This is a genomic window from Arthrobacter sp. S2(2024) (assembly GCF_036662515.1).
In the GTDB taxonomy this organism is placed as follows: domain Bacteria; phylum Actinomycetota; class Actinomycetes; order Actinomycetales; family Micrococcaceae; genus Arthrobacter.
In genome coordinates, this window is the sequence record NZ_JAYKZI010000002.1 from 400,523 (window position 1) to 456,298 (window position 55,776).

The following is a 55,776-nucleotide window of genomic DNA, read 5'->3' on the forward strand; positions in this document are numbered from 1 at the left end:
GTTGTGGCGGCAAAAGCGGTCCCTCCTCCGCCCCCGCGCCGGGGTCCGCGCACAACCCGCGAGTAGTTCCGCCTCATGGCCCGGAGGGTCAGGCGCCATGCACCTCGTCGGGGAGCCTGCGCATTCCCCACAGCGGGGAGAACAGCACAGGCGCAACAAAAACAAGACTTCCGCCCAAGCCGATCCAGAGTGTCGGTACGAGGCCGATGTTCTCGGCCAGGAGGCCCGAGGCTAGGGCAGCGATCGGCATGACCCCCCACACCACGAAGCGAATGGACGCATTCATGCGCCCCAGGAGCCGGGGCGGACACACACGCTGCCTCATGCTCAACTGCATGATGTTGTACACCAGCACTCCGAAAGCGAACCCGAACTCGGAGACGATGAGCATCACCAGGGACATCCATCGCTCGGGGGCAAGCACGCACAACGGAACCAGGAGGAGGAAAAGCGAGCTGATCATCGACGCCACGGGAATAACCGTCCCCTCGCCGATCCAGGCCGCCAACCTGGGCGCGGCAACCGCCCCGATCAGTCCGCCCACGGCGCCGACCGCCATGATGAGGCCCATGCCCTCCGGACCGAGTTCCAGTTCACGAAGTACCAACACCGGCATCAAGGTGAAGGCAAGCGTGGTGAAGAAGTTGACCCCGCCCGTGCACGCCGCAATCCTGCTGATCAGGGGATGCCTGACCACGAAGACCAGGCCCTCCTTGATTTCGCTTGCCAGCGGCTGCCGATCCTTCGCGGCCACGGGCCGTTCCGCATCGCGCGTCCTGAGCAGGAAGATGGCCGACAGCAGATACCCGATCGCTTCCCCGACGAACAGCACCGGGGCGGACACAACCGTCAGCAAGCCACCGCCCGCGGCAGGACCCCCGATCCGTGCGATCTGGGAGGTGGCCTCGAGCTTGGAGTTCGCCTGCGGCACTTTCGCGGCATCCACGAGCACGGGCACATAGCTCTGGTAGGAAACGTCGAAGAACACCGTCGCGGCCCCGACGACGGCGGCTACGGCGTAAAGGTGCCAGATCTGCAGGATGCCGGCCCACCAGAGGATTGGTACGGTCGCCATTGCCGCGGTCCGGACCAGGTCCGCCACGATCATGGTGCGACGCTTGAGCCAGCGGTCAACCCACGCTCCTGCCGGCAAACCGATCAGCAGGAAGGCCGCAAGGCCGGCGGCATTGAGCGCGCCGACTTCGAACTCACTGGCGCCGAGCAAAGTCACCGCGAGGACGGGAAAAGCCAATTGCCCCAGTTGCGCCCCAAGCTGGCTGACGGCCTGGCCCGACCAGAAGGTGATGAAGTTCCGGTCCCGCCACAGCGAGGCAGTGTGCTGAGCTGTGTCAGTTTGCTGAGCATTGTCCGTGGTCCCGGCGTTCACCCGCCCAGTTTCCTGTAGTGATTGGTATATGTCAATCACTCAAGGCTGGCTACACTGGCCACCATGACGGAACACGAGCGGGAGGACAGCGACCTGGTGGCCAAGGGCCGCGCCTTGAGCTCCCCCCTGCGCTTGAGGATTCTCCGGCTCTGCCTGCACCACGCTCGCACCAACAAAGAGATTGCGGGGCTGTTGGATATCAATCCGGCGTCAAGCCTGCATCATGTCCGGACCTTGGTGCGCACCGGTTTTCTTGAACCTCAGGAAGGCCGGAAGGGAAAGAGGGGCGCCAAGGAGGTGCCGTACATCGCCACCCGCACCTCGTGGAGCACTCCCGTCGACGATATTGCCCCTGTCCTGATCGAAACATTCGTCCAGGAAACCCGCGGGCTCATGCCAGGGGACATCGATGTCTGGCGGCTTGGCGTGAAGTTCAATGCTGCACGGCAGCAGGAGATGATGGGCAAGCTGCGGGCGGTCGTCGAGGAATATATGCGTCTTCCGGCAGACGACGACGGCGAGGCCACCTCGCTCTTGATTGCCCACCACCGGGACCCAAGCGCCGACTAGCTAAGCGCGCGGAGGACGCCCGTAGCGCCGGCACCACAAGAGCATCACGAAAGTGATGCCCGCACTCCCGTAAACCCACACATTTCCGGGCACATCCGCGACGATCAGCTGCTTGCCCGTTCCGCCCGTGGAGAGCACGCCTACGGCGGCGTAACAAACAATGCCCACCACCGCCGTCGGGATCAAGGATCGCGACCACGCACCCAGCAGGAGCTGGAGCGATGCGAGCAGGAGCAGTGCCGCTGCGGGACCCCAAGAGACGTCGACGCCGGCAATAAGGAGCGCCTGCCGGTGCAGTGCGGTGCCTGCAAAGGCAGCAAAAAGAGCCACCGGAACAGCCACGGCAATGCCGCGTGCTGTTCCGGTGGCTCCCTCATTCAATGCGTCAGTCCGTTGGGCGCGTCAGTACTTGATCTGCGCAGGATCAGACTTTGGCGCGTGCGCGGGTAGCCTTGGCGCGCTCGTTGGCGTCCAGGATCACCTTGCGGATGCGGATGGAGTCCGGGGTTACCTCAACGCACTCGTCTTCGCGGGCGAATTCGAGGGACTCTTCGAGGGTCAGGTCGCGCGGCGGCGTCAGGTTCTCAAAGGTGTCAGAGGAAGCGGCACGCATGTTGGTGAGCTTCTTTTCCTTCGTGATGTTGACGTCCATGTCGTCGGCGCGGGAGTTCTCGCCGACGATCATGCCTTCGTAGACCTCGGACGTGGGCTTCACGAAGAAGGAGCCGCGTTCCTGCAGGTTGATCATGGCGAAGGGGGTGACCACACCGGCGCGGTCGGCAACCATCGAACCGTTGGTGCGGTATTCGATAGGGCCGGCCCACGGCTCGTAGCCTTCGGAGATCGAGGAAGCGATGCCGGCGCCACGGGTGTCCGTAAGGAACTTGGTGCGGAAGCCGATGAGGCCACGTGCCGGAACGATGAATTCCATGCGGCACCAGCCGGTACCGTGGTTGGCCATGTTGGTCATGCGGCCCTTGCGGGCAGCCATCAGCTGCGTGACCGCACCGAGGTACTCTTCAGGCACGTCGATGGTCATGTGTTCCATCGGCTCGTGGATCTTGCCGTCGACGGTCCGGGTGACAACCTGCGGCTTGCCGACAGTGAGCTCGAAGCCTTCGCGTCGCATCTGCTCCACGAGGATGGCCAGCGCAAGCTCGCCACGTCCCTGGACTTCCCAAGCATCCGGACGCTCGGTGGGCAGGACCTTGATGGAGACGTTACCGATCAGTTCCTTGTCCAGGCGATCCTTCACCTGGCGCGCCGTGACCTTGGCGCCCTTGACCTTGCCGGCCAGCGGGGAGGTGTTGATGCCGATGGTCATGGAGATCGCGGGGTCATCCACTGTGATAAGCGGCAGCGGCTGCGGGTTCTCGGCGTCAGTGAGGGTCTCACCAATGGTGATTTCCTCGATACCGGCAACAGCCACGATCTCGCCCGGGCCGGCGGACTCTGCCGGTACGCGGTCAAGGGCCTTGGTGGCCAGGAGCTCGGTGATCTTGACGTTCTTCAGCTCACCGTTGGCACGCGCCCAGGCGACGGTCTGGCCCTTGCGGAGGGTGCCGTTGTAGATGCGCAGGAGTGCAAGGCGGCCGAGGAACGGGGAAGCGTCCAGGTTGGTGACGTGCGCCTGAAGGACACCGTTCGGGTTGTAGGTCGGCGCCGGGATGTGCTCGATGATCGCCTTGAAGAGGGGTTCGAGATCTTCGTTTTCCGGGGCCGAGCCGTCAGCCGGCTGCTCGAGGGAGGCGCGGCCGACCTTGGCTGCGGCGTAGACCACGGGTACTTCCAGGATCTTGTCCAGGTCCAGGTCCGGAACTTCGTCCGCGAGGTCGGAGGCCAGGCCAAGGAGCAGGTCCATGGACTCGTGGACAACCTCTTCGATGCGGGCGTCGGGGCGGTCGGTCTTGTTGACCAGCAGGATGACGGGCAAGTGCGCGGCAAGGGCCTTGCGGAGGACGAAGCGGGTCTGCGGCAGCGGACCTTCGGAAGCGTCGACCAGGAGGACCACGCCGTCAACCATGGACAGGCCGCGCTCCACCTCGCCACCGAAGTCGGCGTGGCCGGGGGTGTCGATCACGTTGATGGTGATGGTCTCGCCATTGGACGACGGGCCGTTGTAGGCAACCGTGGTGTTCTTGGCGAGGATGGTGATGCCCTTTTCGCGCTCCAGGTCACCGGAGTCCATGACGCGGTCTTCCAGGTGGTTGTGCTCGGCGAAGGAGTTGGTCTGCTTGAGCATGGCGTCGACCAGCGTGGTCTTGCCGTGGTCAACGTGGGCCACAATCGCGACGTTGCGCAGATCACTGCGCGATGCAGTGGTCGCGGCGGTGTTGGTGGTGGTTTCAGACATGCGTAATGGCTCGATTCAGTGGTGAAGTCAGCTGTTGTATCGCGACATTTCCAACCGGAACGCACGACGGATTAGACCCTTTGACACAGGGCACCTTCATAGAGTCTAAACGCTGTGGTATTTATTGGCCTAAAAATCACCCTCCAGGTCATCGAATTGTGCCCTTCATCACAATCGGCAGCGAACTCGGGATGAGCCGGAAACAGCAAAAGAGCCGGTACCACTTCCCCCCACGGAAGTGGTACCGGCTCTTCTGCTCCCCCGGCTGGCACTCAGCGCACGGGCGCCAGCACCGTCAGGCCACCACGGGCGGAAGCATCAGGCTGGCACCCGGGATCGCGTTGAGCAGGGCCTTGGTGTAGTCCTGCTGCGGCGAATCGAAGACGTCGTCCGTGCTGCCCGTTTCCACGAGCTTGCCCTTCTGCATCACGCAGACATGGTCGGCGATCTGCCGCACGACGGCGAGGTCGTGCGTGATGAACAGGTACGTCAGGCCAAGATTGGACTGCAGCTCGGCCAGGAGGTTCAAGACCTGGGCCTGCACCAAGACGTCCAAAGCGGAGACCGCTTCGTCACAGATGATCACTTCGGGGTCGAGGGCGAGCGCGCGCGCGATCGCGACGCGCTGCCTTTGGCCGCCGGAGAGCTCGTTCGGGTACCGCTGCATGGTGGACTGAGGCAGCGCCACCTGGTCCAGGAGTTCCCGGACCTTCTTCTCGCGGCTGACCTTGTCACCGATCTTGTGGGTCCGGAGCGGTTCCTCGATGGTCCTGAAGATGTTGTACATCGGGTCGAGTGAACCGTACGGGTCCTGGAAAATCGGCTGGACGCGGCGCCGGAACTTGAAGATTTCCCGGCTGTTCAAGGTGGAGGTGTCCACACCGTCGAAAACGATCCGGCCCGACGTCGGCGCGAGCAGGTTGAGGACCATCTGGGCCACGGTGGACTTGCCGGAACCCGACTCACCCACGATCGCCGTCGTCGTCCCCCGTTTGACGTTGAACGAGACGTTGTCCACCGCAGTGAAGTCCGTTGCCTTGCCGACGCCGGAGCGCAGCTTGAAGACCTTGCTGAGGCTTTCGACCTTCAGGACGTCGTCGGCCAATGCCTTTTCGGCCACAGCTTCGGTGGGCGCCAGGAGTTCTTCCGTCTGGATTCCTTCGGCCTTGGCGGCCTGGATCCTACGCGAAGCGAGTGACGGCGCCGAGGCCACCAACCGCTGGGTGTAGGGGTGTTGCGGGTTGCGAAGCAATTCGAGGGAAGGACCGGCCTCCACCACGTTGCCGCGGTACATGACCACTACTTTGTCCGCGCGCTCGGCAGCGAGGCCGAGATCGTGGGTGATGAGCAGGACTGCCGTGCCGAGCTCCGCCGTCATGGTTTCGAGGTGGTCAAGGATCTGCCGCTGCACCGTGACGTCCAGGGCCGACGTCGGCTCATCGGCGATCAGGAGCCGCGGCTGGCAAGACAGGCCGATGGCGATCAGGGCCCGCTGGCGCATGCCGCCGGAGAATTCGTGCGGATACTGCTTGGCGCGGCGTGCGGAGTCCGGCAAGCCGGCCTCCCCCAGGACGCGGGCGACGTCGGCAGGACCGCTGGGCTTGCCGTTGGCGCGCAGCGTCTCGCGGACCTGGTATCCGATCTTCCAGACCGGGTTGAGGTTGGACATCGGATCCTGCGGAACCATGCCGATCGTGTTGCCGCGCAACTCGATCATGCGCCGTTCCGGGGCGTGGGAGATGTCCTCGCCGTCGAGCAGGATCTGCCCGCTGGAAACCCTGCCGTTCTCCGGCAGGAGGCCAATGGCGGCGAGCGCCGTCGTCGACTTCCCCGAACCGGACTCACCCACAATGGCGACAGTCTCGCCGGGCATGATGGTCAGGTGCGCATTCTTGACGGCCTGGAATTCGCCGCTCGCCGTCTGGAAGGAGATGGCGAGGTCCCGGATTTCAAGGAGCGGACGCTCTTCGGTTCCGGCTTCGTCGATGGTGACGTTGGATGTTGTCATGATTGCCTCCTTCATCGCTTGCGGCTCTTGGGGTCAAGGGCGTCACGCAGCGCGTCGCCAAGCATGATGAAGCTCAGGACCGTGATGGACAGTGCGGTTGCGGGGAACATCAGCACCTCGGGGTTGGTGCGCAACGTGTCCTTCGCCGCGGAAATGTCGTTACCCCAGGACATGATGCTGCCGGGCAGGCCAATGCCCAGGAAGGACAGCGTTGCTTCCGTCACGATGAAGACGCCAAGCTCCATGGTGGCCAGGACGATGATCGGCGCGAGCGCGTTCGGAACGACGTGCCGGACCAGCGTGCCGATCTTGGAGACACCGAGCGAGCGTGCGGCCGTGACGAAATCCGCGTTGCGGACTTCGATCACGGCCCCACGGGTGATGCGGGCCATTTGGGGCCAGCCGAGCATCACGATGACCATGACCACCGTGAACACGCTCTTGTTCTCGCGGAAGAAGGGGAGCTGGGTAACTACCAGCGCGCCAAGGACCAAGGGCAACGCGAAGAAGATGTCGCCGATGCGGGCAATGATGGTGTCAACCCAGCCGCCGAAGAAGCCTGCCAGTGCACCGAGGGTGACCCCGATGATCAGGACGAAAATGACGGAGACGACGCCGACAGTCAAGGATGCCTGGGTGCCGTGGATGACGCGGGAGTAGATGTCGCAGCCCTGGAAGGTGAATCCCAGGGGGTGGCCGGCCGAGGGGCCCGCGAGGGAGTCGCCCAGCTGGCAGTTGTCGTTCGGGGCAGTCTGCGTGAAGAGGCCCGGGAAGAACGCGACCACGAGGAGCAGCAGGATCATGAGCGCCGAGATGATGAAGAGCGGCCGACGGCGGAGCTTCCGCCAGGCATCCGCCCAGAGGCTCAGGGGTGCTGCGTCGACCTTGAGGGTATCGGTCGCCAGCAGCGGTGTCTCGTCGATTGGGGCAACATAGTGCTCGATCTGACGGTTACTTTTCATAACGGATCTACTTTTCATAGCGAATCCTGGGGTCAAGCCAGGCGTAAAGGAGGTCCACCAACAGGTTGGCGGCAACGAAGACCAGTACCAGCACGCTCACAATGGCGACGACGGTGGGGCCTTCGCTGCGGATCACGGCTTGGTAGAGCTTCTGGCCGACGCCGGGCACGTTGAAAATGCCTTCGGTGACGATCGCGCCGCCCATCAAGCCACCCAGGTTCGCGCCCAGGTAGGTGACCACGGGAATCATGGAGTTTCGCAGGATGTGGGCCAGGACCACGCGGGGGCGGGACAGGCCTTTTGCGGTTGCCGTGCGGACGTAGTCGGCGTTCATGTTTTCAATGACCGAGGCGCGGGTCAGGCGCAGCACGTAGGCAAAGGACACGAGGCCAAGGACGGTAGCCGGAAGGATCAGGGTGCCCCAATCCGCGTTGGATCCAACGGTCGGCTTGGCCCAGCCAAGCTGTACGCCAACGACGAGCTGAAGCACGAAGCCCAGGACGAACGTCGGGACGGCAATGACCACGAGGGACGCGACAAGCACGGTGGAGTCGAAGATCTTTCCCTTGCGCAAGCCTGCAATCAAGCCGAAGGCCACACCGAAGACAGCCTGGATGGCAAGGGCCTCGACGGCGAGCATGGCGGTGACCGGGAAAACGCGGCCAAGGGTGGCGGCGATTGGCTGGCCGGTGAAGTCCACCCCGAGGTTGAACGTGAAGAGGTTCTTGAGGAACAGTCCGTACTGGACCCAGAACGGCTGGTCGAGGTTGTATTGCTGGCGCAGCGCGGCAATGACGGACTCGCTGGGCGGTCGGTCGCCGAACAGGGCGCGGATGGGGTCGCCCGGGAGGGCAAAGACCATGAAGTACACGAGCAGGGTGGTTCCCAGGAACACGGGAATGACCTGCAGCAAACGCCGGAGGATGTACTGGGTCACAGCAACGGTTCCTGGGCGCTCTTGAAAATGTGGGGATTCATTAGGGACAGCTTTCGTGCCGAATCAAGGCATGGGGGCCCGGTTTGTGGCCGGACCCCCATACGCTAACGAGCTTGGAACAAGTCCAGTAGGACTACTTTGCGGTGATGTTGTAGTACAGCAGGACGCCGTTCCAGCCGGAGTCAACGTTGCTGACGTTCTGGCTCCATACAGCCTGGCGTGCCTGGTACCACAGGGGCAGGTTCGGGAGGTCCTTGAAGAGGATTTCCTGAGCCTGGGTGAACTTCTTGTTGGCGTCGTCCGTGGACTTGGAAGCCAGGCCCTCGGTGAGCAGCTTGTCAAACTCAGGGTTGCTGTAGCCCTCGTAGTTGGCGCTGGCTCCGGTCTTCAGCAGCGGGCCGAGGAAGTTGAACAGCGACGGGTAGTCTGCCTGCCATCCGGCGCGGGTGAAGCCCGGGAGGGTCTTGGCCGTGCGGAGGTTCAGGATCTCGGCGAACTTGGCGAACGGCTGGCCTTCCGCCTTGATGCCGAGGTTGTTCTTCAGGTTGTTGGCAACGGCGTCAATCCATTCCTTGTTGCCACCATCGGTGTTGTACGCGAGCTGCAGAACCTTGTCGGCGGGCCACGGGCTCATGGCGTTTGCCTTTGCCCAGAGGTCCTTGGCCTTCGCGGCGTCGAACTTCAGAACGTCGGAGCCTGTCACGTTCGCGTTGTAGCCATCGATGGACGGCGACGTAAAGTCCTTCGCAGGGATGCGGGTGCCGTTGAAGACGACCTTGGTGATCTCATCGCGGTTGATCGCCATGGAGATGGCCTGGCGGCGCAGCTGGCCGGCGGGTCCCTGGAACTCAGGCAGGTAGTTCGGGATGTTCAGGGTTGCGTTGCCCGCGTAAGCCTTGTTGAGGCTGTGGTCCGGGAAGTCCGTTGTGTAGGTCTTCAGGGCGTTCGTGGGCAGGACGTCGGTTACGTCAAGGTTGTTGGCCTGGACGTCGGTGTAAGCCGGAGCCGGGTCGGTGTAGAACTTGAAGGTCACGCCGCCGTTCTTGGCCATGCGCGTGCCCTGGTAGTCCGGGTTCTTGACGAGGGCGATCTGGCTGTCGTGCTGCCAGGCACCCTTGGCGGCCATCTTGTACGGGCCGTTGCCGATCGGGTTTTCGCCGAAGGCCTTCGGGTCCTTGAGGGCGTCGGCCGGAAGCGGCATGAAGGCGGAGTAGCCGAGGCGCTGCGGCCAGTCGGCCTCCGGCTGGGCCAGCTTGACCGTGATGGTCGAGTCGTCCTTCAGCACCAGGCCGGACATCGTCTGGGCGGTCGGTGCGGGAGTCGACGTTGACTTTCCGTCCGCGCCCTTGGTCTTCGTGACGGCGCTGACTGCGTCGTAGCCTTCGATGGATTCGAAGAAGCTGCTGCTGGACTGGGCGTTGGTGCTCAGTGCGGCGAAGTTCCAAGCATCAACGAAGCTCTTGGCGGTGACTGCCTCGCCGTTGGTGAACTTGGCGCCCTTCTTGACCTTGATGGTGTAGTTCTGGCCGTCGCTCGTGTCAATGGATTCCGCGAGTGCGTTCACGGACTTGCCATTGGCGTCGTAGCTGGTCAGGCCTTCGAACAGGAGGTCGACAACGCGGCCGCCGTACACCTCGTTGGTGTTGGAAGGGATGAGGGGGTGCTGGGGTTCATTGCTGTATGCGGTGATGATTTTGTTCGGATCGCCGGCAGCGGTGGGGCCACTGCTTCCGGAGCCAGCGCTGCCGCATCCGGTGAGGGCAAGCGCGGCGACTGCGAGCAAGCCAAGAGCTTTGGAAGTGCGCGAAAAACGCATTCCGCCTCCTATGGATTCAGGGGGATGGGTCGGGGCAACTCATAGCTGCCCCCGGGGCCAGGCACAGAATTATCCTGTGACGCGGCCTACATGGATGTGTAATCCTAACCACAGCTTGTCCGAAATATGGAATCCCATTGGCATGAACAACGAAGTGTGCACTTGACAGTTTTAGTAATGAAGCAGTCATTTCAAGTAAATGAAGCAGTCATTTCACGAAATGGGATTTTCCTTGCTACACTCGTCATGCCTGACCCTTGGTTTCCCCCGGAAAACCAGGGTTTTTCGGGCATCCCGTACGGTGTGCAACCGGCCTGGCCGGCGCGTCAACAAGCACCAAAAAAGAGCCCCCGCCGCCCATGGCGACGGAGGCTCTTTCGGTTGCGACCATCAGTTCGTGCCGCCGCGAGTGCCTTCGGGTTGCTACTCGATGCCGGCCGCCATGAGTTGGGCGCGCAGTTCGCGACGCTCACGCTGCTTCTCGGGGTCCGGCAGCGGCACCGCGGCCAGCAGCCTCTGCGTGTACGGCTCCTGCGGATTGCGAAGGATCTGCTCGCGGGTGCCCTGCTCCACGATCCTGCCCCGCTGCATCACGCAGATCCGGTCCGCGAGCACGTCAACCACGGCAAGGTCGTGCGTCACGAACAGGCACGCGAATCCCAGCTCCCTCTGCAGGTTCTGGAAAAGTTCCAGGACCTTCGCCTGCACCGAGACGTCCAGCGCCGATGTCGGTTCATCCGCGACCATCAGCTTGGGCTGCAGGGAGAGCGCCCGGGCAATGCCGACGCGCTGCTTCTGGCCGCCTGACAATTCATGTGGATAGCGGTTGCGGTACCCGCGCGGCAGTTCCACCTGGTCCAGGAGGGTCTCAATCCGTTTCTGCAGATCGACGCCCTTCGCGACCCCGGCGAGGTACATCGGTTCGCCGATGCTTTCGCCGATGGGCAGCCGCGGATTCAACGACGACGACGGATCCTGGAACACCATGCCGATGTCGCGGCGCACTTCGTGCAGTTGCTTTCCATTCCGCTTTGCGGCGGAAATGTCCTGCCCCACCACGCGCATGCTGCCCTCGGCTACGGGCAAGAGCCCGACGGCGGCGCGTCCAATGGTCGTCTTGCCCGATCCGGACTCCCCCACAAGGCCTACAACCTGGCCGGGGTAGATCACGAGGTTGGCTCCCTCGACAGCTCGGAACGCGGGGACCCGGCCCTGCTTGGGGTACTCGATGGCGACGTCGACCAGCTCAAGTACGGGCTCACCCTTGGGCTTGGCTGCTTCTTCGGCCGCCGCCTTCAAAGCGGCCTGGTTCTCAAGTTCCCGGCGGATCAGCTCATCGTGATCGACCGATTCCAGCTCGGAGTGGGTTGCGGCAGCCAACGCCGCGGTGACGTCAACGTCGGCGCTGTCAGCACCCTGTCCCAGGTGGGGAACAGCGGCTAGAAGAGCTTGTGTGTATCCGTGCTGCGGGTTGCTGAAGATCTGTTGCGCAGTGCCGCTCTCCACGATGACGCCCTGGCGCATCACGGCAATTCGATCGGCGAGGTCGGCCACAACGCCCATGTCGTGCGTGATCAGGACGATGGCGCTGTCCAGCTTGTTGCGCAGGTTGCGCATCAGGTCCAGGATTTCAGCCTGGACAGTCACATCCAAGGCAGTGGTGGGTTCGTCTGCGATCAGGAGCTTGGGATCACAGGACAATGATTGCGCGATCATGGCTCGCTGCCGCTGGCCGCCGGAGAGCTGGTGCGGATACGACTTGAAGGCCTTCTCCGGGTCCGGCAGCTCCACCAGCTCGAGCATGCGCAAGGCCCGCTGCTTGGCTTCATCGGGCGAGATCGAGTTGTGCAGCCGGATCGTCTCCACTATTTGCGTACCCACGGTGTACACAGGGTTGAGCGCGGTCATGGGCTCCTGGAAGATGACCGCGACATCCTTGCCGCGGACTTCACGGATGTTGCCTGATTTCTCACCCAGCAGCTCCTTGCCCGAGAGCTTGACGCTCCCCCGGACACGGCTGTTGCTGGGCAACAAGCCAAGCAATGCCATGGAACTTGCACTCTTGCCGGACCCGGACTCACCGACGATCGCGAGGACCTCGCCGGCCCTGACCTCGTAGTTCAGTCCGATGGCGGCAGGGACCCATTTCTTATCCACACCGAAGTCGACGCTGAGATCGCGTACTTCCAGGACCATGGCCCCGCGCGCGCTCTTATCCGACTCGGTCTCGAGGTGGGTGGCCTCCGGTTCGGGGCTGGCGTTGTCAGTCATGTTGGGTCTTCCCTTCCGACCGGGCCACCCTCCAAGGGGTGATTAGTGAAGCAGCCCGGAATCCTGAATTATTAGGGGCATGAGCAGAGCGCCGTATGCCGGAAATGTCGAAATCTTCAAGGCCCGCACCAGCAAGATTTTTGCTTGGATCTGCTGGGCAGTTGCCGTTTTCGGAGTGGTCGTTGCGCTCGTGGCAGCCGGACCGCGATCCCTTCCCGGAACCACTCCCCTGCTCTTCGTAGCGTTTCTTGGCTGGTTGCTCTTCTGGCGCCCGGTTGTGGTGGTCCGGGATTCCGGCGTCGCGCTGGAGAATCCCTTCCGGACCATCGATGTTCCCTGGGATGCCCTGGTGCAGGTTGATACCCGCTACGCCCTCACGCTGGTGACGCCCCGCAAGAAGTATCCGGCGTGGGCTGCTCCCGCGCCGGGAATCTGGGGCGGGCGCAATGCCCGCCCTGAGCATCTCAAAGGACTCCCGGGCACCACCTACGGCCCCAGCAGCTCGGTTCGCCCCGGAGATCTCAAGAACACCGATTCCGGCGCCGCAGCGATCCTGGTGCGCACCCGCTGGCAGGACCTCGTCGAGGCCGGACGCGTGGAGCCCGGCCGGGCTGAAGACGCTTCGGTGACCGTTGCCATCGGATGGTTCCGGATAGCAGCCACGGTAGCCCTGGCCGCGGCCAGTTACTGGGCGGTCTTCCTGTAGGAGGTTTCCCTGGACGGGTAGCACTCAGCTGCCTTTCGAGGCGTCGGCAACGGGCGCCGTCGTGCTCGAGTGGCGCGTGGTTTCGATGGCGGTCTTGGCTTTGAACTTCTTCTGCCGGGGATCGAAGGCGTCCCGCAGGCCGTCTCCGATGAAGTTGATGCTGAGGCAGATGAGGATGATGAACAGGCCGGGGAACCAGAACAGCCACGGCCTCGTTGCGAAGGCTTCTTGGTTCTGGGCAACCAGCAGGCCGAGCGAGGTGTCGGGAGCCTTCACGCCGAGGCCCAGGTAGCTGAGTGCCGTCTCGAGCAGGATCGCCGCGGACATGGTCAGCGTCACGTTGACGATCAGCACACCGACGGCGTTGGGGAGGATGTGCTTGAAGATGATCCTTGCGTTGGACGCTCCGGAGATCCTGGCTGCGTCAACGAACTCCCGCTCGCGCAGGGTCAGGAACTCACCGCGGACCAGGCGGGCGAGGCCCACCCAGCTCACAAAGCCGAGGAAAATGCCAAGGATGACGACGCCGTTGTTGGCGGCAAATCCGGTCAGCCAGCTTCCCTCATCCCTGCGGTTGGCTATCTGGCCAACAACAGCCGCAAGGAGCAGCAACGGAATGATGATGATGACATCGGTCAGGCGCATGAGGATGGCTTCGACCCAGCCGCGGAAATAGCCGGCGAGTCCCCCGACGATTGCGCCGACAGCGCCCGCGATGGCGCCGATAAGGACCATGACCGTGATGGATTGTTGGGCACCGCGCATGGTCATGGCAAACAGATCGCGTCCAATACGGTCCTGGCCGAAGGGGTGCTCTCCCCAGGCGAGCGGCCAAAACGACGACGTGGGGGCACCGTCATTGACCAAGGGCGAAACGTCCACATGGTTGTACTTCCACCATCCGGGAATCCCGAATGCGCCCACCGAGGTGAAAGCAAGCAGGAAGATCACTGCGAAAACCGCGAGCCCGATCAGGGCGCCGGTGTGGCCGAAAAACCTCTTGCGGACAATCTGGCCCTGGCTCAGGCCGCTGGTGACTTCGCTGCTTGCATGGGTGGCTGCAGCTTCGGCAAGCGCCTGTTGCGCGAGGAGTTCTTCCTCTTGGGTTGGCTGGCTCATGCTTTGATCCTTACGCGTGGGTCGAGCGCGGAGTACGCGAGGTCCGCTATCAGGTTGAAGACCATGGCGGTGATTGCAACACAAAGGAACACGCCCATCACGGGGTTCGGGTCAGTGTGCAGCAGTCCGTCGATGAACAGGAAACCCATGCCCCGAACGGAGAAGACCGTTTCCGTGATGACGGCGCCACCGATCAACGCACCGATGTCGAAAGCAACGATCGTTGCAATAGGGATCAGGGCGTTCCGGAAGGCGTGGCCCATGATCACGGAACGTTCGCTCAGACCCTTTGCCCGCGCAGTCCGGATGTAGTCCATGTTCATGATTTCGAGCATCGACGAGCGTGTGAACCGGGTGTAGCTGGCCAACGACACAAGGATGAGGGCAATCGTCGGCAAGACGAGGTGGGTCAAGGTGTCTGTCGACATGATCCAGAAATCGCCTTGGATGTTCGGGGTTCCTGCCCCGATCGTGGCGATGGGGCGCCCGCGCACCCGGCTGTTGTTGAAATAGGACGGCCAAGCCTGCATGAATTTGTCCACAACCACAAGGAACCCGACCAGGAAGGCGGTCAGCCCGGCGGCGCGCATGGACTGGCCGCGGTCGTAGCCGCCCATGAAGTACCCCACTGCCACGCCAACCAAGATAGTGGCGATGGCCAGGAGGAAGATCATCAGCCCGGTCGCGTCATTGAGCAGCGGCTGCACAGCAAAGTAGGCAACCACGCCAATGCCCACCACGATCAGGCTTGATTGCAGGGCCTTGCGGTTCTTGAGTCCGGAAACCAAAATCGTGATTCCGAAGGCGATTCCCACCCCCATGATGGCGATGATGACCGGCCCCAGGCCCGGATTGCGGAACCATTGAGTCAGCGAGAAGTAGAAGAGAATAAGCGAAACAGCCGCAAAAACCGAGCCTCCGACGATCAGTCGGCGCCTCACCGCACCGCCGACGACGACGGCCCCGACGATGCCAAGGACGGCCCCGATTCCAAGGGCCACGACCGGCGGTATTTCGGGATTTCGGAGGAAGTCATTAAAGCCGATGGCACCGAATTCCTTGAGGAGAACGGCTACCCAGAAGATCGGCAGGGAGAAGAACAGGAAAGCCATGAAGGTTACGCCGTAGTCCAACGCGCTGTACTGGCGCAGTGCCGTAACGATGCCGAGCGAAATGCCGATGAGAATCGCAAGGATTGTCGCACCGGTAACCAGCGTCAGGGTTTGGACCAGCGCGAAACCGAGCGCCTCCGTGATTGGCTGCCCCGCAATGTTCTTACCGAGATTGCAGGCATTGCCGAAGGGAACCAGACACTGGGCAGCGCCTCCCAACCACTTGAAATAGCGCAGCGGCGCCGGTGTGTCGAGGTCGAGCAGATTGTTTCGCGCATCCATCAGTGCTTGCCGGTTCGGCGCGCTGCTGGTGCGGAGCTCTTCCAAGGGGTCCCCGGACAACGCCGTCAGGAGATACACCAGGAAAGAAGCTCCAAGGAGAATGAATGCGGCGGTTACGAGCCGCCGGACGATATAGGTCACCATGGTGAAGAACCTCGAAATCCAGGCCCGGGGTCTCCGGCGCCTATCGCAGAATCGTGCCCCTTCCCTGCTTGAGGTCGTTGGGGAAGCAGACAATGTGCCGGTTCGCCAACCCGAAGGCGCCGGGACCATGATACGTCGGTCCCGGCGCCTCGGCTGGCGATATTGCGCGCTAGTTGGGCCTTACTTCTGAGCCCACTCCCAGAAGTTCCACCAAACGCCAGTCTGGTTCGGCATGAGCTTCACACCGGTGATGCGGTCGCTGTAGGCGTCCACGTTCACGGACTGGAAGAGCGGCACGCCGTATGCGGAGTCCCAGATCTTCTTGTCGATCTGCTTCTGCAGATCATCCTGCTTGCTGCGGTCGGTGGTGACCACGAGCTCTTCCATCAACTTGTCAGCGTCAGTGTTGCTGAACTGGTTGAAGTTGTTGCCACCAGCGGTCTTGAAGATCTGCGGAACGCCGGAGACACCGACGCCCGGGTTGATCCAGCCGAAGATGGTGGCATCGTAGCCACCCTTGCCCAAGGCCTTGCCCCAGTCGGACTTGCCCAGGCCGCCGTCGACGATCTTGAAGCCAGCCTTGGTGGCGGATTCGCGGATCAGCGAGAAAGCGTCAACGCGGTTGGGGTTGTCCTTGTTGTACATGATGCGGATTTCCGGAGTAGCGCCGTTCAGGAGCTTCTTGGCACCATCAATGTCCACGTCCTGGTAGGCCGAGGAGCCGTTGTTCTTGGCGGAGTCAGCGTAGGCAGCCTGCTGGGGAACGAAGATCTGCGAGTCCAGCGGCTTCGCGTTCGGGTCAAGCTTGCCAATGATCTTGGTGACGATGTCCTTGCGGGGCACCGTCTTCATGAAGGCGGTACGCACGTTTTGGTCGGCCAGCGGACCCGAGAAGTTCAGGTCCAAGTGGTCGAAGGCCAGCTGGTTGCCCTGGTCGACAGTGACGCCCTGGCTGGAGAGTGCCTTCAACTGGTCGAGGGTGTCCGCGGAAGCCTGCGGGGCAATGATGTCCGCCTCGCCGTTCTTGAGGGCCTGGACCTGTGCCGGCGCCGAACCGATGTACCGGACGGTAATTTCGTCAAGGTTTGGAGTCGGTCCCCAGTTGTAGTCCTTGTTGCGAACCATGGTGAGGGACTGGTCCTGGTTCATGCTCTTGACGATGTAAGGACCGTTTGAGAGGAACAGGGTCGGGTCAGCGGGAAGCGTCTTCGTGTCGAAGCCGGTGTTCCACATGTCCGACATTGCCTTCAGCTTCGGGTCGGCGGGCAGCGGTGCCTTGGAGTCTCCGCGCGGCTTGCTCTTGAAGAAGTCAATCAAGGCCTGGGTGTCCTTCAGGCCGGCCTTCTGCGCAAGGACATGGGCAGGAACGTCAATGCCGGGACCACCAAGCACGATCTCCCAGTCAGCGAACGGCTTGGAGTACTTGAGGGTGAGGGTCTTGTTGTTGTTGCTGATCTCCGGGAAGTCCGTCAGACTCAGGCCCGTGTTGTCACCAGCGTACGAGAAATAGGACGTGCCCGTCTTTGCCTTGGCATCGGCGTCGTCGTAGTAGCCGGAGAACGCCGCCCACTGCAGGAGGAGGTCAGCTGCGGAGACCGGGGTGCCATCAGACCACTTCACACCATCGTTGATGGTGTACTTGACGGTCAGCGGGTTGTCCGAGACCTTCTCCATCTTGCCGAACTTGTCGTTGTGTACGACGTTCAGCTTGTTGTCGATGTAGTAGAAGCCCGAGTGCGTTGCGTAGCTGACCTTGGAGTTGATGTCAGTATTGCCATCGGCTGTGTTGGGGTTGAACGTGTTGAAAGCGTTGACCTCGACCACAGTGGCCGTGCCACCCGTCTTGGCTGCTCCAGTGGATGGGGTATTGCCACCGGAATTGCCGGCACAGGCGCTCAGTGCGATCGCGGCGATTGCCGCAATACCCACTGCTTTGGAAGTACGTCCGAAACGCATTCCGCCTCCTATTTTTTTGAGTGGAAAAAGCCGGCGCTGTTGACTCCGGCAGACTGCCACAATCCCCTCAGCAGGCTTGTGGCTCGTCTCACATGAGCAGTAGCCTAGCGCCCGGAACGGATCTTTGGGTCTAAAGTTTCCCGCCGGTAAAGTTTGTTATCGAGATGCAATCATTGAAGGACGTCCTAGGGGTTCCGTGATCCGCGCCAACATGACATAAGCCCCGATTCACGGCGAACCGGGGCTTATGTCAGTTAATTCCCCATCACTGAACCCTCCTGGCGGGGAGTGCCTGGAACAGATCTCACGATCCGATGGCAGCGTGCAGCGGTATCCAGACCTCGTGTTGGGGTTTACGTTGAGGTGCATGGGCGAGAAATTCACTTATGTGGGCGGTCCCCGTGATAAAGAACGCAGCGAGGGCGAGGTATCGGACTTCTATATCCGGCGCTTCAGTCCTACGTGGGCCGTCCGGTATCCGAGTCGGGTGTAGAAGGCTCGAGCCTGCTCCCGTGCTTCGTCTGTGGTCACTTGTGCCAGTTGCGCCCCGCGCGCACGCCCAAAATTGTGTGCCCACTCAAGCATCGCGGTGCCCAGGCCTTGTGAACGTTCCGCGGCAGCAACCCGCAGTCCCTCGATCTGCAAGCGGGAAGAACCACCCCGGGAAAGTCCTGGGATAACAGTCAATTGCATCGTGGCAACGATGCGATCGGCATCATTTCGGACAACCCCCAGATAGTTGGAGCGGTCCCGAACAACCAGGTTGTAGGCCGCCTCGTATCGTTCGAGCTCGACGCACTCACGATCGGGGCCGAACTGATCATCGGACAGCAGCGCGGCGATGGCCTCGACATCATCGCGGCTCGCCCGTTCCAGCCTGAAGGTCCGGCCCGCCACCCGCAGCAGTCCTCGAACCGAGGATCGCGCATCTGCCTGCAAACGAGCGACCAGCAGATCGAGCCATCCGCCGACGTTCGCTCGAGCCTCAACGGTGTCGGGATAACGGCACCTCAAATGCAGGCCGGACTCGTCCAGGATGAACCAAAGCATGACGCCGTCCGTGTCGATTGTCGCGCTCACGTACTGGGCGTCGAGTCCGACCGAGTCGATTCGTACCGGCAGCCTGCGTAGGTCCAGCCAGGAGATCGCGAACATCCCAGGAGCGACGGGCATGCCGCCCCATGGAGCCAGAACGTCCGCGAGCGGCCACGAGCCAAGCTGCACAGCCTCTTTTACCGCGGCCGCCGCGGCGAGCGGCTCGGGGACCGCAGATTCAAGCACTGAATTGGTAATGAACCAGCCGACTGAGTCATGCCATTTGTCGTCGAAGCGGCTGTGCACGGGAAACACAGCCCGCAGCGGGGTTCCCGCCAACTCGCGGGTCACCGCGGTCATCGCAACAACAGCGAGTGCGAGCGTCGAGACGCCGTCGTTGCGGGCTTGCGCCGCGAACGCCGCACCGTCGTCGAGATCGAACACATCCCGGACTTCCACACGCTCGCGCTGAGGATCGGGCGCACCCAGGGGCAACGGGAATTGCGGCATGACTCCGCCGCTGTCCCCGATGATTTGTTCCCACCGTTGACGCACGTGGTCCGGCGCCGCTTTCCGGTCTAGAAGTGCTTGCGTGTGCTCAACAAATGCCGGGGCTGGCTCGGGCAACAATTCGCGGCCGGCGCTCCCGGCGTCGAGGGCCGACAGCAGGTCGCGCGCGATCACCAGCATCGACCACATGTCGACGTGGGAGTGGTCGGCTGCAATCACAACCGTGAGTCCGGCAGCAGTCTCCAAGACGCACAGGCGGTGTGAGGGTTGTTGGTATGGCGAGCACGCGGCGTCGAGAATGTCCCGCACTGCATCATTGACGGCTTGGCCTGGAGACACCTGATGCTCCACCCAGGTTCCCGGACCAATATCAATTTCGTAAAGCTCCGGCTCACCGTCCTCACCGGGAACGAAAGCCGTTCGCAGCGTGCCGTGGCGGCCGACTACGGCCAGCCAGGCATCGGCAATCGACTCACGACGAGTTGGTGCAGGCAGCCGAAAAGACATTGCCATCCAGGAGCCGGGCCGGTCGCCGGCTCCTACATGGAGCCGCTGGTCAAAGGACACCGGAAGACGCCGGCGGAGCGCAGACACGCTGACGTCATAGCCCCAAAGTCGTCCGAACGGTAGCCGCAGGTGCGTGACGTTGGTCAGGCGCATGGCAGTATCCTATCGCCCCAGATAGCCTGAACGTTCAACGCGGCCGCTCAAGGTGGCGCTGCCAGTCACGGAACGAGGAGCCTGATGCCCACTTTCGAGGTTCCCGGAGCCGAGCTTGCGGTTGCTTTGAGCGACGAAGGTGGACACCCGGTTGTCCAACTGCATGGCCTGACATCAAGCCGCGCGCGTGATCGGGTGCTCAACCTCGACCTCGGCCGAGGGCTGAGTGGAACTCGACTGCTGCGGTACGACGCACGCGGCCATGGCCGGTCGACAGGGCGCAAGGTCCCCGAGGACTATCAATGGCAAAACCTCGCCGATGACCTCCTGCGGCTGCTCGATCGCTGGTTCCCAGGCGAACGTGTCCACGGAGTCGGTCCCTCGATGGGTACCGGCACGCTCTTGCACGCCGCTTCCCGCGAGCCTGGCCGCTTTAGCGGGCTCACGCTGATGGTGCCACCCACCGCGTGGGAAACCCGAGCCTCCCAGGCTGCAAACTACCGGGCTGCCGCGGCGCTTATCGAGGCTGTTGGCGTCGAGGAATTCCTGGCCACCACGCGCGGGGCAACACCGCCGCCGGCCACAATTGGGGCGCCAGAGACCGTGCCCGACGTCGCCGACGCCCTCTTGCCGTCGTTGTTTCGAGGCGCGGCACTCAGCGATCTGCCTGATCTTGAGGCCCTCGCGCGAATCGACGTACCGGCGACGATCCTGGCCTGGGTCGATGATCCGGGCCACCCGCTGTCAACCGCGGAAACCCTTGCCGCGCTGCTCCCCCAAGCAACGCTGACAGTAGCCCGCACCCCGGAGGACGTCGAAACCTGGCCTAATATCCTGAGCCAGGATGTCGCCGGTTGGGGTTAAGCCAGGATGATCGTTACCCGATCAGGTAGACCATGCCGCGCCCCTCGTCGGCGAGATTGGTGGCGAAGACCCGGGCCCGTCGAAGATAGCCAACGGCATACTCGACGTCAAGGTCCCGATCGACATATGGCGAATCCGGCAACCGCTGCCTCACCTCCGCATCAGAGATATCGTCCAAGTCCTGAGCAATCGACAAAACCTCGGACGGAGTCAGGGCCCTTACCCACGGATCCCAACCTTCGCCATGCATGGTCACGTTGCCTTCAAACATACGAAAAGCGGGTCGCGCCGCCATGGCCGCCCCCAATGGGGCCGTGAGAACCTGCAGATGCCGCCATGCCTTGTCCAGATAGAGCATGTCGCGCTCAGATATCAATTGTTCGAAGGTGGTACCGCTGGTCCCGACACCAGGGTCAAGGCCCCAAGCATCAGCAAGTGGATCGACGGACACGAAGGTCATCGGGTCGGAAAGCACCTGTTCAGTGAGTTCGCCGTCGAATGCATATGCGTAATATCTGATTCCCATTCACCAAGTATTGCCAAAGCGCAAGCTGCGCAGGAGGGCTGAGTTGCGTTATGTGGATAACTCGCGAGATGAACTGTACCGGCATGTCGATGACCAGCCGCACCGATTTGTTCACGCACCCCTGAGAGGCGTGATGGCCGCGATCTGCCCGGCCGCACGAACTTCGGCAACGTCGGGGATCGGCCATCGGCGAAAGACCGGGCATCTGACCAGGATGTAAACGCCGTGATCGCCGTGGGCAGCAGGCATCCGGCCGGCGAAGTCGCCCTGGTCTACCCCGTGCCGGATAGGACGGCGTAAATATCCGAGCCACCGCAGCGTGCGGGTGGTTAGGCTGGGTGGATGGCGACAGTTATTCTCGTGCGGCACGGCCGCACTACGGCCAATGCCACGGGGCTGCTGGCCGGGCGGGCGGTCGGCATCAGCCTGGACCAGGTCGGGCGCGACCAGGCGGCTCTGGCTGGAGACCGGCTCGCCGCGGTGCCCTTGGTCGCGGTGGTGTCGAGCCCGCTTGAGCGTTGTCAGCAGACCGCCCAGCTCATCCTCGATCGCCAGGCTGGCACGCCGTACGCGCCGGTCGATCCCGATCTCACCGAGTGCGATTACGGTCAGTGGCAGGGCCGCATGCTCAGTGATCTCGCGACCGAGGATCTGTGGCCGGTTGTGCAGTCCCAACCGTCCGCCGTCGTCTTTCCCGGAGGTGAATCCATGGCCGCGATGCAGGCCCGGTCGGTGGCCGCGATTCGGCGCCACGATGCAGCCTTCGAAGCCGAGTACGGGCCAGGAGCTGTGTGGGTTGCGGTAAGTCACGGTGACATCATCAAGTCAATCCTCGCCGACGCGCTCGGCATGCACCTTGACCTGTTCCAGCGTATTACCGTGAACCCCGCTTCCGTATCGATCGTGCGCTACGGCGGTAACCAGCCGAGCGTCTACGCGACCAACACCGATGCGGGTGATCTGTCCTGGCTGTCGAACGGCATCCAGTCCGGCGATGCGCCGGTGGGCGGCGGTCCAGGGCGGAAGGCGCCATGAACCTCATGTGCCTAGAATACTGACATGCCTACACGTGTTCACGAGTTTGCCTGGCCTGATCGGGTCGTCGTCGGCACCATTGGCCTTCCGGGGGCGCGCACGTTCTACCTGCAGGTGCGCGCCGGGACGCAGATCGTGACTGTGGCCCTGGAGAAAGAGCAGTCGGCTCTGCTCGCGGAGAAGATCGACGAAATTCTCGACCAGCTCATCACCGTGGAGGGCAACCCCTTCAGCGTCCCCACGGGTACTCCCGTTGAACTTGTCGACAATGACCAGCTCGAGGCCGTTGAGGAGCAGTTCCGCACCGGCGCCATGAGCTTAGGGTGGGACCCAACCACGGCCCAGATCGTACTAGAGGCCTTCCCCATCACCGATGCCGACGCCGACGCCGATGCCGATGCCGATGCCAACGATGAGGACGGCGCTAACGAGACCGAAATGCTGCTGGTCCGCATGCCGGTCGGCACGGCCCGCGCCTTCGCCAAGCGCACCCGAGAGATCGTGGGCGCCGGGCGTCCGACGTGCCCGCTCTGCGGGTACCCCATCGACGCCGACGGGCACATCTGCACCCTTCCCGAGGTCTGATGCCGACGCCGGAGCTCGGGACCGCCGAGTTGAAGCTCACCGGCCGCATCACGACGGCTTCAAACGCTACATTTCTGGGCAGCATCGGCGACGTGGTGGTCGTCTATAAGCCCATAGCCGGCGAAACTCCGCTGTGGGACTTTCCCCACGGCACCCTGGCCCACCGGGAGGTGGCCGCGTACCTGGTCTCGCAGGCTTTCGGCTGGGACATCGTGCCGCACACCTGGCTGCGCGATGGTCCGATGGGCGAAGGAATGGTGCAGCTCTGGCAGGACCAAGACCCCGCCCAAAACGCCGTGGACCTCGTGGCGACGGACCACGTGCCGGAGACAGGCTGGAAACACGTTCTCGAGGGACGGGATGGCAACGGACGCATGGTCACCCTCGTCCACGAAGACTCGCCAGCACTCAGGCGCATGGCGGTGTTCGACACCGTCGTCAACAACGCCGACCGCAAGGGTGACCACATTCTCGCCATGCCGGACGGACACCGCCACGGCGTCGACCATGGCCTCACCTTTCACCGTGACCACAAGCTGCGCACGGTGCTGTGGGGATGGTTGGGAGACCCTCTGACCGCCGAGGAACGCGAGGGCATCGATCGTGTCAGCGAAGGACTGCACGGTGAACTGGGCCGAAACCTGGCGGACTTGCTCAGTGCCGAAGAAATCGCATCGCTCGCCGCGCGCTGCGCCCGGTTGCGCTTGGCCGGGCGGTTTCCGGCTCCGAGCGGTGAGATGCCGGCGGTGCCCTGGCCGCTGTTCTAGGGAATTGCCCTCCCGCAGGGGCTAGACGTTGAAGCGGAACTCCACCACATCGCCGTCGGCCATGACGTATTCCTTGCCTTCAATTCGGACCTTGCCGCGGGACTTTGCCTCGGCCATGGATCCGGCGGCGATGAGGTCATCGAAGGAGACAACTTCGGCCTTGATGAATCCGCGCTGGAAATCCGTGTGGATGACTCCAGCGGCCTGGGGCGCGGTGTCGCCACGGTGGATGGTCCAGGCGCGGGCTTCCTTGGGACCAGCAGTCAGGTAGGTCTGCAGTCCAAGCGTGTGGAAGCCGACGCGTGCCAACTGGTCGAGGCCGGATTCGTCCTGGCCGTTCATCTCGAGCATCTCGCGGGCTTCTTCCTCGTCGAGTTCGACGAGATCCGATTCCAGCTTGGCGTCAAGGAAAATGCAGTCCGCCGGCGCCACCATGGCGCGCAGTTCCTCTTGCTTTTCCGGGTTGCCGAGGATTCCTTCGTCCGAGTTGAAGACATAGATGAAGGGCTTGGCCGTGAGGAGGCTGAGCTCTTTGAGGTGCTCCATCTCGAGCTTGTCGCTCTTGACCGAAGAGAAGATCGTGTCGCCACGTTCCAAGACGGCCTGGGCAGCCAGGATCGCTGCGAGTTCCGCGGCTTCCCGCTTCTTGATCTTGACTTCCTTTTCGATCCTGGGAATGGCCTTTTCGATCGTCTGGAGATCGGCCAGGATCAGTTCGGTGTTGATCGTCTCAATGTCCGAGCGCGGATCGACTTTGCCGTCGACGTGGACAACGTCGGGGTCATCGAAGACGCGGATGACCTGGGCGATGGCTTCTGCTTCGCGGATGTTCGCGAGGAACTTGTTGCCCAGGCCTTCGCCCTCGGAGGCGCCCTTGACGATACCTGCGATGTCAACGAACGAGACGACCGCGGGCAGGAGGCGCTGCGATCCGAAGACCTCCGCCAACTTCTGCAGGCGCGGGTCCGGGAGGTTGACGACGCCGACGTTTGGCTCGATGGTGGCGAACGGGTAGTTCGCGGCCAGCACCTGGTTGCGGGTCAGTGCGTTGAAAAGAGTTGATTTGCCGACGTTGGGCAGTCCGACGATGCCAATAGTAAGAGCCACGAGCATTGATTCTACCCGTTGAGTGCCCCTCTCCGCTTTCGCGGGTGGAACCGTGGACCCCACGCCCGGGTGCCGAGATCCGGCTTCGCTATATTGTCCGACCCCTATGCCAAGGTTGGAGACATGGATGGTTTTGCAGTAATACTCGCTTTGTTCATGCTTCTTCTGGGAGCGGCCGCCGGGGTGGTGGCTGGTTTCCTGCTGTTCAGGCGCCGCACTGCCGCGCTTGAGGAAGATTTCGACGGCGTCTCCGCCCGGCTTGCCGCGGTGAACGCCCAGTTTGCCGCCGCCGACGCCGAACGGCGGCTTCTGCTGTCGCAGAACCGTGAACTGAACGAGTCCAGGAACCAGGATGGCAGTGTGTTGCGCGCGCTCGCTCCCGTTGCCGAGAAGCTGACGGCCGTCCAGCAACAGGTCTCGCTTCTGGAGCGTGATCGCTTGGAGCAGTACGGCCAGCTTGCCCAACAGCTCCAGGAAGCCCGGCTGTCCGATGAACAACTCCTGCGCTCCACGCACGCCCTGGCCTCCGCCCTTCGGTCGAACAGTGCCAGGGGGCAGTGGGGTGAAGTCCAGCTGCGCCGGGTGGTGGAGGCCGCCGGCATGCTGCGTCACGTCGATTTCCACGAGCAGGTGCATTCCGCGTCCGCCGACAACGCCGTCCGGCCGGATCTTGTGGTCCAGTTGCCGGGTGGAAAGCAGTTGGTGGTGGACGCCAAGGTTCCGTTGGCGTCCTACCTCGCTGCCCAGGAACAGGGCAATTCCACCCAGCGGGTCGACGGCCTCCAATCTGTGGGCAACGGCGCGGATGCCCTGCTGCTCGCACATGCGAAGGCCCTCAAGTCCCACGTGGATGCCCTGGGGTCCAAGAAGTACTGGGACATCCCCGGCAACTCGCCAGAGCTGGTGATCTGCTTCCTGCCCGCGGAGTCCATCCTGGCCGCCGCCCTCGAAGCGGACCCTGCACTCTTGGATCACGCCCTATCCCGGAACGTGGTGCTCGCGTCGCCCGGCACCTTGTTGGCAGTTCTAAAGTCCGTCGCCTTCACCTGGCGCCAGGACGTCCTGACGGACAATGCCCGGGAGCTCTTCGAGCTCGCCCGGCAGCTCTACGAACGCATGGGGACGCTCGGTGACAACGTAGGCAAGCTGGGTTCGTCGCTGAAGACCTCGGTGGATCGCTACAACGCACTGGTCGGAACGCTCGAAGCACGCGTCTTGCCCACCGCACGGAAGCTCAACTCCATGGACACCGACGGGCTGGTGTCGCCGTCGGCCGTGGAAGCCGTGCCGCGGACCCTTGCCGCACCCGAACTGATCGAAGACGAATCCGCGGCCTAGGACTGTCTGGTAGTCGTCCGGGCCCGCACCCTGTGCTGGGCCCGGACCCAGGACCCAGAACCCAGGACCCAGGACCCAGGACCCAGGACCCAGGACCCAGACTACGAAGTCGGTCGGTTCCCGCGTCCACCCAAGGCGCGAGTGACGTCCCCGGCCTCTTTGAGGGTGGCACGCAGTTCCTTCGGCAGGGAGAACAGCAGGTCTTCCTCCGCCGTCACCACCTCTTCAACCGCACCGTAACCGTAGTCGGCCAGCAATCGGAGAACGTCCTGGACCAGGACCTCCGGAACGGAAGCGCCGGACGTCACGCCCACGGTGGCAACGCCTTCGAACCAACTCTCGTCGACTTCGTTCGCGAAATCGACCCGGTAAGAGGCCTTGGCGCCATATTCAAGCGCCACTTCGACGAGCCGCACGGAGTTGGAAGAATTCGCAGAACCCACCACAATCACGAGGTCGGCCTGCGGGGCAATCTTCTTGATGGCCACTTGGCGGTTGGTAGTGGCATAGCAAATGTCGTCGCTGGGCGGATCCTGCAACGTGGGGAACCGCTCCTTGAGCATCCGGACGGTCTCCATGGTCTCGTCGACGCTCAGCGTGGTCTGCGAAAGCCAGATGGTCTTCTCCGGATTGCGCACAGTGACCTTGTCCACCTCATGCGGACCATTGATGATCTGGATGTGGTCCGGGGCTTCGCCCGCCGTTCCTTCCACTTCCTCGTGGCCGTCGTGGCCGATCAGGAGAATGTCGTAGTCTTCCTTGGCGAAGCGGACGGCTTCGCGGTGCACCTTCGTGACAAGCGGGCAGGTGGCATCGATGGTCCGCAGGCCACGGTCTTCGGCCGATTGCACGACCGCCGGGGACACGCCATGGGCCGAGAAGATCACGAGGGCGCCTTCGGGTACCTCGTCCGTCTCTTCAACGAAGATGGCACCCTTCTCCTCCAGCGAGGTGACCACGTGGACGTTATGCACGATCTGCTTGCGCACGTAAACCGGCGGCCCATAGTGTTCCAGTGCCTTCTCCACCGCGATGACCGCACGGTCGACGCCTGCGCAATATCCGCGGGGGGCCGCGAGCAAGACGCGCTTGGGGCCGGCGACCGGAGCGGCGGCCAGCACCTCTTCCGGCGTCCGACGCCTACGCGGGACAGAGGGCATCGGAATGGAAACTGCTGAGCTGGTCATCCCTCCATGCTACCGGCAGCGTTCACCCGCACGCTCGGCCTGGCTTTGCGTGAGAAGATCACGCCGAGCAGGCCAAGAAGCGCGAGCACTCCAGCGGCAATCCAGGCGATGGTGATCCAGCCGGCGAAATTGTCGACCGCCGCTGCCAGCAGCTCACGCGCGAAGAGGCCACCCGTAGCGGTTCCGCCCAGGCCCGCATCGCCTGCGCCCTTCAGCACCGTCGTGGCCACTTGCCACAGCGCCGCGACTGCGGCCAAGCCCAGTCCGGCAAAGAGGAGAACCACACCCCTGCGCCTCGCGGCAAGCAGGCCCAGGGCAAACAGCAGGACGGCGCCGAGGCCGGGAATCCACCACATCGGCGCATATGCGGCGATGGCATCTACCTGCTGGCGCTGGGCGGGGCCGCCGATGTTGATCAGCGTGGAGTCCGGCGTCGCAATGGGGAGGCCCGTTGCCGCGTGCAGCCGGTCAGCGGCAAGCTTGACCAAGGGCCCGACGTCGAGCACCAAGGACGTTCCCGCGGTCGAGTTCCCGGGGCGGGCACTGCCTGCGAAAGTCAGTTGGTGGCTCCGGCGTACGGTTTCATTCCACGCTTGCGGATATTCGGGCCACGTGGTCATCGCGGTGGCCGCGTCCTTGAGGAAGGAAGCGCCAAGTTGTTCCACCGGCGCCGGCAGGTTGACCTTGGATTCCAGGCTTGCGACGGCAGTAGACGCCAGGCGCGCTTGGAACGCTTGATCCTTCCCGATCGAAGAGGTAAGCGCCACAAACCCGTCTTCCCGGACGATGTTGGTGTCCGTCCATGCCATCGGGACGGCGATTGCTGTGAGCAGAAGGGCAAAGATCACTGCGATTGCAGAGACGAACGAGCGCAATGGATTCCTCAAGTTTGGAGTGCAGCAGTTCCAGGCGGGGCGACGACGGGTAAATGTCGGCCATGCATGCTACAAGGTATGGATAGAGTTGGAAGCCTGCCGCCTGCTTTTCGGTAGCAAAATTTCAGTAGCTCTTATAGCAGGAATACTTCCGGCACCCCTAGCAAAGTACCAGCGAGGACAGAACCATGCACCAGCCACCAACAGGAGGCTACCCGCGTGTCCTATGACGCCGTACCCGGCGGGGCGCCACGCGCGTTGCCGATTTCGGGATTCCCGAACCCTGGATCAGAGGACGAAGAGTCCCGCCAAGGAGAACCCACGAAGGCAGAGTCAACCCTTCCGGCGACGGCGTCGGAGACCAGTCCCGACAATCCTTGGCCGCTGCAGTTGCTGTCCCGCAAGCTCAAGACCCACATAGAACGGGCTCCGGCCGCTTGGATCGAAGGCCAGGTCATCGAGCTCAACCGTCGCGGCGGCAGCGCCTTCGTGACGCTGCGTGATACCGACGCAGAGATCTCCTTGCCCGCATCGTTGTGGTCCAATGTCCTGGACCGCCAGAAGATGCCGCTGGAGCGCGGCTCACGCGTCGTGGCCTTGGTGAAACCTGAATTCTGGCTCAAGACCGGCCGGCTCAACATGTCGATCAAGGACATCCGTCCCGTCGGCCTCGGCGATCTCCTCGCCAGAATCGAGCGCTTGCGCCAGGCCCTTGGCGCTGAAGGGCTTTTTTCAGACTCGAGGAAAAAACGGCTGCCCTTGCTCCCCCACCGGATCGGGCTCATCACCGGCCGCGATTCCGACGCCAAGAAAGACGTCCTGCGCAACGCAGCGCTTCGCTGGCCCGCCGTCGAATTCGCCGTCCGGGAAGTCGCAGTCCAGGGTGTCACGGCAGTCGGCCAGATCCTGGCTGCGCTCAAGGAGCTCGACGCCGATCCGCACGTGGACGTGATCGTGATCGCCCGTGGTGGCGGAGCCCTGGAAGATCTGCTTCCGTTCAGCAACGAAGAGCTCGTCCGGGCAGTATCCGCGGCGGCCACTCCGGTGGTCAGCGCAATTGGCCATGAAGCCGACCATCCCATCCTGGACGACGTCGCCGACCTTCGCGCATCCACGCCCACCGACGCCGCAAAGAGGATCGTCCCTGACGTCGCCGAGGAATTGGCGAGGGTACGCCAGGCCCGCGAGCAGCTACGCCGCGGCGTGGGACGCCTCGTGGACCGCGAAACGGATCGACTCCACGCGCTGAGATCACGCCCTGTGCTGGCGTCCCCCGAAGGAATGGTCACGGCGCGGGAGGACGACGTCGAACGGCTCCGGAAGCACGCCCACACGGCGGTGAGCTCCGCGGTTATCCGCGCACTTGACCAGGTGCACCACCTTCGCGCCCAGGTAAGGGCATTGTCCCCCCAAAAAACCTTGGACCGCGGGTACGCCGTCGTCCAGCTTGCGGGAGCGGACGGAGTGGGACACGACGTCGTCCGGAACCCGGACCAGGCCCCTGACGGCACGGAGCTGACGCTCCGTTTGGCGGAAGGCCGCCTTGGCGCTGTATCTTCCGGAACCATGGCACCTGCCGGACAACCCAGCCAGCACAAGCAAAATGAGGACTAAGAAATGACAGCAGAAAACACATCCCCTGCGGCCAAGGCTTCCGCTGAGGACCTGGACGCCCTCAGCTACGAGGAAGCCCGCGAGCAGCTCATGGCCATCGTTGGCCGCCTCGAAGCCGGCGGAGCAAGCCTTGAGGAATCACTCGCTCTCTGGGAACGCGGCGAGGCTTTGGCGAAGCGCTGCGAAGAGTGGCTGGAGGGTGCCCGCAGAAGGTTGGCCGCGGCCCGGAACAACGGCGAGGATGAAGCGACGGCCTCTTAGGATTGGACGGCCATCGCCCGTTCCGCCGACACGTCAAAGTCGGCTTTCGGCCAGCTCAGGTCCAGCTTCCCGAGGGCCTCAAGCAGAAGCTCCTGGACGGCGATCCTCGCGAACCATTTCTTGTTCGCCGGAACCACATACCAGGGCGCTACCTCCGTTGAGGTCTTCTCAAAGACCAGCTGATAGGCCTCCATATAGGAATCCCAAAACGCGCGTTCCTTGAGATCGCCTGTGCTGTACTTCCAGTGCTTGGACGGGTCATCCAATCGCGCCAGCAGTCGCGTTTTTTGTTCATCGCGGCTGATGTTGAGCATGACCTTGACGATCGCCGTGCCCTGTTCGGCCAAGCCTGCCTCGAACTCGTTGATGGCCGCATAGCGTCGTTCCAGTTCATCTTCATTGGCCCAACCGTGCACCCGGTGGATCAGCACGTCCTCGTAGTGGGATCGGTCAAAAACCCCGACGAATCCCGCCGCCGGCAGGGCCCTCTCGATCCGCCACAGGAAATCGTGGGCCTTCTCCTCATCAGTCGGAGCCTTGAACGGAGCAACCTTGACACCCTGGGGATCCATCGATCCGACGACGTGCTCAACAATCCCGCCTTTGCCCGCCGTGTCCATGGCTTGCAGGATCAACAGCACTCGTTTGGAGCTGCCGAATTTTCCCTCGGCAAAGAGCATCTCCTGCAGGACGTCCAAACGACCGTCCTGCGCTGCCAGCAAGGCGACGCCGTCAGACTTCTTTCCCTTGTAGCCGGGCGTCGATTCGGGGTCTGCTGCATCCAGCGAGAATCCAGGCCCGGCCTTCAAGATCGTGGATACCTGCTTGGTGAACTCCTTGGTCCCGGCCATGTCGATGTCCCCTCTGGTCCGGCCGCATTCGTCGCGGCTTGCACAACAGGCTAGTTGCCTTGGTACCGCCCGAGGAAGTCCGCCATGCGTCCAATCGCTTCTTCAATATCCTTGACGTTCGGCAAGGTCACCATGCGGAAGTGGTCAGGCCGCACCCAGTTGAAGGCGCGTCCGTGTGAGACGAGGATTTTTTGTTCCTTGAGCAGGTCGAGGACGAATTTCTCGTCGTCGCGGATGTGATAGACCTCGGGGTCCAACTTCGGGAACAGATAGAGGGCACCCCTGGCCTGTTGTGTGCTGACACCGGGGATGGCGTTGAGCAGATCGTAGGCCTTGTTCCGCTGTTCGAGGAGCCTGCCGCCGGGCAAGATGAGATCGTTGATGCTTTGGTGGCCACCGAGGGCGGTCTGGATGGCATGCTGGGCCGGCACGTTGGCGCAAAGGCGCATGTTGGCCAGCAGGTTGATGCCCTCGAGGTAGTCTGCGGCGTCTTTCTTGGGGCCGGAGATCGCCATCCAGCCGGCGCGGTAGCCACATACCCGGTAGGCCTTGGACAATCCGCTGAACGTCAGGCAGAGGACATCGTCGCCGGTGAGTCCGGCAAGATTCACGTGGACAGCGTCTTCGTAGAGGATCTTCTCGTAGATCTCGTCGGCGAACACAACGAGTCCATGCTTTTCAGCGAGGGCCACGATCTTCTTGAGGGTTTCCTCCGGGTACACGGCACCCGTGGGGTTGTTGGGGTTGATGACCACGATGCCCTTGGTTTGAGGCGTGATCTTCGATTCCATGTCCTCGAGGTCCGGCTGCCAGCCCGATTCCTCGTCGCACAGATAGTGGACCGGACGGCCGCCGGCAAGTGCCACCGAGGCGGTCCAGAGCGGGTAGTCGGGAGTGGGAATGAGGATCTCATCCCCCACCTCCAGCAAGGCCATGAGGGACATGGTGATGAGCTCGCTGACGCCGTTGCCAAGGTAGATGTCGTCAACGTGGATGTTTTGGATGCCGCGGGTCTGGTAGTACTGCGAGACGGCGGTACGGGCCGAGAAAATTCCGCGCGAATCGCTGTATCCCTGGGCATGCGGCAGGTGGCGGATCATGTCCACCAAGATCGCGTCCGGCGCTTCAAATCCGAACGGTGCCGGGTTTCCGATATTCAGTTTGAGGATGCGGTGACCCTCTGCCTCCATCTGCTGGGCGGCCTGAAGAATCGGTCCACGGATGTCGTAAAGGACATTATGAAGCTTGGTGGACTGCTTGAATTCTGCCATTCATCAAATATGCCACACCGGGGATGTACTTCCGTTGAGACATCACTCACATTGGGGACGACGGCGGCGAGGCCCACACCAGGGTTCCTCGCCGCCGTCGTCCTTAGCCGGGGCCTCCGCCGCCGGGCACTGCTTGGGAAAGCTACTTCACGATCCCTTTGTCCTTGAGCCAAGCGGCTGCAGCGTCCTTTGGATTCTGCTTTTGGTTGCCACTGACCGCGCGGTTCAGGTTGATGAGGTCGTCCGTGGTGAGGATCTTCGAAACGTTGTTGAGGGCTGCCTTCGCCTTGTCCGTCATCTTGGCCATGTTGTACAGCGGGAGGACCTGCTGGGCCTTGAAGTTGTTCTTGGGATCATCCAGGACCACCAGGGCGTTGTCCTGGATGGACGGCGTGGTGGTGTAGATGTCGGCAACCTGGACATCATTGGTCAGCAGGGCCTGCAGCGTGAGGTTCCCGCCGCCGTCGCTGAACGGCTTCAGGCCCTTGAGCACGCAGTTGTAGTTGGCTTTGAGGCCAGGGAACCCGTAGGCGCGGGTCTCAAAGGTTGCCGGTGCTGCCATCGTGAGGTCCCCACAGACCTTGGCGAGGTCTTCGATGGACTTGAGCTGGTACTTCTCCGCCGTGGCCTTCGTGACAACCATGGCGTCCTTGTCCTCAGCCTTGGCGGGATCGAGCACTCCCAGGCCCTGCGGAAGCTTCCCGGGCAGCGCCTTGTAGACATCATCGGCCGATACCTGCGTGGCGTTCGTGTCCAGGTAGGACAACAGGTTTCCGGAGTAGTCAGGGGCGAGATCGATCGAACCGTCCTGTACGGCCTTGAAGTAGATCTCGCGGGATCCGATATTGGGCTTCGTCGTAGCGGTAACGCCGGCGGCGTTCAGTGCTCCGGCGTAGATTTCGGCGATGACCTGGCTCTCGGGGAAATCTGCCGAGCCCACCGTGAGCGAGCCGCCGGCCCCGGAGGGGGCGTTGGTGGACGGGCTGGACAGCGGGCTGCCGCCACATGCGCTGAGTGCAAGGGCAATGCCGACTCCGGCCGCCAGGCCGCCGAGCCCGCGGCGGGTCAGGGTGACGGTTTGCTTCATGCGGTACCTCCTTGAACGGCAGCCCCCGCCGGTGCGGCGGCTGCGAGATCTCCGGCGGCCTTGTGGCCGCCGCTGGAATCGATGGAAAGTCCGGGCGGGAGGAGGATCCTCTGCGCCACGGCCAGAACGAGGTCGACGGCGATTGCCAACGCCGCGATGAGCAGTGACCCGCCGAGCATGCGGGGGAAGTCCTGAAGGACCAATCCGTCAAAAAGATAACGCCCCAGGCCGCCCAGCGGAAGGTATGCCACCACGGAAACCGTCGCGATGACCTGAAGGACCGCCGTGCGGATGCCGCCGAACATGACCTGGAGTCCGTTGGGCAGCTCTACCCGGAACAAGATCTGCAGTTCCGTCATGCCCATGGCCCGGGCCCCGTCAACCACCGTTGGATCCACGCTGGAAATCCCGGCGTAGGTCCCGGCCAAGAGCGGTGGCACTGTCAAGATGACGAGGGCCCAAACCGGGGGCATGAGTCCGCTTCCAGCCAACAGGGCAAAGAGGACAAGCAGGCCGAGGGTCGGAAGTGCCCGCAAGGCCCCGGCGAACGCGACGGCGACCACGCGTCCGTGTCCCGTGTGGCCGATGAAGAGGCCCACCGGCACGGCGATCGCCGCGGCAATTACGAGGACCAGCCCGGAGTACTGCAGGTGTTCCAAGAGCCTTGTGGCGATTCCGCCGCTTCCTGACCAGTGGACCGGATCCGTGAGCCAAGCGAGGGTGTCAACGAAGATGTTGCTCATCGGGCGGCCTCCCCGTGGATCTCGGCATCCGCGATGAACTGCGCCGCTTTACTGTCGGCTTTGCCATCCTGTCTGGTGGTTGCGGCGCTCGCCCGCGTCCAGGGGGTCAGCAGTTTCTCGAGCAGGACCAGGAACGTGTCCATGACGAGGGCAAGCAGGAGAATCGCGATGATGCCGATCACCACCTCAGTGACGAACGCCCGCTGCAGCCCGTCGGTGAACAGCATTCCCAGGTTCCCGACGCCTAGAAGCGCGGCGACGCTGACGAGGGAGATATTGCTGACGGACACCACGCGCAGGCCAGCAAAAAGCACAGGCAAGGAAAGCGGAAGGTCGATCTGGAGGAACCGTGCGGTCGGCTTGAATCCCATGGACACTGCCGCCATGCGGAGGTCGTCGTCCACGGAGTCGAAGGCGTCCATGGCAGCCCGCACGAGCAGGGCAACGGCGTACATGGTGAGGGCAACCACCACGTTGAGTGGATCCAGGATCCGGGTTCCGAGGATCGGCGGCAGGATGATGAAAAGCGCCAATGAGGGAATGGTGTACAGCAGGGAACTTGCTGTAGTGACCACGGTCCTGAGGGTACGGTTCCGGCGGGCCAGTTGCCCCAAGGGCACCGCAATGAGCAGACCCAGAACCATGGGAATCAAAGCCAGGACAAGGTGCTCGCCAGCCCGTTCGAAGACCATGCCGCTGTTCGCCAGGAACCATTCCATCAGGGGGCGTCCTCCCGGTTGTGCCGGGTCTGTTCGATGAGCGCCAGCACTTCATCGGCTTTGAGGACGCCCTCGAGCCGCCCGTCGTCGTCCACCACCACGCCAAGGCCGGAAGGCGAGGACAACGCGGCATCCAGCGCCCTGCGGAGCGTGTCTCCGCGCCGGAACAAGGACCCACCGGGAATCAGCCCGGCGCGGTCGCGTGGTGAAGCCCATCCCATAGGCCGGGAGTCGCCGTCGAGCACCAGCGCCCATTCGGTGCTGCCCGCGGCAACGTGCGGGGCTTCCACGGTCTTGACCGGATGCACCGGAACAGCATCGGCGCCGTTGAAGGAAAGGTGCCGGAATCCCCTGTCACGGCCAACGAACGAGGCCACGAAGTCATTGGCGGGTGCCCGGAGGATCTCTTCGGGTGCCGCGTATTGCGCCAGTTTGCCCCCGACGGCGAAAACGGCCACTTTGTCGCCGAGCACGGTGGCCTCATCGATGTCATGGGTGACGAAAACAATCGTCTTGGCCAGTTCGCGCTGGAGCCGGAGGAGTTCCTGCTGAAGTTCGTCGCGGACCACCGGGTCCACCGCGCTGAAGGGCTCGTCCATGAGCAGCACGGGCGGGTCGGCTGCGAGCGCTCGCGCCACGCCGACGCGCTGCTGCTGGCCGCCGGACAATTGGGACGGGTACCGCTTGCCGAGCACGGAAGCCAGCCCGACGACGTCGAGCAGTTCTTCCGCGCGTTTGCGGGCTGCCGCCCTGGAAACGCCGTTGAGCCGCGGAACGGTGGCAATGTTGTCCAGCACCGAGCGGTGCGGCATGAGTCCTGAGGACTGCATGACGTAACCCATGGAGCGGCGCAACTGGGCGGCAGGTTCGTTCGAGACATCCTTGCCGGCCACGGTGATGGTGCCCGAGGTGGGCTCTACCATGCGGTTGATCATCCGCAGGGACGTGGTCTTTCCGCAGCCCGAGGGTCCGACGAACACGGTGATGGCACCCTTGTCGATGGACATGCTCAATCCATCAACAGCGGGTTGTCCGCCCTGATACTGCTTGGTGACGCTCTGGAACTCAATCATGGCTTCAGCCATTCCGGGGCTTACCTAACTTTTTGGGCCGCAAATATCAACGATGGAACTCAATCAACAGCGAACTGATGTTCTACAGCCTAACCAGCACCACCGACGATGTCAGTGCAGGCGCGAAGACCGTAATGAATCGGCAATGCTCAGGGCGTCTGCAGTTTTCCGTTGAGGGGACGCTCACTGAGCAGGCGGAGGCCGATGTCCACCAGTGACACCCGGTTCAGTCCGGGAACCTTGCCCAGTGGCACCCAGGCGGCGTGGGTAGTGCTGCCGTCAATCTCGTGGGTCAATTCGCCGCCCGTGATGCTTGCCTCGTAGACCAGCCGGATTGCCTGGAAATCACGGCCTGATCCGTCCAGCCGCTCCTCACCCGGCCAGTGGCCGACGTCGATGCCGAGCATCGCTCCGATGTCGGCGTCGTATCCGGTTTCCTCCTGGATCTCGCGGCGGCAACCGTCGACTGGATGCTCCCCCAAATCCAGGCCTCCCCCGGGGAGGGTCCAGCCTTCCTTGCCGTCTTGCTTCCAATAGGCGAGAAGGATCGCTCCGTCGCGGATGACCACTCCGTACGCGGCCGGGCGGGTGTCGAACTGCATGCTCATGGAGCCAGCCTAGGCCTAAGCTGGAGGGAACACTGTTCAGCACATGGAGTTGTATTGTGACCAACTTGGAAACGGCCCCGTCCCAGGAAGTCTGCCCGGCCGGACATCCCGGGCAAGGACCTTTTGTACAGCTCTGGCCGGCCCGCGAGGTTCCCCTCGGCGGCGTCCGGGCCATGAACGTCTCGCGCACCCTCCCCCAACGCGGAATGCCGACGGTTGGAGCCTGGTGCTTCCTGGACAGCTTCGGCCCGGACCGCATCGCGATGAGCGTCCTTCCCCACCCGCACATGGGACTTCAGACGGTCACGTGGCCCCTCCAGGGCGAGGTGCGGCACCGCGACAGCGTCGGAAGCGACGTGCTGGTCCGTCCCGGGCAGTTGAACATCATGACGGCCGGTCGCGGCATTTCGCATTCCGAGTTCGGTGTCCTGCCGGCAGGACTCGACCCGGACGCGCCCGACGGCGGCGACCTCCTGCCGCTGTCCCGGGGCCTGCAGTTGTGGGTTGCTTTGCCCGACGCCGTGAGGCACCGTGCGCCGTCGTTCCAGCAGATCGTCGACCTGCCGGTGGTCGTGGCGGACGGTTTCAGGGCCACTGTGCTCGTGGGAGAGTTCGCCGGACAGCGCTCCCCCGCGGTCATGTTCAGCCCGATTGTCGGCGTGGAAGTCTCAGCCTCGGGCGCCGTCGAGTTGCCTCTGAATCCCGATTTCGAGCATGCGGTGCTGGTCCTGGACGGTTCCGCGGTGATCGACGGCCAGGAAGTCGACCCCGGCCCCTTGGCATTCCTCGGCATGGGCCGGGAATCGCTCCGCCTCGACGCAGCCCCGGGAACCCGCTTCATGCTCCTGGGCGGTGAACCCTTCGAAGAGGACATCCTGATGTGGTGGAACTTCGTGGGCCGGACGCACGAGGAAGTGGCGCAGGCCCGCGAAGATTGGGAAGCCCAGGCGCTCCTGAGCGACGAGGACGCCCGTAATGCGCGCTTCGGTTGGATCCATGGCCACGGGCCCGACGCCGGAGCGGAAGCCGGGCGCATCCCCGCACCGCCTATGCCAGGGGTCCAGCTCAAGCCGAGGTCGCGGAACAGGGCTACTGACTAACGGTCCCGGCTAGGGCAGCTCTGCGACAATCCGCAGCACACCGAAAACCGGTTCCTGGTCTAGGACCCGGACATCGGTGATCCCGTGTGCGGCCAGTCCCGCCCGGAAAGCGGACTGTAAAGGCTCCACGTTCATGCCGAGCCCGCCGCCAAGAATCACCGGTCCGGGAAGGCCGAGTTGCCGGACGGCTTGCGCCGCGAGTTCCGCGAGATCCCGTCCTGCCTGGTCCAGGAGTTGGCGGCTGATCTCGAGGCCTTCCCGCGCGGTCTCGACTACGGCGGTTGCGCGCTGGGCCCAGTACCGCCGGTCGGTGTCCTCCGAGTGGAACAGCGCGATGAGTTTGTTGGGATCGTCCACCCCGCAGGATTCCAGGAGGGCCGCTGTGAGGCCATCCGGTTCCAGCCCTTTGTTCATGCGCCGGAGGCTGTGGCGCACCGCCTCCCTACCCAGCCAGTATCCGCTGCCTTCATCGCCCAGGAGAAAGCCCCAGCCCCCGGCACGGGCTTCTTCCCCCTCGGCATTCTTGCCCCAGGCCGCGGATCCGGTTCCGGCAATGACAGCCACTCCCGTGCTGGCCCGGCCTGCCGCCAGTAGCAGCCGGGAATCGTGGACCACCGTGACCTGCGCCCCTGGAACATGGGGTTCGATCAGCTCGGCGAGGGCGCGGGCATCGGCGTCGGTGTCGATTCCGCCTGCCCCGGCAAGGACCCGGTCCACGTCGCCGCCGCCGATCATGGCGAAGAGCTCTGCGAGATTCCTGGCCGCCGTCTCGCGGCTCACGTTCTGGACGTTCGAGCTGCCGGTGCTTTCGTCGCGGACCGGTTTGCCGTCTTCGAACCGGACACCGCGGGTCTTGGTGCCGCCGATGTCGAGCCCGATGACCGTTGCGTCGGGCCGGGGGGTTTTGTTCTCTGCAGTCTCCACGTCCAAAAGCCTAGCGCGGGGGCAACGGGTGGTCCTATTGGGTTCCGGATCGCGCTTTGACGAGGCCTGCGAGCAGCCCAGGCCCTTCGGAAAGCACGAGTTCGCGGAAGAGCCTGACGGGGTCCGGTTCCTTGCGCCGTTCGCGCCAGGCAATGCCTATCTCCCGGTATGCGAGCTCCGAGTCGAGCGATACCTCCACCCACCCCAGGTCCGTGGAATCAAGGACACCTTGTGGTCCAGGCCCGAGTCCTCCCGGCGGCAGGATGCTGTAGCCCAGCCCGGCCGACACGAGTCCTCGGATGGTATGCGAGTCCTGGCTCTCGAAAGCGATCCTCGGGCGGAAGCCCGCGTCCCGGAAGATCGCGTCGGTTAGCGAGCGCAGGCCGAAACCGGGTCCCATGGAAACGAACGGCTCATGCTTGAGCTCGGCGAGCCGCACGCTGGGCCGCCGGGCCAACTGATGGCGGTGATGGACCACTAGCCGCAACGGCTCGCGGTACAGAGAAGCCGAGCCGAGGTTCCTGCCCGGAGCCGCCACGGGTGCCGTCAAGGCGAAGTCGGCGTCACCGGCGATGAGCGATTCAAGGCAGGCGGCACGGGCTCCTTGGCTGAGCTCGAAAGCCGTGAAAGGGTGCCGGCTCCGGAATGCGCTCATGAGCAGCGGCAACGTGGCCTCGCCGAATGTGTGTTGGAAGCTCACCGCGATTCTGCCGCGGACAACATCGGATTCGTGCCGGACCACATCCAGCCCCGCCTGGAATTCCGCGAGCGCCGCTTCGATATAGGGAAGCAGCGTCTTGGCGGCCTGGGTCAGCCGGACTCCGCGGCCTTCACGGACAAGGAGCTCGGTCCCGACGACGGCGCTTGCCCGGGCCAGCGCCCGGCTCACCGTCGATTGGGGTACTCCGAGCAACTCGGCCGTCTCCGTGACATGTTCCGTCCGGCCAAGCTCAGCCAGCAGGGGGAGCAACGGCAGCAGTTGGACCAGTTGCTTGTGTTCGATGTCCATGCTTGTCCACCCTCAGATCGACCTCTTCAAAACCATCCATGTCCGCTATCAATATTAAGCGAATCATGCATTGGAGTCATCACTGATGCTCGCCCTACTGTGGAGGGGTGAGTACAAACGCAGCCGCCAAGAGCCCCGCAGAGACCGATTGGGAAGGCCATCTGAAGGGCTCCACCGCTTACCGGCGTATCCTCGCCGGCCTGGCCCTCGCCGGCGTGGCCACCTTCGCGCAGCTGTACTCCACCCAGGCCGTCTTGCCGCTCATGGCAAATGAGCTGCACATCACGGCGGCCGAGGCTGCGCTCACGATTTCCTTGGCCACGGTGGGCCTAGCGGCAACGGTATTGCCGTGGTCCTTCGTCGCCGACAAGATCGGCCGCGTGCGTGCCATGGCCATCGGAATCGCGGCGGCCACCGTCTTGGGCCTGCTCGTCCCCCTGGCCCCCACCTTTCCGCTTGTCCTCGCTTTGCGGGCGCTGGAGGGCATGGCCCTCGGCGGTATCCCGGCGATCGCCATCGCGTACTTGAATGAAGAAGTCAACAAAGTGCACGCCGCGCTCGCTGCCGGCAGCTACGTCGCCGGAACCACCCTCGGCGGTCTTGCCGGCCGCTTGCTCGCGGGACCCATCGGTGAATTGTGGGGTTGGCGGGCCGCCGCCTTCGCGGTCTCCATCCTGGCGACGGCGTCGGCCGCCCTCTTTCTGCTGCTGGTCCCGAAGCCACGCCGCTTCACCCCACGCTCGGCCGGAGGTTTCCGCGGCGCCATGAAGACGTTGGCGGACCATTCCGCTAATCCGCGGCTGCTGGCCCTATACATTCAAGCGTTCCTCTTGATGGGCGGCTTCGTGGCCGTCTACAACTACCTCGGCTTCCGCCTCCATGCCGCGCCCTTCGGACTGCCCGCCACCGTGGTCAGCCTGATTTTCCTGGCCTACTTGTCCGGAACCGTGAGCTCCCGCTGGGGAGCCGGACTGTCCATGAGATTCGGCCGCCGCACGGTCATGCTCGCCGGGATCGCGACAATGACGGCCGGACTGGGACTCACCCTGTGGGACAACCTCGCCGCGGTTCTGGCTGGCTTGGTGGTCTTTACCGGCGGCTTTTTCGCCGCGCACAGCATCGGAGCAGGCTGGACCGGGACCATCGCGACGAGCGGCCGCGCGCAAGCAGCGTCGTTGTATAACCTCTCCTACTACCTGGGGTCCAGCATTATTGGCTGGGCCGGCGGACTCGCCTTCCAGGCTTTCGGGTGGACCGCACTCGCCTGGACGGTCATCGCCTTGGGATGCACGACGGCGGTGATCACCGCCGTCGTGCACCGATCCCCGGCGCCGCAGCTCGCCGTCGTCGGCTCCTTGAACCCGGCCGGACGGGGAAAGTAGCGGGCCCTACCGGGTGGACTCGAGGGCCTGGACCAGGTCGTCGATGATGTCGGCGGGATCTTCCAAGCCGATGGAAAGCCTGAGCATGCGCGCCTGGGGCTTGGCCTCCGGGGCAACCGGGCGGTGGGTCAATCCGGCGGGGTGTTGGATCAGCGTGTCGATGCCGCCCAGCGATACCGCGTGGGTGATGAGGCGGACAGCGCCCGGAATGCGCTCCGCATGCTCGGCCGACTCGAGATCGAAGGAGATCAACGAGCCCGGACCACTCATCTGCGTGCCGACCAGGTGCAGTGGATCGCACTCGGGAAGCCCCGGGTAGTACACCTTGGCCACGAGTTCGTGACTCGCGAGCGCCGCCGCGATCTTGTGGGCGTGGTCCTGTTGGGCACGCACCCGGATGGGAAGTGTCGCCAGGCCGCGGTGCAACAGGTAGGCGGGCCAAGGAGTCAGGATGCCGCCCGTCACGGCACGGACCCGGCGCAGCCGCGTGGCCCACTCCGCACTGGTTGCCACCACGCCGCCCATGGCATCGCCGTGGCCGCCCAGGAATTTCGTGGCACTGTGGAGCACCATCGCGACGCCGTGCTTGAGCGGTTGCTGGAGGATCGGCGTCGCGAACGTGTTGTCCACGAGCACCGGAACGTCTGCGGCGTCGGCCACCAGGCGGTTCAGGTCCACAAGATCCAGGCTCGGGTTGGCCGGGGTTTCCACCACCACCAGGCCGGTGTCCGGACGAAGGGCATCCCGCACGCCGTCGGCCTTGACGAAGGTGACCTGGTTACCCAGCAGGCCGCTGGCCAGGACGTGGTCCGTGCCGCCATAGAGTGGCCGCACCGCAACCATGTGCGTCTTGCCTTCTGATTGGGCGGCGAGCAGCACGGCGCTGAACGCAGCCATCCCCGAGGCAAAACCGACAGCTTGCGCAGCGCCCTCGAGCGCCGCTACGCCGTCTTCGAACCTGGCTACCGTAGGATTCCAGAGACGCTGGTACACCGTGCTCTGACCGTCGAGGGGCACGCCGCCCGTGGCCATCTGCTCGTAGGCGAGGCCGCCGTCGTGGACAGAAGGCAAAGGCGCAGTGGTTGAAAGGTCGATGGGAACGGCATGCACGCCCTGCTCCGTGAGTCCCGTCCGGCCGGCGTGGACTGCGAGTGTATCGATGGCTGTCACTGCTCTCCTTGAATTATTCACCGTTGAATTCGGTCAGTATCTGGCAATAATTCGGAGATTGACAGTGCAAATGAATGGATTGAGTGGAAACTGGCACCTATGATGAATAGACAGCAATTTCAGGAGGATCCGTGACCATCACCCCGAAGAACGTTCGGCCCGTCGGCACCAGCGAGCCATTGGATGCGATCGATGAGCGCATCCTGGCGGCCTTGGTCGACGATGCCCGGATCTCCAACAAGCAGCTGGCCGAACTCGTCGGAATTGCTCCGTCGACGGCGCTCATGCGTACGAGGTCACTCTCCGAACGCGGCATTATCGAGGGTTTCGAAGCAGTCCTCAGCCTCCCGGCGATCGGCCGATCGGTGCAGGCCTTGATCGCCGTGCGCCTTCGCGCGCATGACCGCGACCAGATCGACCGCTTCACGGCCCGGGTCCCCGCCCTCCCTGCAGTGATCTCCACGTTCCACACCTCCGGCTCCGTGGACTACCTGCTGCATATCGCGGTCGCCAACACCGACGACCTCCGCGACTGGGTCCTGGACAACCTCGCCACCGACCCCGTGGTGGGCCACACCGAGACCACTTTGGTCTTCGCCCACATCCAGGGCAACCACGGGCCGCTGCCGGAATAGCGGCTGACTTGGACGCGGCTTGGATTAGACCCGCTTAGCGGCGTGGCTCGAGTCCCGAGTGGGCCGCCGCGATAGCGTCCTGGCGCAAGTCGCCGAGTTCCTGCCGGCGCCTCAACGCCGCTTGCTGCACCGCCAGCTCGAGCGGAGGAATGTAGCGCCTGCGCTCGGCCCACGAGACAAGCCCGGATCCGATTCCGGCGGCTGCCGATTCCAACATGGAGGGCCGGCGGTAGGTGCCGCATGATGCGGTGGCTGTGCTCATGACTCTTTCCCTTCGGTGCCTGCTGCGTGCGACTTCGCATCGCGGGACTTCTTGTCTCCGGCCCACGCCGGGACTCCCAGGATCGGGAATGCGTTGAAATGGATCTGCACGGGGCGGGCGTCGTCCGCCTCGGGTTCGCTCCGGATTTCCTCCAGGAGATTCCGGGCGAAGGCTTCCATGGAGCGGGCGTAGCGGCCAAGCTGCTCCGCTGACATCCGGGCGTTGGCTGTGTTGACGATGGCCGCGTCGAGCCATTCTTCGTCCAACGAGTCCATGCCGTGTGCCATGAAGTCGGCGAGGACAGCCTGCCTGCTGCGTTCGAACTCGCGGGTTACCAGCCGCGATGCCTCCTGCGTTGCCGGCGAATGTGCCAACTCGGGCGAAGTGAGCTGAATGGCTCCCCTGGGCCGTTCCCACCACCGCTCCCGCGCTGTCCCCTTGCCCTGGACTTCATGGACGAAGTCGAACTTGGCGAGTTGCCGCAAGTGGTAGCTCGTAGCGCCGCTGGATTCATCGAGGAGTTCGGCCAGGCTGCAGGCGGTCTGTGGCCCATACCGGGACAGCATCTCAAGGATCTGAACCCGCAACGGGTGCGCGAGCGCTTTGAGGGATGCCGTATCGACCTTGCGAACGGGGAATTCCGGCTCTTGAACCTTGTCCATGCCGGAAACGCTACTCTTGCAAAGAAACCTTTGCAAGAGTTTCTTTGCAAATCAACCTTTGCGAACTTAGTTCGCAGTCAGAACCGCCGGTCAGCCCCTGCGGAGCACCCTGCGGAGGGATGCAGCAGCGAGCACCGTAGCTGCCAACCCGCACACCACAGTGAAATAGCTGGCGGCCGCGCCTAGCCCGATCACCGAGGCAGCCAAGCCCAAGCCGATGACCGGCACCGCGCTTCCAAGGTAGGTGATGACGTACACCGTGCTGATGATCTGGGCATGCCGGGACGCCTCGACTTTGCTGGCAACGTCGTTGAACACCAAGCGGAAGGCGATCCCCTGCCCCACCCCGGCGGACAGGCTCGCTGCCACCAGCAGAATCGGACTGGACAGCGATGCCGCCGCGCCGACCAGCACAATGGAAATTCCCAGGACCATCAGGCCAGCGGGCACGGCGAACCTGCCGCGGACCGTCAGCAGCTGGCTGAGCGCGGACGCTGCGAGCGTCAAGCCGGCGAGCAGCCCGGTCATGGGGCGGGAATCGGCGTGCACCACGACGGCGAAATAGCCGGGCGCGAGCGAAAGGCAGAATCCGAACACGGCAAAGCTGAGGAATCCCACGCTCGAGGCCAGCCAAAACGCTCCCCTAGCTTCCCGGGAAACCGAGGGCCGTCGCGGGGCGAGCGCCATGTACGGACGCGGGCCCTCCGCAGGCCGAATCGCCGGACGCGCCTTGAGAAGCCACAACGGGACGAGCAAGAGGAGCAGGACGGCCGCGTGAATGAAGAACGGCGTTGAGGTTGCACCCGGGAGAAGCGAAAGCAGTCCGCCGATGGCAGGACCGGCAGCCACGCCTCCCGAGGACGAAAGCAAGGTGAAGCGGGAAGCCCACTCGGGCCGGGACGGAAGCAATTCACGCAAAGCGGCCGAGCTCGCTCCGGTGGCGAGGCCCACGGCAATACCCTGGAGCATGCGGCCCGCTGAGAGCATCAAGAGGTTGTCTGCGTTGGCGAAAACCAAGCCGCCCACCAAGCCCACGAGGACGGCAAGCACCAGCGCTGCACGCCTGCCGATATGGTCGGACCAGTGGCCGGCAAGCATCAGCACAGCCACGAGCGCCAGGACGTAGCTTGCAAAGGCAATCGTCACACCCAGCGACGTGATTCCCAGTTCCGACTGAAGCAGCGGATACAGGGGGCTCGCCAAGTTGGCACCGACCAGCAGTGTGAACATGACGGCGCCGGCCAGGACAAGCCGCGCCGTGGTGGAAGCATCCCAGCCCCAGCGCCCGGCGGTGGCCTGGCGCATGCGCAGTTCGCTAAAGACAGTCATTTCCGTGCCTTCGCCTCAGCGGCCATCGCGGAACCCGGCCTTGTGGGCCTGGACTGGACGGCCCAAAATATTTGATGGCAACAGGATGTCGCAAGCCTGCCAGATAGATCAGATGTCCATGAAAGAATTGATCAAAATCTTCAAAATTGATGTCCATAGATGACCACAAATGAGCCGGAGTGATGATTTGAACACCCTCGATCCGACGGACCTGAAAATCCTGCTGGAGCTGATCCGTGATCCCAGGGTTCAGATCGGTGAACTCAGCGAGTCCCTGGGGATTGCGCGCAACACCGCCCAATCGAGGATGCGCCGCCTTGTCCGCTCGGGCGTATTGAACGACGGCGGCCGCGAGGTCGACCTCGAAAAGGTGGGGTACGACGTCGTCGGCTTCGTGACGCTGGAGGTGACCCACAGGGAACTCGACGGCGTGATCGGAGCCCTGCGCCGCATCCCCCAGGTCCTCGAGGTGCACGAAATTTCCGGGCGGGGCGATCTCTTATGCCGGGTGGTGGCCACCGACACGCACAACCTGCAAACCGCGCTCCGCTCCATCCTCAGAACCAAGGGCGTCATCCGCACGGAAACGGTGCTTGCCCTGCACACCCATATCCCCTACCGGACAGAGCCGCTCATCGGCAGGCTCGTGGATGCCGCTGAGACGGCCGACGCCGCGAAACGGGTCAAAGCACAGGTTTCCACTGATTCGCCGGTCAGGGAAGCCGACTAGGATTCCAGAATGGATTGGCTCTCTTCTCTTCAGCACCTCAACTGGCTGGCGATACTCCTGGCCTTCGTTTCCAGCATGGTCATCGGATTTGTCTGGTACATGCCGGCGGTCTTCGGCAGACGGTGGATGCAGGCCATTGGCAAGACCGAGGAAGACCTCAAGAAGATCGACGGCGGCGCAGGAATCTGGATCCCCCTGATGGTGGCCGCAGCCCTCACGAGCATCGTGTTGGCCGTCCTGATCGGCAAGCTGGGTGTGCAGGGAAGCTTGCACGCTGGTTTCTTTGCGCTGGTGATTGCGGTGGTATTCCGAGTCGGCGGCCACGTCATCCACAACGGTTTCGCGGGCAGGCCGTCCGCCGCGACCCTCATCGACTCCGGCCATGACATCGTGGCCATGACTGCCGCCGGGGCAATCATCGGGGCGTTGCAGTAGAGGAGGAGAATAACCTCGTGACCATCATTGACAATGCCGTCTATGTGAACGGCATCCGGACCGCGACTCCGGGAAGCCTCGAGCAAAGCGTCGAAACACTGGCCGCGCACGGCGGAATGGTGTGGATTGGACTGTACCGGCCGGACGAGACGGAAATGGCGGCCGTGGCTGCCGAATTCGGCCTCCACCTGCTCGCCGTCGAGGACGCCGTCAACGCCCACCAGCGGCCCAAGCTGGAACGCTACGACAACAACCTCTTCACCGTCCTGCGGCCTGCGAGATACGTGGACGCTACCGAGACCGTGGAGTTCGGTGAACTTCACATCTTCACGGGGAGGAACTTCGTGGTCACGGTCCGGCATGCGGAAACACCCGGGGTGGCCAAAGTCCGTAGGGATCTGGAACAACAACCGGAGCTTCTGCGGCATGGCCCCGAAGCCGTCCTGTACGCACTGCTGGACCGAGTGGTGGACGACTACGGCCCCGTGATCTCGGGCCTGGAAAACGACATTGACGAGATCGAGGACCAGCTCTTCGGTGGCGATCCCCTGGTTTCGCGGCGCATCTATGAACTCGCCCGCGAAGTCATTCAGTTCCAGCGCGCAATCAACCCGCTCCCCGAAATGATGGCCTCCCTGAAGCGCGGGTTCGAGAAATACGGAGTAGACATCGAGCTACAGCGCAAACTCCGCGATGTGGAAGACCACGTCGAGCAGGTAATTTCGCGGGCAAACGGGTTCCGCGACCTGCTCCAAAACGCCCTGACCCTCGACGGGACCCTCACCGCGAACCGGCAAAACGAAGCGAGTGCGGCACAAAACGAACAAACCAAGAAGATCTCCTCCTGGGCCGCGATCTTCTTTGCACCGGCGTTCGTCACCGGGCTCTACGGAATGAACTTCGACGTTATGCCTGAACTCCATTGGCCGCTCGGCTATCCCATGGCACTCGGCATGATGGTTCTCGCGGGCTTTGTCATGTATGTCATCTTCAAGCGGAAGAACTGGCTCTAGTGGTTCCCGGACAGGAGGGCTTCAGCAGGGGCAAGATCATTACTCCCGGAACGCCCGCGCAACTGGGAGCCTTCGGTTTGTTCCATCCGGCGAAGTCACAGGAGCGGATCCTCACCCCCACGGCGCAACGGCTCACCGTCAAGGCGGCCGACGATGTGCTCTGGGCCAGTTTCGCGGAGTTGTGCGGCGGCCCCATGTCGACAGCGGACTACATGGCTTTGGCTAAGGACTACGGAACGTGGGTGATCGACGGCGTACCCTCGCCGACGGCCGGATCGGTAGCCGGGTCCGCCTCGGCCTGGCAACGCCTCAGCGATCTGGTTGATGTCCTGTACGAGCAGGACATCACTCTGTTCCTGGTGGGCCACGGCCCCTTGGACTGGGATGTGGCCGGCGGCTTGGCGCACCGGACGAGTGCCGGGCCCGTTGACGGGGCCAAGATCGCGAGCCGCCTGTCGCTCCTGGGCCGAGTGGAGGCCACGGAGCCTTTTGAAGAAGTAGAGGCCGGGGGCAGCTGAAGGCTGGCTCGCGGGGGGCGGCATCCGCCCCCCTCCCGAACCTAAGCCCAGGAGGGGTGGCGGTGCCGCAGTTGGACCCTAGACGCGTGACCTGCCGCGGATGAAGTGGAAAATCAGGACGATCACAGCAACAACCAGAAGCAGGTGAATGAGCCCGCCGCCGATGTTGCCAATAAAGCCGAGAAGCCAGAGAACGGCAATAACGATGGCTATCCAAAGCAACATGAGAGTCTCCCTTGTTTGGTTGCGTGCCCTGGCCGGCGGCCGAGGCATTCATTGGTAAGTATACTTATCAATGGGGGTGAGTGGGTGGTTCAGTGCGGTTTTTCCATCTGGAAGCCACACCGGCACGCGGAAATATTGGAGCAAACTTGTCCGGTTGAGCGTTAGTGGATTGGGATCTCGGCAGAGGCTAGCTTGCACGGAGGCCGAGCGCATCGAGGGTGGCAACAGCCGTCGTCGGGCCTCCGCAGTCACGGCCGTCCGGATACGTAGCCGTGGGCTTGAGCCTCACATGGCTCATGCCGATCGACCAGCCGGAGGTGTTGGTGCCCGACGTCGTGAGATCGAGCGGGTGGTCGTTGATGCCGGCCTCGATACGAACGTCGATGCTTCCGTCCGCCATGCGCAAGGACACCGATTGAGGCGCCCCGGGCGAGTTCGGCAGGGGAACGGGACCGGGTGTAAGCGGTGTCAAGGCGTTGACGGAAAAGCTGTGGCACGTGCCGTCCTGGCACAGCTCTATGACGAGCGCGGCGAGATTCGCCGCGCGCTCCGCGGTGACGTGCAAGTTTACCAACGAGATGTAGCCGACGGCCGGGCACACGCTGGCCGATCCACATGACAGGAGCAGGGGCACCCCGATGGCGAGTGCGCCAAGAACCGCACAGACGCGACCTGCTGGACCGAAGCGACGCATCGGGACCCCCTTACCGGAATCATGGTACGTCTGTCAGTGAGCGACACCAGGTCGCATGCTCATCCATTCGGCCCGAAGGATCGAAAATACCTCCTTGTCGTAACGCCTGCCGTCGTAGACCCAGCTACTGCGAAGGACACCGTCGGAACGCATCCCCAGCCGCTGCGCGACGGCTACGCTGCGGTCGTTGTCGGTGCGGCAGCGCCATTCGACGCGGGACATCCCCCGCTCTAGGAAGGCCCATTCCATGAGCAGTTCGACCGAGCGGGTGATGAGGCCCCCTCCGACAGCACCGGGTTCGAGCCAGCAGCCAATTTCGCAAATGCCCCAGGCGGAGTCGAACGTCACAAACATCACGCCTCCGACGATCCTGCCGTCGTTCCAGAGCCCATAGATGCGCGCCCCATCGTTCGCTGTGGCTGTGGCGTAACGCTGAAGCGTAGCGCGGGCACCCTCGACGGTCTCGGTGACAAAGGTCGGCCCGACCCACGGCCGGATATGGTCCCGCGCCCTGCTCATGTGCTCGGCAAAATCACGGGCGTGCCATGTCTCGAGAGGCTTCAAGACGACGCCTTCTCGCACTACTGTTTCGAACATAGTTTCTCCAGAGGGTTTTCCCAGGCTTTGCTTGCCACTGGGGGATTTCTCGGACGTGTGCGCCTCAGAACAACAAGACCAGCCCGACGCCGGCCGCCGCGGCTCCGACGCATGCCGCCATGGTGCCCACTCCGTTGAGGAGGGCCAATCCAGTCCGGCCGCTCTGGACAAGCCTGACGGTCTCCAAGCTTGCCGTGCTGAAGGTCGTGTATCCGCCGAGGAATCCGGTGCCGAGAATCAGCTGAAGGGATTCAGGAGCCTGATGTGACATGACCAGCCCGGCCAGGATCCCCATGAGAAGTGACCCGGAGAAGTTGATGAAGATCGTGCCCAACGGCAGCGCAGTCCGGGCCCAGGAACGGACCACCCCATCCACCACGAAACGCGCGGCCGCCCCTGCGCCGCCCGCGAGCGCAATCAAAAGGAGGGTCATTTCAAGGCCTTCTGACCTTGTTGGGTGGACCGGTGCCGGAGCGCCCCAAGCCAAATACCCAGGGTTGTGGCCGCGACACCGCCTAACAGGCTGGCTGCCAGGTACCACATGGCGTCCATGCCGCGTCCTGCTCCGAAGAGGTGCACCGAGTCCAGCGCCAAGGTGCTGTAGGTGGTGTAGGCCCCTAGGAAACCACTACCGATGCCCAAGCGGGCAATCCGGCGGAGGCCGGCGTCGGGTCCGCTCCGGGCGAGTGCTTCGAGGAGCCAGCCAAGCGCGAGCGCACCGGACAGATTGATAAGCAGGGTGGGAAGCGGCCACGCCCCTGGCGCCGGAAGGGCCATGCCGAAACCGTAGCGGCTCAAAGCCCCGAGGATTCCGCCGGCCGCGACGAGCAGAACGAACCGCCCGTGAAGATGGAGCGGGCGGTGCGGTTGCCGGTCCGGTTGCGCCGCCTGGGTTTTGGCTCCGTGCGGCGCGGTGCTGCTTTCCTTCATTGATCCCTGCTTGGGTCGTGACGGCCCAAGGGAACCATGAGCACTGGGCAGTTTTGGCGATGTGCCAGATGCAAGGCTACCGATCCGGTGACTAGTCCTTCAAACCTCGGACCGAGGCCATGTTCCTTGGTTCCCACGACGATCATGGAAGCGTTGATACCCGCCGCATATCGGCCTAGCGACCGGGCAGGCTCGCCGGCGAGCGTCACGAAGGTCCACTGCACACCCGTTCCGTCGAGTTGATCCGCGATGCGGGATCGGAGGGACTCGGTGATGGCCGCGGCGTCGTCGTCGATGCCGTCGGGGTCGATCGCTTGGGCTGTGAGATGCCCGTCCCGGTCCCCTGCCGCCGGAAAGCTCGTGACATCGGCGAAGGCCAGGACCAAGTGCAATCCGGCACTGAGCGCTACTTCGGCGGCTTTCTCAACTACCGCGACCGGCTGGTGCGGGAGCACCCCTGCCAGCACCGGCCCTGTCAAGCGGGCCGGGCTGACCTTGTCCAGCGGCATATCCTCGCCACGCGGGTTGCTCATGGGCCCTCCAAATGTCCGGATGGTCAGGATGCGGGTTCCTCATCTTGCTCCAGTATGGACTTCTACGACTGGCGTTGTCCCAAGCGCTACGCGAGAATGTCGATATGTGCGGTCGGTTCAGTGTCGGTTTCGAAGCAGACTATCTCTCGAGGAAGCTCGGTGCCGTGCTGCGCGGTGATACCGACTATCCCTCGCCAACGCTCCAGATCAACCCGACTGACCCCGTGGTCTTTGTGCGGGGACGCGCCGGGGACGATTCGGTCGGACGCGAGCTCGCGGCCGGGCGCTGGGGCTTGGTTCCGACCTTCTCCAAGTCCTTCGATTCGAAGGTACCCACGTGGAATGCACGCTCGGAAACAGCTGGGTCAATCCCCGCGTTCAGGGCTTCCCTGCCGAAGTGGCGGGCGGTCGTCCCTGCCTCTGCCTACTACGAGTGGAAGAAGTCGGGCCCCGGCCGCAAGGATCCCAAGCAGCGCTACATCGTCGAGCCACAGGACGAGCTGATTACCTTCGCCGGATTGTTTGCGCCATGGCGCGACGAGAGCATCGAGGACAAGTCCGCACCCGGCGCGTGGCGTTTGTCCTGCTCGATCCTGACCATGGATTCCCCTCCCGAAGGCGTTCACGAAAGACTGCACAATCTGCATGACCGGATCCCGGTGCCGATCTCCGCGGACATGATCGACGATTGGATCGACCCCAAGGAAACCAGGGGCCAGGCCCTGTTGGACGCCGTGCTGGGCGAGGCGTATGGCTTGGCGTCGGCATGGACGATGAGGCCCGTGGAACTCATGGACGACAACACCAAGCTGGTGGACGTCGCAAACCCGGCTGCCTGACTCAACGCTCTCTGCGCTCAACGCTCGTAGCGCAGCTCGGCCCTCACGTCCGTGTCCTTTAGCCACGTCATTCTGGTGGCCGATCCGAAGGGATTCGGCCACCACTGCACCAGGACCTTGCCCTCCGACGTCCGGGTGACCATGGCCGGAACATATTGGAGGTACTTCGGCCAAACGAGCTTGGCGATCACGGGCACCCTTGAGACGGTTGACAGCGGTTCCGTTTGGCGCGGAGGCGGGGCGCCGACTGAATTCAACGGCGCGGGATATTCGGGCTGGTCAGGCATGCCCGAATACTACTGCGAGGCCTCGACAATATGGAGGTTGTTCCCGGCCGTGCGGCGGCCACTCCCCCTGCTTCTGGGAAGTGGCCGCCACTCGCTGGAGCCGCGCTAAAGCCGGGTGTCGAACGAATCGCAGAACACGTTCTCATTGAACGTTCCCTGGAATTCGGACTTCCCCTGGATTTTCTGGATCGTAGCCCGGATGGCCTCGCGGGTCCCTGCATGGGCGTTGATGGCCGTCTTGACCATCGGCACATCGATCAAGTGGTTCGGCTGGTTCAGGGAGACGAACACCGTGGGGACTTCCGTGACGTACCAAGGGATTTCCGCCGCCATGGGGCTGGACCACTTGATGCGGATCGCAGCCTCTTGGGCAAAACCCTTGACATTGGCAAAGACGAACGCGGCATCGTACTTTTCCGCGTAGTCACCCGTGGCCTCGTCCGAGATGACGGTCATGAAGTTCACGCCCGACTCCCCCGCAGCTTCGCGTTGCTCCGCCGTCTTGAAAAGGTGGACCTCGAAACCGGCGATTTCAAGTTCTTCCTTGACCGTATCCAGGTAGGCCAACGGATCTGCCCGGGTGAAATCGGAACCGCCGGAGATCCCGTACAGGCGGATGCGCTTATGCGTTTCCGGTGTGATCGGCAGGTTGCCGGCAGTGTCCTTGATCAACGTGACGGTCTTGTCGGCGATTTCGGCGGCGACGGCGAGGTGCGCCTCGCTGCCGATCAGCCGCAGGGCCTCAGGCGACGGCGTCAGTTCTTCCGGCAGTTTCTTGTGCAGCCCCAGGCTGGCCTTCAACCCCAAAATCCGGCGCAGCGCGTCATGCAGGCGCTGATCGCTGACCACGCCTGATTTGTAGCCGTCCAACATGTACTGGAAGTCCTCCGCCGGGTTGCGGAAGAACAGGAACATGTCGCACCCGGCGGCGATGGTGGCCGGGACCAGGTCCTTGCGCTTCTTGGCCTGGGTGAGGCCGACCATTTGGGATGCATCGGTGAGGATCAGTCCGTTGAAACCGAGTTCGCCACGGAGCAAGTCCTGGAGAAGCTCCGGAGCGAGGGTGGCGGGCAGGATGTCCCTGTCTTCCGTCCCCGGACGGAAATGCCGCGTGAGCTCCGGCGCCCCGATGTGTCCGACCATGATCGACTGGATCCCGTGGCCGGTCATTTCCCGGTAAACGTGCCCGTAGCTGGAATTCCACTCCGCGTACCCGAGTGTGTTGTACGAAGTGACCACGTGCTGGTCGCGTTCGTCCACGCCGTCGCCCGGGAAGTGCTTGATGGCGCAGACAGTGGGCGATTCGCTGATGCCGTCGAAGTACTCCTTGGCGCGCTCCACGACGATTTCCGGAGTGTTGCCGAACGCCCGGGTTGAGATGACCGTATTGCGCCAGTTGTAGTGGATGTCCACGATCGGCGCGAAGGCCCAGTTGCAGCCCAAAGCCGCGGTTTCCACACCGGCCACCTGGCCCATTTTCCGCGCGATGGACTTGTCCGGGTGTGAACCGGCCTGAAGGTGGGTCGACACGAAAGTTCCGTCGTCGCAGCTTCCTGCTCCGCCCATTTCCGGGTTGGAGGCCACCAAAAGCGGGATGCGCGTTTTGGATTGGGCATAACGGATGTGCTGCTGGACAGCGGCGGACGGACCCGGCCTGTACCGCATTCCGCCAACGTGATAGTTCTCCAGCACACCGTCGAGGTACTCCGGGGAGTAATCGTTGTTGTGGTTGATGAAGAGCTGCCCGATTTTTTCCTCAAGGCTCATGCCGCGGATGGTGGCATCCACCCACGCAACAGCCTCGTCGTCGAGGTTGAACGGCGCCGACTGGAGGTCGACGTCGAACTGCCGCGCCGGAGTGCCCGCGATACCGGCGCTGCCGGCCGCCGGAGCTTTGGAACCCGCGACGGCGGCAATCCCCGCCAACGCCTCCGAGACCACCTCGCTGACCGGTGCGGCGATGTCGACGACGAACCCGGCCTCGTCGGCGTCGAGCGGTTCCAGGGTGGCGAGCTGCGAATCAAGGAGGGCGGGCGGCATGAAGTGGCCGGAACGCCCTTCTGTCCGTTCCCTGAGTACCTCTTTGCTGCCGTGCAGGTGCAGGAAAACGGTGTCCGGGGCTTTCTCGCGGATGGCGTCCCGATAGCTGCGCCGGAGGGCGGAGCACGCGAGAACCAGCCCGCCGTTGCCGGCGTTGGCGAGTTCGGTGCCCACGGTCGCGAGCCAGGGCCAGCGGTCCTCATCAGTCAGGGGCGTGCCCGCAGCCATCTTGGCAACGTTTTCCACCGGGTGGAGCGAATCGCCGTCGAGAAACGGAACTCCCAGCGCCCGGGCGACGAGGTCTCCGATGGTGGTCTTGCCGCAACCGGAGACGCCCATCACCACGATGCGCCGCGGCTGTTCCGCGGCTGCGCCGGGGTCGCCAGCCACGGCCATGTTCCTACCAGTCATGGACGGTGCCGTCCACGAGGCGGTTGTAGGGCAGGTAGGCCTGCTGGTACGGGAAGGAGTTGGCGGCTTCTTCGTTGAATTCGACGCCGAGGCCCGGCTCGTCGCCGGGGTGCAGGTAGCCGTCGGTGAAGGTCATGGACTGCTCGAAGACCGTGTTGGTCTTGTCCGAGTGCTGCATGTATTCCTGGATGCCGTAGTTGTGGATGGCCAGGCCCACGTGAAGCTGTGCGGCGAAACCGACCGGCGAAATGTCAGTGGGGCCGTGGAAACCGGACTTGATCTGGTACTGCGCGGCGAAGTCCATGACCTTCTTCAGCGGCGAGATCCCGCCGAAGTGCGTTGACGCGGCCCGGACGTAGTCGATCAGCTGTTCCTTGATGAGGGTCTGGAAGTCGTAAACAGTGTTGAAGATTTCACCGATGGCCAGCGGCGTGGTGGTGTGCTGGCGGACCAGGCGCAACCCCTCCTGGTTTTCGGCCGGGGTGCAGTCTTCGAGCCAGAACAGGTCGTACGGTTCCAGGGCCTTGCCGAGCTTGGCTGCCTGGATGGGGGTCATGCGGTGGTGGCCGTCGTGCAGCAGCGGGATTTCCGGGCCGAATTCGTTGCGCACCGCTTCGAAGACGGTGGGCAGGTGGCGCAGGTAGGCGCGGGTGTCCCAGTCTTCTTCCTGCGGAAACGCACCGCGGCCGGCTGGCTCGTAGTCGTAGCGCTCGCCCGAGGCCTGAGCCTGCGCGGCCACGCCGTAGACGGCCTTGATGCCCGGGATCGCGGTTTGGATGCGGATCGACTTGTAACCGAGTTCCAGGTGCTCGCGGACCGAGTCGAACAAGGAAGGGATGTCCGCGCCCGAGGCGTGCCCGTACGCGCGAAGCCCGTTGCGGGAGGCGCCGCCCAGGAGCTGGTACACCGGCAGTCCGGCCACCTTGCCCTTGATGTCCCACAGGGCCATGTCGACGGCGGCGATGGCGGCCATGGTAACCGGGCCGCGGCGCCAGTACGAAGAGCGGTACAGGAACTGCCAGGTGTCCTCGATACGGTGCGGGTCTTTGCCGATCAGCAGCTGCGCGACGTGTTCCTTCAAGTACGCGGCCACTGCGAGTTCACGGCCGTTCAGGGTCGCGTCGCCGATGCCGGTCACGCCGTCCTCGGTAGTGATCCGCAAGGTCACGAAGTTCCGGGTGGGGCTGGTCACGAAGACTTCAGCGGCAATGATTTTCACAGCTGGTCCTTTCAGGGTTGCTGATCGAGGGCTGGACTGGCCCGGATGCGACGAGCACCACAGGGCGGGTAAAGACGATCTTAGGATGGATGACAATTATTGGCAACCGGTTGCTGTATTATTTCGTGGAGATTTTTTCTGGCCCGGCGGTTTCCCGAGCGGTTTCCCCGGCCGTCTACGAGGCAAGTTCCGAGGCTGCCCGCTCGACGGGAGTCGCGGACTCGGCCTCCGCGCCAAATGGCTCTGAGCCGGATGCTTCCAGGGCGCGACGGGCCTTGATTTCGCCCAGGATCTGGGCATGGAACGCGTCGGTCAACTTGTACTTGGCCATAACGACGATCGCGAGGACGGTCATGATGGCGGGCAGCGCACCTGCGGCAAACTGGATGGCTTGCAGGGACTCGGCGCTGTGCGTGGTGCCGGACTTATAACCGCCGGCAGCGAGAGCATATGCGGCAAGGGCGCCGCCGACGGCTTGGCCCGTCTTACGGGT

General features: G+C 63.5%; 57 protein-coding genes (2 of these 57 only partly in view). 18 read left to right on the top strand and 39 right to left on the bottom strand.

The window, feature by feature from the left end; all coding sequences use genetic code 11:
* Window positions 1-66 carry the final stretch of a putative acetyltransferase gene (locus tag VLA65_RS05495; protein WP_332601977.1) on the top strand. The gene continues 177 nt to the left of window position 1, outside the view, so the window shows 66 of its 243 coding nt (coding positions 178-243); the start codon falls outside the window, past its left edge; the stop codon is at window positions 64-66.
* Window positions 67-88: 22 nt separating this feature from the next.
* Here the strand turns inward: VLA65_RS05495 and VLA65_RS05500 are convergent, their stop codons facing one another.
* On the bottom strand, window positions 89-1,387 hold the full coding sequence (locus VLA65_RS05500) for an MFS transporter (protein ID WP_306958660.1): 1,299 nt from the start codon (window positions 1,385-1,387) through the stop codon (window positions 89-91).
* A 63-nt stretch (window positions 1,388-1,450) separates the two neighbouring features.
* Here VLA65_RS05500 and VLA65_RS05505 point away from each other — a divergent pair, with 63 nt between their 5' ends.
* Window positions 1,451-1,957, top strand: a complete 507-nt coding sequence (locus tag VLA65_RS05505) for a helix-turn-helix domain-containing protein (protein ID WP_284991423.1) — start codon at window positions 1,451-1,453, stop codon at window positions 1,955-1,957.
* Here VLA65_RS05505 and VLA65_RS05510 read toward each other — a convergent pair whose 3' ends face one another.
* From VLA65_RS05510 to VLA65_RS05540, 7 genes are all read right to left on the bottom strand, one after another.
* A complete protein-coding gene (locus tag VLA65_RS05510; RefSeq protein WP_332601978.1) occupies window positions 1,958-2,338 on the bottom strand; it encodes a hypothetical protein in 381 nt (126 codons plus the stop codon). It abuts the gene before it with no gap.
* Between the two features lie 43 nt (window positions 2,339-2,381).
* Complete coding sequence (gene typA / locus VLA65_RS05515) at window positions 2,382-4,310, bottom strand: translational GTPase TypA (protein WP_284991419.1); 1,929 nt, start codon at window positions 4,308-4,310, stop codon at window positions 2,382-2,384.
* Between the two features lie 295 nt (window positions 4,311-4,605).
* Window positions 4,606-6,318 (bottom strand): dipeptide ABC transporter ATP-binding protein, encoded by a 1,713-nt coding sequence (locus VLA65_RS05520; protein WP_306958662.1) that lies wholly within the window; start codon window positions 6,316-6,318, stop codon window positions 4,606-4,608.
* An 11-nt stretch (window positions 6,319-6,329) separates the two neighbouring features.
* Window positions 6,330-7,280: an ABC transporter permease gene (locus VLA65_RS05525; protein ID WP_059387473.1), complete on the bottom strand. Its 951-nt coding sequence runs from the start codon at window positions 7,278-7,280 to the stop codon at window positions 6,330-6,332.
* Between the two features lie 7 nt (window positions 7,281-7,287).
* Complete coding sequence (locus tag VLA65_RS05530; protein ID WP_059387472.1) at window positions 7,288-8,217, bottom strand: ABC transporter permease; 930 nt, start codon at window positions 8,215-8,217, stop codon at window positions 7,288-7,290.
* A gap of 133 nt (window positions 8,218-8,350) precedes the next feature.
* Entirely contained in the window at window positions 8,351-10,033 is a 1,683-nt protein-coding gene (locus VLA65_RS05535) for a peptide ABC transporter substrate-binding protein (protein ID WP_284991415.1), read from the bottom strand.
* A gap of 423 nt (window positions 10,034-10,456) precedes the next feature.
* Complete coding sequence (locus tag VLA65_RS05540; protein ID WP_332601979.1) at window positions 10,457-12,304, bottom strand: ABC transporter ATP-binding protein; 1,848 nt, start codon at window positions 12,302-12,304, stop codon at window positions 10,457-10,459.
* Window positions 12,305-12,383: 79 nt separating this feature from the next.
* On the opposite strand from VLA65_RS05540, the gene VLA65_RS05545 reads away from it, so the two are divergent.
* On the top strand, window positions 12,384-13,010 hold the full coding sequence (locus VLA65_RS05545; protein ID WP_284991411.1) for a PH domain-containing protein: 627 nt from the start codon (window positions 12,384-12,386) through the stop codon (window positions 13,008-13,010).
* A gap of 24 nt (window positions 13,011-13,034) precedes the next feature.
* Here VLA65_RS05545 and VLA65_RS05550 read toward each other — a convergent pair whose 3' ends face one another.
* The 4 genes from VLA65_RS05550 to VLA65_RS05565 all read right to left on the bottom strand — a co-directional run bounded on the left by VLA65_RS05550 (window position 13,035) and on the right by VLA65_RS05565 (window position 19,828).
* Window positions 13,035-14,129 carry an ABC transporter permease gene (locus VLA65_RS05550; protein WP_306958666.1) on the bottom strand — a complete coding sequence of 365 codons (1,095 nt, stop codon included), beginning with the start codon at window positions 14,127-14,129 and terminating at the stop codon, window positions 13,035-13,037.
* A complete protein-coding gene (locus VLA65_RS05555; RefSeq protein ID WP_332601980.1) occupies window positions 14,126-15,667 on the bottom strand; it encodes an ABC transporter permease in 1,542 nt (513 codons plus the stop codon). The genes VLA65_RS05550 and VLA65_RS05555 overlap by 4 nt, the downstream gene beginning before the upstream one ends.
* Window positions 15,668-15,847: 180 nt before the next feature.
* Complete coding sequence (locus VLA65_RS05560; RefSeq protein ID WP_332601981.1) at window positions 15,848-17,623, bottom strand: ABC transporter family substrate-binding protein; 1,776 nt, start codon at window positions 17,621-17,623, stop codon at window positions 15,848-15,850.
* Between the two features lie 438 nt (window positions 17,624-18,061).
* The gene (locus tag VLA65_RS05565; protein WP_332601982.1) at window positions 18,062-19,828 is read right to left on the bottom strand and encodes a GNAT family N-acetyltransferase; all 1,767 of its coding nucleotides are present in this window, start codon (window positions 19,826-19,828) and stop codon (window positions 18,062-18,064) included.
* Between the two features lie 84 nt (window positions 19,829-19,912).
* Here VLA65_RS05565 and VLA65_RS05570 point away from each other — a divergent pair, with 84 nt between their 5' ends.
* The gene (locus VLA65_RS05570) at window positions 19,913-20,692 is read left to right on the top strand and encodes an alpha/beta fold hydrolase (protein WP_332601983.1); all 780 of its coding nucleotides are present in this window, start codon (window positions 19,913-19,915) and stop codon (window positions 20,690-20,692) included.
* A gap of 13 nt (window positions 20,693-20,705) precedes the next feature.
* Here the strand turns inward: VLA65_RS05570 and VLA65_RS05575 are convergent, their stop codons facing one another.
* Window positions 20,706-21,218 (bottom strand): DUF1877 family protein, encoded by a 513-nt coding sequence (locus VLA65_RS05575; RefSeq protein WP_284991403.1) that lies wholly within the window; start codon window positions 21,216-21,218, stop codon window positions 20,706-20,708.
* A gap of 342 nt (window positions 21,219-21,560) precedes the next feature.
* Between VLA65_RS05575 and VLA65_RS05580 the strand changes: the two genes are divergently transcribed.
* Genes VLA65_RS05580 through VLA65_RS05590 form a run of 3 tightly spaced genes read left to right on the top strand, consistent with a single transcriptional unit; the run spans window position 21,561 to window position 23,605 of the window.
* Window positions 21,561-22,253: a histidine phosphatase family protein gene (locus tag VLA65_RS05580; protein WP_059387466.1), complete on the top strand. Its 693-nt coding sequence runs from the start codon at window positions 21,561-21,563 to the stop codon at window positions 22,251-22,253.
* 24 nt (window positions 22,254-22,277) lie between these two features.
* A complete protein-coding gene (locus VLA65_RS05585; RefSeq protein ID WP_332601984.1) occupies window positions 22,278-22,838 on the top strand; it encodes a DUF3090 domain-containing protein in 561 nt (186 codons plus the stop codon).
* The gene (locus tag VLA65_RS05590; RefSeq protein WP_332601985.1) at window positions 22,838-23,605 is read left to right on the top strand and encodes an SCO1664 family protein; all 768 of its coding nucleotides are present in this window, start codon (window positions 22,838-22,840) and stop codon (window positions 23,603-23,605) included. Before VLA65_RS05585 ends, VLA65_RS05590 begins: the two co-directional genes overlap by 1 nt.
* A 21-nt stretch (window positions 23,606-23,626) precedes the next feature.
* On the opposite strand, the gene ychF is transcribed toward VLA65_RS05590, so the two are convergent.
* Complete coding sequence (gene ychF, locus VLA65_RS05595) at window positions 23,627-24,712, bottom strand: redox-regulated ATPase YchF (protein ID WP_234748400.1); 1,086 nt, start codon at window positions 24,710-24,712, stop codon at window positions 23,627-23,629.
* Window positions 24,713-24,835: 123 nt separating this feature from the next.
* Between ychF and VLA65_RS05600 the strand changes: the two genes are divergently transcribed.
* A complete protein-coding gene (locus VLA65_RS05600) occupies window positions 24,836-26,050 on the top strand; it encodes a DNA recombination protein RmuC (protein WP_307052555.1) in 1,215 nt (404 codons plus the stop codon).
* Between the two features lie 101 nt (window positions 26,051-26,151).
* Here VLA65_RS05600 and VLA65_RS05605 read toward each other — a convergent pair whose 3' ends face one another.
* Together VLA65_RS05605 and VLA65_RS05610 are read right to left on the bottom strand one after the other, a co-directional pair.
* Complete coding sequence (locus VLA65_RS05605; protein ID WP_284991398.1) at window positions 26,152-27,237, bottom strand: 4-hydroxy-3-methylbut-2-enyl diphosphate reductase; 1,086 nt, start codon at window positions 27,235-27,237, stop codon at window positions 26,152-26,154.
* Window positions 27,234-28,124, bottom strand: coding sequence for a hypothetical protein (locus tag VLA65_RS05610; RefSeq protein ID WP_332601986.1), 891 nt, complete (start codon window positions 28,122-28,124; stop codon window positions 27,234-27,236). The genes VLA65_RS05605 and VLA65_RS05610 overlap by 4 nt, the downstream gene beginning before the upstream one ends.
* Window positions 28,125-28,370: 246 nt before the next feature.
* On the opposite strand from VLA65_RS05610, the gene xseA reads away from it, so the two are divergent.
* Window positions 28,371-29,726 (top strand): exodeoxyribonuclease VII large subunit, encoded by a 1,356-nt coding sequence (gene xseA / locus VLA65_RS05615; RefSeq protein ID WP_442880219.1) that lies wholly within the window; start codon window positions 28,371-28,373, stop codon window positions 29,724-29,726.
* 3 nt (window positions 29,727-29,729) lie between these two features.
* Window positions 29,730-29,987 carry an exodeoxyribonuclease VII small subunit gene (locus VLA65_RS05620; protein WP_059387462.1) on the top strand — a complete coding sequence of 86 codons (258 nt, stop codon included), beginning with the start codon at window positions 29,730-29,732 and terminating at the stop codon, window positions 29,985-29,987.
* Here VLA65_RS05620 and VLA65_RS05625 read toward each other — a convergent pair.
* The 7 genes from VLA65_RS05625 to VLA65_RS05655 form a co-directional block, all read right to left on the bottom strand.
* Window positions 29,984-30,838, bottom strand: coding sequence for a polyphosphate kinase 2 family protein (locus VLA65_RS05625; protein ID WP_059387461.1), 855 nt, complete (start codon window positions 30,836-30,838; stop codon window positions 29,984-29,986). The two genes, VLA65_RS05620 and VLA65_RS05625, sit on opposite strands and share 4 nt — an antisense overlap.
* A 50-nt stretch (window positions 30,839-30,888) precedes the next feature.
* Window positions 30,889-32,109 (bottom strand): pyridoxal phosphate-dependent aminotransferase, encoded by a 1,221-nt coding sequence (locus tag VLA65_RS05630; protein ID WP_059387460.1) that lies wholly within the window; start codon window positions 32,107-32,109, stop codon window positions 30,889-30,891.
* Window positions 32,110-32,251: 142 nt separating this feature from the next.
* Complete coding sequence (locus tag VLA65_RS05635) at window positions 32,252-33,196, bottom strand: ABC transporter substrate-binding protein (RefSeq protein WP_332601988.1); 945 nt, start codon at window positions 33,194-33,196, stop codon at window positions 32,252-32,254.
* Window positions 33,193-33,939, bottom strand: a complete 747-nt coding sequence (locus tag VLA65_RS05640) for an ABC transporter permease (RefSeq protein WP_284991390.1) — start codon at window positions 33,937-33,939, stop codon at window positions 33,193-33,195. The genes VLA65_RS05635 and VLA65_RS05640 overlap by 4 nt, the downstream gene beginning before the upstream one ends.
* A complete protein-coding gene (locus VLA65_RS05645) occupies window positions 33,936-34,658 on the bottom strand; it encodes an ABC transporter permease (protein WP_284991389.1) in 723 nt (240 codons plus the stop codon). Before VLA65_RS05645 ends, VLA65_RS05640 begins: the two co-directional genes overlap by 4 nt.
* Window positions 34,658-35,743, bottom strand: a complete 1,086-nt coding sequence (locus VLA65_RS05650; protein ID WP_332601989.1) for an ABC transporter ATP-binding protein — start codon at window positions 35,741-35,743, stop codon at window positions 34,658-34,660. Before VLA65_RS05650 ends, VLA65_RS05645 begins: the two co-directional genes overlap by 1 nt.
* Before the next feature lie 137 nt (window positions 35,744-35,880).
* A complete protein-coding gene (locus VLA65_RS05655; RefSeq protein ID WP_059387458.1) occupies window positions 35,881-36,339 on the bottom strand; it encodes an NUDIX hydrolase in 459 nt (152 codons plus the stop codon).
* A gap of 56 nt (window positions 36,340-36,395) precedes the next feature.
* Here VLA65_RS05655 and VLA65_RS05660 point away from each other — a divergent pair, with 56 nt between their 5' ends.
* Window positions 36,396-37,439 carry a pirin family protein gene (locus tag VLA65_RS05660; RefSeq protein WP_332601990.1) on the top strand — a complete coding sequence of 348 codons (1,044 nt, stop codon included), beginning with the start codon at window positions 36,396-36,398 and terminating at the stop codon, window positions 37,437-37,439.
* Between the two features lie 9 nt (window positions 37,440-37,448).
* On the opposite strand, the gene VLA65_RS05665 is transcribed toward VLA65_RS05660, so the two are convergent.
* Together VLA65_RS05665 and VLA65_RS05670 are read right to left on the bottom strand one after the other, a co-directional pair.
* Complete coding sequence (locus tag VLA65_RS05665; protein ID WP_332601991.1) at window positions 37,449-38,363, bottom strand: N-acetylglucosamine kinase; 915 nt, start codon at window positions 38,361-38,363, stop codon at window positions 37,449-37,451.
* Window positions 38,364-38,397: 34 nt separating this feature from the next.
* Complete coding sequence (locus tag VLA65_RS05670; RefSeq protein ID WP_332601992.1) at window positions 38,398-39,372, bottom strand: LysR substrate-binding domain-containing protein; 975 nt, start codon at window positions 39,370-39,372, stop codon at window positions 38,398-38,400.
* A 107-nt stretch (window positions 39,373-39,479) separates the two neighbouring features.
* On the opposite strand from VLA65_RS05670, the gene VLA65_RS05675 reads away from it, so the two are divergent.
* Window positions 39,480-40,754 (top strand): MFS transporter, encoded by a 1,275-nt coding sequence (locus VLA65_RS05675; protein ID WP_284991380.1) that lies wholly within the window; start codon window positions 39,480-39,482, stop codon window positions 40,752-40,754.
* Window positions 40,755-40,760: 6 nt separating this feature from the next.
* Here the strand turns inward: VLA65_RS05675 and VLA65_RS05680 are convergent, their stop codons facing one another.
* Window positions 40,761-41,924 carry a trans-sulfuration enzyme family protein gene (locus VLA65_RS05680; protein WP_332601993.1) on the bottom strand — a complete coding sequence of 388 codons (1,164 nt, stop codon included), beginning with the start codon at window positions 41,922-41,924 and terminating at the stop codon, window positions 40,761-40,763.
* Window positions 41,925-42,055: 131 nt separating this feature from the next.
* Between VLA65_RS05680 and VLA65_RS05685 the strand changes: the two genes are divergently transcribed.
* Window positions 42,056-42,559, top strand: coding sequence for an Lrp/AsnC family transcriptional regulator (locus VLA65_RS05685; RefSeq protein WP_059387454.1), 504 nt, complete (start codon window positions 42,056-42,058; stop codon window positions 42,557-42,559).
* Between the two features lie 34 nt (window positions 42,560-42,593).
* On the opposite strand, the gene VLA65_RS05690 is transcribed toward VLA65_RS05685, so the two are convergent.
* The 3 genes from VLA65_RS05690 to VLA65_RS05700 form a co-directional block, all read right to left on the bottom strand.
* Window positions 42,594-42,821, bottom strand: coding sequence for a 2-nitropropane dioxygenase (locus VLA65_RS05690; protein ID WP_306958920.1), 228 nt, complete (start codon window positions 42,819-42,821; stop codon window positions 42,594-42,596).
* Entirely contained in the window at window positions 42,818-43,483 is a 666-nt protein-coding gene (locus VLA65_RS05695; RefSeq protein WP_332601994.1) for a winged helix-turn-helix domain-containing protein, read from the bottom strand. Before VLA65_RS05695 ends, VLA65_RS05690 begins: the two co-directional genes overlap by 4 nt.
* A gap of 90 nt (window positions 43,484-43,573) precedes the next feature.
* Complete coding sequence (locus VLA65_RS05700) at window positions 43,574-44,812, bottom strand: MFS transporter (protein ID WP_332601995.1); 1,239 nt, start codon at window positions 44,810-44,812, stop codon at window positions 43,574-43,576.
* Between the two features lie 169 nt (window positions 44,813-44,981).
* Between VLA65_RS05700 and VLA65_RS05705 the strand changes: the two genes are divergently transcribed.
* From VLA65_RS05705 to zapE, 4 genes are read left to right on the top strand one after another with little or no spacing between them, the layout of a single operon-like run.
* The gene (locus VLA65_RS05705; protein WP_059387451.1) at window positions 44,982-45,542 is read left to right on the top strand and encodes an Lrp/AsnC family transcriptional regulator; all 561 of its coding nucleotides are present in this window, start codon (window positions 44,982-44,984) and stop codon (window positions 45,540-45,542) included.
* A gap of 9 nt (window positions 45,543-45,551) precedes the next feature.
* Window positions 45,552-45,977, top strand: a complete 426-nt coding sequence (locus tag VLA65_RS05710; protein ID WP_332601996.1) for a DUF1761 domain-containing protein — start codon at window positions 45,552-45,554, stop codon at window positions 45,975-45,977.
* 17 nt (window positions 45,978-45,994) lie between these two features.
* Complete coding sequence (gene corA, locus VLA65_RS05715) at window positions 45,995-46,990, top strand: magnesium/cobalt transporter CorA (protein WP_059387449.1); 996 nt, start codon at window positions 45,995-45,997, stop codon at window positions 46,988-46,990.
* A complete protein-coding gene (gene zapE, locus VLA65_RS05720) occupies window positions 46,990-47,508 on the top strand; it encodes an AFG1/ZapE family ATPase (RefSeq protein ID WP_284991373.1) in 519 nt (172 codons plus the stop codon). The genes corA and zapE overlap by 1 nt, the downstream gene beginning before the upstream one ends.
* 78 nt (window positions 47,509-47,586) lie before the next feature.
* Here zapE and VLA65_RS05725 read toward each other — a convergent pair whose 3' ends face one another.
* The 6 genes from VLA65_RS05725 to VLA65_RS05750 form a co-directional block, all read right to left on the bottom strand.
* The gene (locus VLA65_RS05725; protein ID WP_113990531.1) at window positions 47,587-47,733 is read right to left on the bottom strand and encodes a lmo0937 family membrane protein; all 147 of its coding nucleotides are present in this window, start codon (window positions 47,731-47,733) and stop codon (window positions 47,587-47,589) included.
* A 187-nt stretch (window positions 47,734-47,920) separates the two neighbouring features.
* The gene (locus VLA65_RS05730; RefSeq protein ID WP_332601997.1) at window positions 47,921-48,427 is read right to left on the bottom strand and encodes a hypothetical protein; all 507 of its coding nucleotides are present in this window, start codon (window positions 48,425-48,427) and stop codon (window positions 47,921-47,923) included.
* Window positions 48,428-48,460: 33 nt separating this feature from the next.
* Entirely contained in the window at window positions 48,461-49,024 is a 564-nt protein-coding gene (locus tag VLA65_RS05735) for a GNAT family N-acetyltransferase (RefSeq protein ID WP_332601998.1), read from the bottom strand.
* A 64-nt stretch (window positions 49,025-49,088) separates the two neighbouring features.
* Entirely contained in the window at window positions 49,089-49,457 is a 369-nt protein-coding gene (gene crcB, locus VLA65_RS05740; protein WP_284991369.1) for a fluoride efflux transporter CrcB, read from the bottom strand.
* On the bottom strand, window positions 49,454-49,954 hold the full coding sequence (locus VLA65_RS05745; RefSeq protein ID WP_084784312.1) for a fluoride efflux transporter FluC: 501 nt from the start codon (window positions 49,952-49,954) through the stop codon (window positions 49,454-49,456). Before VLA65_RS05745 ends, crcB begins: the two co-directional genes overlap by 4 nt.
* Window positions 49,951-50,487, bottom strand: a complete 537-nt coding sequence (locus tag VLA65_RS05750) for a universal stress protein (RefSeq protein ID WP_059387445.1) — start codon at window positions 50,485-50,487, stop codon at window positions 49,951-49,953. Before VLA65_RS05750 ends, VLA65_RS05745 begins: the two co-directional genes overlap by 4 nt.
* A gap of 104 nt (window positions 50,488-50,591) precedes the next feature.
* Here VLA65_RS05750 and VLA65_RS05755 point away from each other — a divergent pair, with 104 nt between their 5' ends.
* A complete protein-coding gene (locus tag VLA65_RS05755) occupies window positions 50,592-51,326 on the top strand; it encodes an SOS response-associated peptidase (protein ID WP_332601999.1) in 735 nt (244 codons plus the stop codon).
* A 17-nt stretch (window positions 51,327-51,343) separates the two neighbouring features.
* Here the strand turns inward: VLA65_RS05755 and VLA65_RS05760 are convergent, their stop codons facing one another.
* The 4 genes from VLA65_RS05760 to uidB form a co-directional block, all read right to left on the bottom strand.
* On the bottom strand, window positions 51,344-51,613 hold the full coding sequence (locus VLA65_RS05760) for a hypothetical protein (protein ID WP_148667388.1): 270 nt from the start codon (window positions 51,611-51,613) through the stop codon (window positions 51,344-51,346).
* A gap of 105 nt (window positions 51,614-51,718) precedes the next feature.
* Window positions 51,719-53,992, bottom strand: a complete 2,274-nt coding sequence (locus tag VLA65_RS05765; RefSeq protein WP_332602062.1) for a gluconokinase, GntK/IdnK-type — start codon at window positions 53,990-53,992, stop codon at window positions 51,719-51,721.
* 61 nt (window positions 53,993-54,053) lie between these two features.
* Window positions 54,054-55,283: a D-mannonate dehydratase ManD gene (manD, locus tag VLA65_RS05770; RefSeq protein WP_332602000.1), complete on the bottom strand. Its 1,230-nt coding sequence runs from the start codon at window positions 55,281-55,283 to the stop codon at window positions 54,054-54,056.
* A 175-nt stretch (window positions 55,284-55,458) separates the two neighbouring features.
* Window positions 55,459-55,776, bottom strand: partial view of a glucuronide transporter gene (gene uidB, locus VLA65_RS05775; protein WP_332602001.1) — the final stretch only. The gene runs 1,095 nt beyond the window's last position; only the last 318 of its 1,413 coding nucleotides appear in the window; the start codon falls outside the window, past its right edge — the gene reads right to left on this strand; it ends in the stop codon at window positions 55,459-55,461.

Bases quoted from the DNA above. Each gene is read 5' to 3' on its own strand.
- VLA65_RS05760 (WP_148667388.1), bottom strand. From the start codon at position 51,613: ATGCCTGACCAGCCCGAATATCCCGCGCCGTTGAATTCAGTCGGCGCC.
- VLA65_RS05590 (WP_332601985.1), top strand. From the start codon at position 22,838: ATGCCGACGCCGGAGCTCGGGACCGCCGAGTTGAAGCTCACCGGCCGC.
- VLA65_RS05540 (WP_332601979.1), bottom strand. From the start codon at position 12,304: ATGACTGACAACGCCAGCCCCGAACCGGAGGCCACCCACCTCGAGACC.
- VLA65_RS05690 (WP_306958920.1), bottom strand. From the start codon at position 42,821: ATGAGCACAGCCACCGCATCATGCGGCACCTACCGCCGGCCCTCCATG.
- VLA65_RS05730 (WP_332601997.1), bottom strand. From the start codon at position 48,427: ATGCGTCGCTTCGGTCCAGCAGGTCGCGTCTGTGCGGTTCTTGGCGCA.
- VLA65_RS05695 (WP_332601994.1), bottom strand. From the start codon at position 43,483: ATGGACAAGGTTCAAGAGCCGGAATTCCCCGTTCGCAAGGTCGATACG.
- VLA65_RS05725 (WP_113990531.1), bottom strand. From the start codon at position 47,733: ATGTTGCTTTGGATAGCCATCGTTATTGCCGTTCTCTGGCTTCTCGGC.
- VLA65_RS05630 (WP_059387460.1), bottom strand. From the start codon at position 32,109: ATGGCAGAATTCAAGCAGTCCACCAAGCTTCATAATGTCCTTTACGAC.
- VLA65_RS05655 (WP_059387458.1), bottom strand. From the start codon at position 36,339: ATGAGCATGCAGTTCGACACCCGCCCGGCCGCGTACGGAGTGGTCATC.
- VLA65_RS05670 (WP_332601992.1), bottom strand. From the start codon at position 39,372: ATGGACATCGAACACAAGCAACTGGTCCAACTGCTGCCGTTGCTCCCC.
- VLA65_RS05755 (WP_332601999.1), top strand. From the start codon at position 50,592: ATGTGCGGTCGGTTCAGTGTCGGTTTCGAAGCAGACTATCTCTCGAGG.
- VLA65_RS05570 (WP_332601983.1), top strand. From the start codon at position 19,913: ATGCCCACTTTCGAGGTTCCCGGAGCCGAGCTTGCGGTTGCTTTGAGC.
- VLA65_RS05625 (WP_059387461.1), bottom strand. From the start codon at position 30,838: ATGGCCGGGACCAAGGAGTTCACCAAGCAGGTATCCACGATCTTGAAG.
- VLA65_RS05650 (WP_332601989.1), bottom strand. From the start codon at position 35,743: ATGGCTGAAGCCATGATTGAGTTCCAGAGCGTCACCAAGCAGTATCAG.
- VLA65_RS05560 (WP_332601981.1), bottom strand. From the start codon at position 17,623: ATGCGTTTCGGACGTACTTCCAAAGCAGTGGGTATTGCGGCAATCGCC.
- VLA65_RS05705 (WP_059387451.1), top strand. From the start codon at position 44,982: ATGAGCCGGAGTGATGATTTGAACACCCTCGATCCGACGGACCTGAAA.
- VLA65_RS05565 (WP_332601982.1), bottom strand. From the start codon at position 19,828: ATGCGCCTGACCAACGTCACGCACCTGCGGCTACCGTTCGGACGACTT.
- VLA65_RS05550 (WP_306958666.1), bottom strand. From the start codon at position 14,129: ATGAGCCAGCCAACCCAAGAGGAAGAACTCCTCGCGCAACAGGCGCTT.
- VLA65_RS05545 (WP_284991411.1), top strand. From the start codon at position 12,384: ATGAGCAGAGCGCCGTATGCCGGAAATGTCGAAATCTTCAAGGCCCGC.
- VLA65_RS05710 (WP_332601996.1), top strand. From the start codon at position 45,552: ATGGATTGGCTCTCTTCTCTTCAGCACCTCAACTGGCTGGCGATACTC.
- VLA65_RS05585 (WP_332601984.1), top strand. From the start codon at position 22,278: ATGCCTACACGTGTTCACGAGTTTGCCTGGCCTGATCGGGTCGTCGTC.
- VLA65_RS05575 (WP_284991403.1), bottom strand. From the start codon at position 21,218: ATGGGAATCAGATATTACGCATATGCATTCGACGGCGAACTCACTGAA.
- VLA65_RS05520 (WP_306958662.1), bottom strand. From the start codon at position 6,318: ATGACAACATCCAACGTCACCATCGACGAAGCCGGAACCGAAGAGCGT.
- VLA65_RS05600 (WP_307052555.1), top strand. From the start codon at position 24,836: ATGGATGGTTTTGCAGTAATACTCGCTTTGTTCATGCTTCTTCTGGGA.
- typA (WP_284991419.1), bottom strand. From the start codon at position 4,310: ATGTCTGAAACCACCACCAACACCGCCGCGACCACTGCATCGCGCAGT.
- VLA65_RS05535 (WP_284991415.1), bottom strand. From the start codon at position 10,033: ATGCGTTTTTCGCGCACTTCCAAAGCTCTTGGCTTGCTCGCAGTCGCC.
- VLA65_RS05620 (WP_059387462.1), top strand. From the start codon at position 29,730: ATGACAGCAGAAAACACATCCCCTGCGGCCAAGGCTTCCGCTGAGGAC.
- VLA65_RS05765 (WP_332602062.1), bottom strand. From the start codon at position 53,992: ATGGGCGTCTCCGGTTGCGGCAAGACCACCATCGGAGACCTCGTCGCC.
- VLA65_RS05645 (WP_284991389.1), bottom strand. From the start codon at position 34,658: ATGGAATGGTTCCTGGCGAACAGCGGCATGGTCTTCGAACGGGCTGGC.
- crcB (WP_284991369.1), bottom strand. From the start codon at position 49,457: ATGACCCTCCTTTTGATTGCGCTCGCGGGCGGCGCAGGGGCGGCCGCG.
- VLA65_RS05640 (WP_284991390.1), bottom strand. From the start codon at position 33,939: ATGAGCAACATCTTCGTTGACACCCTCGCTTGGCTCACGGATCCGGTC.
- VLA65_RS05700 (WP_332601995.1), bottom strand. From the start codon at position 44,812: ATGACTGTCTTTAGCGAACTGCGCATGCGCCAGGCCACCGCCGGGCGC.
- VLA65_RS05750 (WP_059387445.1), bottom strand. From the start codon at position 50,487: ATGAGCAACCCGCGTGGCGAGGATATGCCGCTGGACAAGGTCAGCCCG.
- VLA65_RS05735 (WP_332601998.1), bottom strand. From the start codon at position 49,024: ATGTTCGAAACAGTAGTGCGAGAAGGCGTCGTCTTGAAGCCTCTCGAG.
- VLA65_RS05505 (WP_284991423.1), top strand. From the start codon at position 1,451: ATGACGGAACACGAGCGGGAGGACAGCGACCTGGTGGCCAAGGGCCGC.
- VLA65_RS05605 (WP_284991398.1), bottom strand. From the start codon at position 27,237: ATGACCAGCTCAGCAGTTTCCATTCCGATGCCCTCTGTCCCGCGTAGG.
- VLA65_RS05555 (WP_332601980.1), bottom strand. From the start codon at position 15,667: ATGGTGACCTATATCGTCCGGCGGCTCGTAACCGCCGCATTCATTCTC.
- VLA65_RS05580 (WP_059387466.1), top strand. From the start codon at position 21,561: ATGGCGACAGTTATTCTCGTGCGGCACGGCCGCACTACGGCCAATGCC.
- VLA65_RS05745 (WP_084784312.1), bottom strand. From the start codon at position 49,954: ATGAAGGAAAGCAGCACCGCGCCGCACGGAGCCAAAACCCAGGCGGCG.
- VLA65_RS05525 (WP_059387473.1), bottom strand. From the start codon at position 7,280: ATGAAAAGTAACCGTCAGATCGAGCACTATGTTGCCCCAATCGACGAG.
- VLA65_RS05635 (WP_332601988.1), bottom strand. From the start codon at position 33,196: ATGAAGCAAACCGTCACCCTGACCCGCCGCGGGCTCGGCGGCCTGGCG.